The organism is Flavobacterium plurextorum (genome assembly GCF_024638035.1).
Taxonomy (GTDB): domain Bacteria; phylum Bacteroidota; class Bacteroidia; order Flavobacteriales; family Flavobacteriaceae; genus Flavobacterium; species Flavobacterium plurextorum.
In genome coordinates, this window is sequence record NZ_CP100442.1 from 2,132,570 (window position 1) to 2,190,240 (window position 57,671).

Genomic DNA, 57,671 nt, shown 5'->3' on the forward strand with positions numbered 1-57,671 from the left:
TGAATCCTGTTGTGCCCGGTAATGGAACGCCTACTAATTGATTGGACGAACGGTTGCGGTAATAGGCAGTGGTTAGAAAAATGCGATCCTGAAGAAAACCTAATTCTAATGCTAATTCAATTTTTTTATTGGTTTCCCATCCAAAGTTGGGATTATATAATCGGTTGGGCTGCAACCCGATTGTGCCTAGGTAATTATTACCGGCAGAACTATAGGTGTCCAGAAAGTTGTAGTCTCCAATTTGATCATTTCCGGTCGTTCCGTAACTGCCTCTGAGCTTTCCAAAACTTATGATTTTATTCTCTAGCAGCGGCTCTTTTGAAAATAACCAAGCCACTCCAATAGCGCCGAAATTGGCAAATTGATTGCCCGGACCAAATCGGCTTGAGCCATCCCTGCGACCTGTAAGATTTACGATATAACGCTCTTTCCAACTAAAGTTGGCACGACCAAAGAATGCCTGATATTTATATTGTGTCTGCTGATTAGTAAATACATAAAGGTAAGTGGCTGAAGCTAAATCGTAAATTAGATTATTACTTGTAAAACCGTCTGCTTCCTGCACGAGTTGCCCAGTTTTTTGTTGTTGGAATGTAGCTCCGGCTAATAGTTCAATTTTTGCTTTCCCTATTTTTTTATTCCAGTTGATCTGAGGTTCTATGATCCATGATTCTCTGGTGCTGTTATTGACAAATAATGATGAGGATTCGCTCCCAAGACCAAGTGAAGGATTGTATATTGAAGATGGCGAGGTTCTAGTCTCATCATAATGGAGATCGGTAAATCCAATACTTGCTTTAATTTCTAAATCGGATATTATTTGATAAGATAAAATGGTATTGGCAATAAGATTACCTGTTTTGGCTTTGTAAATAGCCTCAAGATTACGCAAAGGATTATTAAAAGTCCCGTTTTCCCAATTCAGGTTTCCTCTCGAATCATAAAGAGCAGGGGCGTTAGGAGCGAGTGATCTTGATTCTCTTGTAAAGTCAGTTCCGGGTAAATTATTATTTTGAGAAGAGTAGGAAGCAGTGAAATTTATTTTAAAGGTATTATCTGCTGACTGATGGTTGAGATTAAAGTTTACCCCGCCTCTTTTATATTTATAATCACCGGGGAAAACGGTTGTTTCATTGTGGTAGTTGCCACTGATAAGAAACTGCGTCTGAGCTGATCCGCCGGTTATGGATGCCTGAAGATCGCTTATTTGGGCTGTGCCCCCAGTGAGTACTTTTTGCCAATCTGTATATCGATTTTGATCCCAAGTGCCATTTACATCATATGCAGCTACGGGATATTTTACAATTCCATCGTTTGCAAAGGCTTCTTTTCGCATTTGCAGATAGTCATCGGTATGCATTAAATCCATAAATCGGGTTACACTTCCAAGAGCTGTATTGGTATTAATGGTAAATCTTGTTTTTCCCTCTTTGCCTTTTTTGGTGCTGATCAGTACAACTCCATTGGCACCACGAGATCCGTAAATGGCGGTGGCATCGGCATCTTTGAGTACTTCAATACTTTCAATATCAGAAGGATTGATGGCACTTAAAGGACTTACATTTGCACTTGGAATTATAATGGAGGAGATATTATTGTTTGATATAGAATTTGAAGCATAAGGAACTCCATCTATAATGTAAAGAGGCTGGTTTCCATCAGTGCGTAAACTATTAGTTCCTCTTATCTGTACATCAAATCCACCTCCTGGTACGCCGGTAGTTTGGGTAATTGTGACTCCCGCCATTCTGCCTTGCATGGCGGAGAGAAGATTTGTAACAGGCTGGTTGTCGATATCTTTTACGGTAATTTTTGCTATACTCCCTGTACGTTCACTTTCCCTGACAGAATAATAACCCGCATTGATTTTTACTTCCTGAAGTGTTGTTGCGACTTGTTGCATCTTAACATTGATTACCAAACGACCAGCAACAGGAATTTCAACTGTTTTAAAACCGATATATGTAAAAATAAGATTCGCACTAGGTGATACTGTTATAGAAAATTTGCCATCAAAATCGGTGATGGCCGTATTTTTCTGGTTTTTTACCGAAATACTTACCCTTGAAAGGGGAAGGGTACCATCGGTGACAATACCGGTGACTTGTATTTCTTGTTTTTGTGAAGCGAAAAAGGGCAAGGTCCTTGCTAAGGCTGGTGTGCAAAAGAGGTAAAACCCGAAAATAAACGGGTACCAAAGTGCAGCCAACCCATTGCTTAATGAAATAGTTTTCATAATTTTGGGGTTAGTTAATTTGAAACGAAAGTTTTATTAATTCAGCTCTCTATACTTGTTTGATCGCCAGTTAGAGGGCTTTTTTTTAGTCTTAAAGACATCAGATTGAAAGTCTTTAGGGATGATGTTTTTTACTATATCATAGATGCTTGGATTTAGGTGTTAAAAAACTCATCTTGATTATCTTTCCGAAACAAACTCTAAAAATTTTAATATGCCTTTTGGAAAATAGAAATAAAGGCAATACCTTTAAAGTGCGAGTTTAAAGAGAAAAAGCTTAAATATAAGTGCCAAAAGCATTTTAGGTTTGGGGTGCGGTTAGATATACAGGATATTATATTTTATAATTCCTTTTTATATCAAGGTAGAGTTAAAATTCTGACGGTAGAAGTGTCTGTGATAAGAGTACTTCTAGGTATTTCCCTATGCTAACATAATGGTTGTCTAGTTTTGGAACAACAAAAGGTAGCTCACTTTTAGCAGATCACTAAGGTGGTTTGGTAACGGTTATATATAAAAAAAACGTTCTCATAAGGTTATGGTTATGGAACGATGTATTTCTAGGTATAAAGGGTTCTTGCAGAAAAAAGCAAGGAGCGGCCTCACACTTTCAATCCGTGGGTGTCCTACGACCCTTATCAATAATTAATAATTATTGTTTGCAATTGAAAGCATATGTGAGAACCGCTCGCATGCCGTTGCAAAAGTAAAAAACTTTTTGACATGGAGCGATTCCACGATACTCTCGTTTGCTAAATAGGACTTTACGGAACGAGAAAACATCGTTTAATTATGCCTTATTTGAGGCTTATAATCAATTCGCTTGAACAAATATAATAAAAACTATTTACAACCCAACGTATTGGGTTGTTAATTTTTGTGAATTATGATAAAAAATATTATTTTCGATACTACTCAATTTGATTTTGACTTAATAAATCACGTAAAAAATTTACGTGGAGATAAAAAATGGTCACAAGATGAGCTCAGTTTAAAAATGGGAGTCGCCAAAAGTTTTGTAAGTAATGTTGAATCATTTACTCAACGACACAAATACTCAACTCGACATATTGCACTATTGGCGAAGGCTTTCGGGTATAAAAATATTTCAGACCTGATGAAGTTCCCTACCCCTCAATATGATAAAATTAAAGTAACCGTAAAGCAAACTATGAATGAAAGCGGAACTAGAGTTTTGAGTTCAGAGGTACTGAAGATTGATTATATAAAATAATTATACCAAAGATTAATAAAAAACATCCTCCGGGCGGACGTCTTTTTTTCTTTTTTTTCTTATTGAAGCCAGTAATCTGATCTTCCATATTCTCATACATCAAAGGATCTGGAGAAGAAAGAATATTTAATAGACCTGCTGTGGAGAAACCAATGCCACCGATGAGTTGTTCGGGTTCTGAACTCTGGCTTTGGAAAATATCCTTTGCTGTATCAGGAAAACCTTGCGTATCTGGATCGGTTAGTCTGCTTTGGAGCTGATCCAGTAAATTAATTGCCCGTTTCTGCTCTACAGTACCATTTTTCATGGTCAGGGCATAGTTAATTGTGTCTTTTAATGATCGGTCAAAACCGAACGTCTGATCAAAAATCAGTTCCCCTGAATTTTTAAAAGAAACCCTGTCGAACTGGCCAAGTCTCTGGGAATGCTCCTTGTTGCTGCCTCTGGAATTGTTCATGGGACTGAGCTTGATTTTGTTGGAGATGTCTTTTCTGCTGACAATTATCTGTATATGCATCTGTTCCCCTGTCTTTGGTTCTCCTGCTTTTACAGTTCCTTGTTCTACCTCCGGATCACTAAAGCTGTAATAACGGTAATGTTCGAGCTTGCCGTACCATAAAAGATCTTTACTGTTCTGGATGCCGGGGCGCTTAAAATTACGGGCATAGGCATCCATTACCGAGACAGCGTATTGTTTTAGTTTTTCTTCTGCACCCTGGGGCCCAAAACGTTCTTTTAGAAAAACAATTTCTTTTTGGCTGGGACTTATGTTGACAAGGAAGAACTTCGCATCACGGCGGCCCATCTTAGCTATATTGTTATCTATTCTTACCCTGACTTCTTGTGGCATGATCTCCTTGTTTTCAGTATTGAACCATAATTCCTTTACATGGTTTTCTTCAGGCGCAACCCGATTCTCTTTTTCCAGATAGTTTACCAGTTTTCCGGAGCTTCCTTTATTATTCCCAGTCTCAGAATCGGTAAGATTGATGTACATGATACTATAGTTTTTTGAGTGACTGTTTTACGTGTGCGATAAGTTCTTCTTTCTTTGTGCCAGCTGTAGTCCAGCCCATTTCTTCACGCTGGGCAATGTAATAGTCCAACAATTGGCTGAACTGTTCTTTGAGCAGTTCTTTCTCTTTCTGCTTTGAAAGCAAGTGTTTAATGCCATTTATAAGCTGATCACTCCGTTTGGCAAGAATAGCAGTTTTATCACTTTCAGCTAAAAGATGCCTGCCTATTCCTTCGAGAATTTCCATCTGACTGGAATAAATGGTTTTCAAGTTACCGGTATCGGTAAACAGCGGCAGGAGAAAATCCTTCTCCTGCTGGCGGATAAAAGACAGAATACGGCTGATACCGGAAGACAGTTCGCGTTTGAGCATTTCATCACCGGGGTCTGCCGGATCTTTTTTACTTCGGTAAAAGTAATCCGCCATCTGGCAGAACAGCTCTTTCTTACTGCGCTTAAGGGCTTTAGCCAGTTTCTCTATTTTGTCATCTGTTTCTTTGGGATAACGGATACTGTTGGTATCTCTGGGTTTCATAACATCATATTTTTAACTCAACATCACTCATTTTTTAAATACCGATATACCGGGCAGTATACCTTATGTCTTACTGCAGACAGCCTCAAAGACTATTAGTATACCCGGAGTATACCTAAATCCCCCGAAGCCCCAGCAAAGGGGCAAGCGAGTAGGGCTCTGCCCAACTCCCGCTTGCTTTTTTCAAAACATATTAAAAACTGAATAAAATCTTTTACAAAGTAAAGACATGACAATAAAAGAGCATAATGTGTAGTCTAGCCAAAGAGAGCCTCCAAATGCCATAGAAGACCTTGAGTCCTAAAGAATGTGCACTGTTGTTTTTCTTCTAAAAAAAATCAGAAAAAAAATTAGGTTTTCAAATAGTGTCTTGCGATGTTCTGGTGAACATAAGAATCCGCCTTTTCAGGCGGATTAAAGTTAATAGGAAAAAACAGCTTTAGGCTATTTTATTTTTGCCGGATCGGAATGCAAGCATAAAATAAGGCATTTTTATTTTTATGTATGTGAGTATAAAGGAAAGTACTCTGAAACACAGGTATGTAAAAATGCAGGGATTGAGAACTTAGCGTAGATAGAGATATACTTGAGCATAAAGGGAAGTATTTACATAAAGACGCAGGTATGTCATAGTAAGGTGGGTAAAGCAGATATGAAATCTTCTTTTTTTCATATAATTGTGTAAAATTTAAAATTAAACAAAAAAATAATGAGGTCTTAAAATCTCATTATTTTTTTTACTTATGCAGTTAATTAGGCACTACCAAAAATACTTTTATTTTTTATATAAGCGATCCACTTTTCTACTTCATCTTTTATTTCAACTGCATTATGTTTTGGATAGTGCTTTTTTACATATTCAAAGAATTCTGTTTTAGTATTACCTGTTTCCCATTCCATAATACTAAGATAAAGCATTGGCCATTTTTTGGTCTGTTGCATAAATTCATATAATGCAAAATAGGGAGGTCCGTAATACAATGAATTCTCAATAAGTTCATCATAGAAAGGTTTTGTAAAAGCCTTTTTTAGATCTCTAATAATTTCATAAGGGATACGCTGTTTGCTGCCTTCACGAATTGCTGTTGCGAAGACAGACATACTTTTGTCCTGAAAAAAGGTATAAAGATAATTACGAAATCCCTCTTCCATGATATCACAGAGATCCTGGCTGTAAAAAGTATATTCTTGTTTGAATAGTTCTAAAGAAAAATTACTGGAATGCTTGTTTTCGATGAATTCAATTACTTCCATTTCTAATGTAATGATTTTTTCAAGCGAAGGGCTTCCTACGAGTCCCGCAATTGCTATAATATACTTTGGTTTTGAAAATAATTCGAAAAAATTACTTTTAAAAAATAGCGTCTTTCTTTCAAAAGTAACCTGCACATATAAAGGATGTGTCATGATTTTACCCAATGGAACTTGTTTCAGTTTTTCGTTGAAATAGGTTTTATAGCTTATTTTAGATAGTTTGTTCATATTGTTTTACGGAATTGTTTGATCTGATATTGATTATAATATACTTAAAATAGGTATAAATATAGATAAAGTTTTTATAAAATATAAAATTATAAAAACATTTTGTTATCTTAGCATTATGAAAGTTACTAGCGAATGATAAAGGATGGTGAACATTAAAGAAAGTAGTATGGAAAATAAAGAAGTTAATGAAGAGATAAATGAGAAGAGAAGAATTACTCCGGAGAAAGCCTTGGAAATGTTAAGGTCTGAGGGACTGGATGTAACGCTTGAACAAGCTAAGAATATTTTGGATTTTTTGCGTAAATTAGCAAATATTACAGTAACTAAGTATTTAAAAAGAAGAGGATGAAAATGATAGCAGACTTATATGTAAGAGTGAGTACCGACGAACAGGCAGATAGGGGATATTCCCAAAGAAATCAGGAAGAAGTACTGCGTAAATATTGTGAAATTAACTCCATTGAGATAAGAGACGTGATTTATGAAGATCACTCGGCAAAGACCTTTAACAGACCCAAATGGAATAAGCTTTTGCAAAATTTAAAAAAGCACAAAAACAAAATTGATCTTGTTTTATTCACAAAATGGGATAGGTTCAGCCGTAATGCTGGAGATGCTTATCAAATGATAAATATCCTTAGGAAACTTGGTGTAGAGCCGCAAGGTATTGAACAGCCACTTGATTTGACTATTCCTGAGAATAAAATGATGCTCGCTTTTTATCTTGCTGCTCCTGAGGTAGAGAATGATAGAAGGGCACTTAATACTTTTCATGGTATGCGTAGAGCAAGGAAAGAGGGAAGGTATATGGGATATGCTCCAGCGGGATATGTTAACAAGGTTAAAGAAGATGGGACTAAGTATATTGCATTTGACCAGCCTGAGGCATCTATTTTGAAGTGGGCTTTTGAAGAGCTTTCAAAAGGGATTTTTAATACTGAGCAGGTTCTTTGCATGGCAAAAGAAAAAGGTCTTAAAGCAAGTAAAAATAATTTTTGGAGAGCTATTCGTAATCCTCTTTATTGTGGTAAGATCGTGATTCCAAAATATAAAGATGAAGATCTCACCTATGTAACAGGTCAACATGAACCTTTAATATCGCAGATTCTGTTCTATAAAGTACAGGACATACTTGATGGAAGATCAAAAACATATCTGCCAAAAGCAATTACTACTAAACCGTTTCCATTGCGTGGATTTTTTACCTGTCCGGAATGTTCAAAGATATTAACGGCAAGTATTTCCAAAGGGCGACACAAATATTATCCTTATTATCATTGTAGTGCAGGCTGTAAATACAGAATAAATTCTGATACGGCTAACGAGGTATTTATAAAGAATTTAAAACAGTATGTTCCCATACCGGAGATAAAAAATCTTTATATTTCTGTTTTATCAGAATGTTATAGAGAGCAGACCAAAGAAATATATAAAGAAAAGCTTAAAATAATAGCTCAGCTCAAAGATTATGAAAAGAGACTTTCGCACGCAAGAGATTTATTAGCAACACAACAAATCGATGCTTCAGATTATAGAGATATGAAATCTGACTATGGGGCAGTAATTAACAGACTGGAAATTAAATTAGCAGGTATTAATATAGAAGATCAAGATATTGATGAAATATTAAAAGTAGGTGTAGAAAACCTCTTGAAGCTCAATGAATACTATGATAGTGGGGATTGGTCCCAATCAAGAGATTTGATTGGTTCGATTTATCCTGAGAATTTCACGATTTCAGAAAATCAGTTTCGAACCACCAGAATCAATGAAGTTTTGCAAGTTATCTACTTGATTAATAGTAGAATATCAACCAATAAAAAAGGGACAAAGAAGACTTTTTCTTCTTTGTCCCATGTAGTAGCGGGAACAGGACTCGAACCTGTGACCTTCGGGTTATGAGCCCGACGAGCTGCCTACTGCTCTATCCCGCGATGTTTCGGGTGCAAAGATAAGCACTAAATACGGTTATGCAAAGAAATAACTGAAAAATTTTGAATTATTGGATATTGGTTTGTAATTGCTTGTTTGTTAGTGTGTTGTATTTGGTATTTATTCTGGGTTAGATTTTATAATCCAGTAATTCAGCATAAGGATCGTTTTTTAACCCCAATAATTTACCAAAAGCAGGTTCTGTTTTGTAACCATTTTGCTTAAGTGCTATGATTTTTAATCTGAAATTCTCATCTCTTGACTGTAGAATTTGATGCTCAATAAGCATATGTTTATAGGCGTTTTGATTTTTAGTGGGAATATTTTGCCCGAAGATCTCTATTTCAAAACCATCAATTTTAAAATTTGCAATTACAGATTCATTGTTATTGATCAAGCTGTTTCTAATTTTAAACTCAGGTTTCGTACTAAAAGCTGCGAAGATTTTGGTTATAAAATCGGTTTTGTTTGTCCAGTAACAAATAATATCGAGATCGCTGTTTTCAATATCAATATTTATAGGAATGGTGCCGGTTAAAATAGGATCAAATTCAGATAGGATTTCTAAAATCTTATTTTGAGTTAAGATTTCATAAACTCGAAATTGTTTTGAATTTCCTGTTTTTAAATACGTAATAGAAGTAAAATCAATCATTTTTTAGTTGGCATAATTTTTTTCTTTGATTTCTTGCTCCAGTCTTTTATTGATGTTGATTTTGGCATTGGTAAAAACAAAAATGGTTGTTTTGTATTCTCTTGCATATTGGTTTGTTATTTCACCAGCGATAAAAGCAGCTTGAAAATACGGACTTGTTTCGGCAAGTTCATTACTGTTTTCTTCAAATTCCTTAATTCTAATCAAGTTTTGGTATTTGATATTCAAATTAAACCAATTCACATAATCAGCATTAAAAGAAACAGCTTTTATTCCTTTTTGAGTATAAAAATTTATTGCTCCCGCTTGTCCGTAATTATCGCAAAGCACTAATGTATTTTGTGATTTTGGGAATAATGCATAAACGGAATCTGTTTTTCGGGCAAGCTCTTTCCAACCCAGCATATCGGCAAAATCTTGCGGCAGTTTGTGATCTTTTCCATCTTCCCAGCGCAGCATTCCTAGTTTTTTATACTTCTCAGGATGTTTAACAATGTATTCTGGCGTTTTGTTTGGAAACGCAATATTGTACATCGGAATAAACAATAATATCGGAATGGCAGCAAATACATATCGCAAATAATATTTCCATCCTTTTTGTAAAACTTCAGAAAGAAATACGGCTCCAAAAGTAATATAAATAGGATATAAACCAATGGCGTAATACGCTTTGGCTTTGAAATAAATAAAGACAATGAGCGTAAAAATTATCGACCAAAAAAAGAACCTGTATTTTGCAAAAGGTTTGTAAAGCTGTAAACTGTATAATGCGGCTAAAAGAACAAAAATAGAACCTATAAAAAACAAGAGTTGTTCTTTTAGAAAATCAAGACGATCTACATTTACCAATTGAGTTTCTGCCAATTCTTTCATATGATGCACAATTGGAAAATGATTGTTATACTGCCACAATAAGTTCGGAAGTATTAACAGAAGTCCTAAAAGCAGGGCAGAATACAGTTTTTTTTCGGCTAGTATTTTTCTTTGGCTTGATAGCAAAAGTGCTGGTAAAAGACCAATCAGGAGGAAAAGAATATTGTATTTGTTTAAAAAACCAAAAGCAAATACTATTGCGCCTATATAAAACCATTTTGATTTTTGAGTCGTGATATATTGAATTACGATATAATAAAACATTGTCCAGCACAAAACGTCCAGCGAGTTGGGTTGATATAGCATATTTATTCTTAAAAGAGACGAAAACAAAATGCATATTGCACCAAGAACCAATGCATAAAAACTTCCTTTTAAAACTTCAATTGTTTTCCAAACAAATAAAAGTGTCAGTGCGCCAAAAAGGGCAGGGAAGAACTTGACCCAAAAAATGGAATTTCCGAGTTGAAATATAAGATAAGAAAACCATGAAGTAACGGGAGGAACAGATAAATAGCCCCAAGCCAAATGGTGCGCCTGATCGAGATGTAAATATTCGTCGCGCTGTAAATCATATTCCGGACTTAAAAGCGTGTACTGTAAAACAAATTTTAAAATGATAAATCCAATTAAAACAAGTGTTTTTTTTGTCATGGAGTTTTTGGTTTAGTGTGCAAGTGCTTTTAGATCAGTTTTGTAATAACGAATATATGATTTATTTTAATTTTATAATTAATAGAACTGCGTTGCGTGTAATTATTTTTAACACATAGAAACATAGTTATAGCAACCTAAAATTAGGGGTTTTACTTTTTAAAAAAACACATAGCTTTTCTATGAGAAAGAAATGTGTTTCTCTTTTTTTTGCATTCTTTTTAATTTGATAATCTATCTCGATCGTGATCGGGACAATGTGTTAAATTTTGTGTTGGCTGATAAAAAAAAAGCTCCAGATTTCTCTGAAGCTAATTTGTAATTTTAATTTTTTGGAGTTTAATAAATTTATTCCTCCGATGCAGTTTCAAATTCCATGTGGTCTATTGTTTCTTCATCTGGTTTTACAGTTTTAGAAGCTTTTAGAGCATTGAATCTTTCCAGCATTTCAGTTTCTCCTTCTTCACCGCTGAAGTATGGGAAAACGTCCATAATTGGCGATTCAGAAATGGCAGGAATCGAATATTCTCCCATTGTGTTTTTCATAACATGAATCGTATTGTCATAAGCTTCTCTCACATCATTTGCTTGAATAAGCATATACATATTCGATTTTCTTTCCTTTCCGCTTTCTTCGTCATAAGCGATCAAAGAAACTTTTGATCTAAACCAGCGATCTGTGTTTTCAAAAGGATGAATCTCAGCGTAATTTGCCACTTTTATGTTCGTGATTTTGAATTCTTCACTTATATAAGCAGCCATTTCTTCATTGATTCTTCTTTCAGCTTCTGTATAAGATACTGCATCTACCAAATAAGGTTCTGTTAGTACTTTTTGGCCTCCAGTTTCATCTGTTTTTCTATATTTTACTTTGCATTCGTACCAAATTGCGCTCATCTCTTTAATTTTTTTAAGGATGCCAAAGATAGATTTTACAGGAAAATAAACTCATAAAATACACAAATAGATATTCACAATTTGAGTGTGATTTAGGTAAAGTATTGAGTGTTTTGTTTTTAAGTCAGCTTTAGAAGCGTAATTATTTCTCAGCCGCAGATTAGAAAGATTTTCAGGCATAAAAAAAAGTCTCAGAGATTCTGAGACTTTCCTTTATTCAAAAAATAAGAATGCTGTATTATGGTAAATTTAAATCTTTAAATCCTGAAACTTCTGTTGAAACTTCTCCAAGCCATCCGCCTTCAGCACGGTTAGAATTGTAAACTTTAATAAAGTCAACTCCTTTTAGTTTTACAGATTCTCCTTTAGCGTTTACAGCCCAGCTTATATCGATTTGACCTCTTACATCAGCATTAGCCCAGTTGTCAGTATAACCCCATTCGTAAGCAGGATTTGCCCAGTTGTTTCCTTTTCCGCCAGATTTATCGTAAATATTAGATTTTAAGAAAGTTCCTTTAAAAGTTACAGTGTTTCCTTTCCATAAAGGGAAAAACGTTTGTTTGTGGAATTGGTTTTTTGCTATATAACCAGTCTGTCCTTGATTGTCAGTCCAACGAATGTAATTTGGTTCATTCGGATTAGTTGGCTCAGCTTCTGGCTTATAATACGTCATTTCGTAATTTTTGATAGTTGTCGCTTTATTGTGTTCAGAACCTGCAATTTCAAACCATTCATCATCCGCTTTTCCGTTACCATTTGCATCGTATGAAACCATAACAATTCCTGGTTCAGCCCAATCATTAAATGCATTACCCAGAACTACAAAATCATTCCCTTCTTTGTTGATAATCGTATGGTCGAAACCAAATTGCACATAACCTCCAAATCCTCCAAGACTGATCATGTTTCCTGCTGTTAAAGCTGTTTCGGCTTTTACACGCATTGTTTCGTCAGTATCTGTGGCAGTCGCAGCAGGCAGAGCATTTACAAATTGTCCTGGAGCAGGAAAGAAGTCAAAAACACGTGTAATTTTATTTAAATATGCTTTTTCGGCAACTGTAACGGTGAAAGATTTAGAGCTTTCGCCAACTCCATTTTTAGCTTTAAACTCGATATTGTAAGTTCCTGCAGCACTAAAAATATAGAATAAATCAGTCGTTGCAGCAACTTCTTGGCTGTTTACAATCCATTTAGAAGTGGCATTTGCAGCGTTTGTTAATTGAGGCTGAACTTTAAACCATTGCATTTTATCTACAGCAAAACCACCAGCTGGATTTGGCAGTGTAATTTCTGGAGCGCTTGCAACTATGCTGATTGTACGACCATCTGCAAAAGTAAAAGTCATAATTCCGTTTGCCAATGCAACCGACGTAATTTCTGCAGCGTCTTTTCCTTTTTGACCAGAAGCAGAAACGCCAGTGTCTACAGCATCAACAAACCAGTTTCCGTTAGCTCCAATAGTAATTTTTGCAGCTTCGCCTTTGGCTCCGCTTTCACCTTTGGCAGATTTTCCAGTATCAACACCATCGATCCACCAGTTTCCGTTTTCGCCAATTTTTATAAACGATGAGGTATTGCGGACATTTAATTTAGATCCGTCGCTCATTGTGATTACATAACTTCCGTCTTTAGTTTCGTAGTTTACCACATACAACCTTTTGTTTAATACATCAAGCAGGTTTTCGTATTGTGCCATTCGGCTTTTCAAATCATTGACATCATTTTTTAGATCATTAATATCGTCTTTATAACAGCCCGAAAGAAGCAGGACAACTGACAATGCAAGTAGAATTTTCTTCATTTTTAAAATTTATGGATTAATTATTGTTTTTTTTGTTTTAAAGGCAAAATGTGCTGGAATATCTCCTGTTGTAACCGTGAATTTTGTATTTCCGTTTTTATCAATACAGTACAATTTTCCGGGAGAAACATAATCTCCTGCATCTGTTATAAAAACATTTAGAGAAACAGGATCAACTGCAAGTCCATATGGTGTTTTAATCTCGTCGCTGACCGCTTTAGGTAAAAAACTTTCTGTAAGTAAAGTTTCGGTTTTAACATTAATCAAATTGTAGTTTATGATATAATCGAAAGTGCTGTAATTAAATTCAGATCCAATTATATAAGCTTTATCACCAACGATAGTAAGATTGGAGCAGGCAATATCAAAAGTTTTTTTGATGCGGTCTGTTTTGGTGTCAATTACAAATAGTTTAGAAGGAATATCATAATAATCGCCGCGAGAGCTTACATACAAATCTCCATCTTCATCAGCTTCAAGTCTGTGCAGATTTATGGCAACATCAATATCTTTTATTTTGGTAAAAGTTTTTAGATCGATTACAGAAACCGTTCTTTCATAATTTGGCGGACTATATCCTCCCGAATTGGCAACATAAAGTTTATTGCCCACAACAGCCATTTTTTCGGGCTGGCGGCCTACTTTCACCGTTTTTGTGATCGAAAGAGAAGTGGTGTCTATTTCGGCAACAAAACCATTTGGCGAATTTTCTCCCAATTGTACTTCACCGTCATAGGCGCTTGCGTAAGCTTTTCCGTTGGCAAAAGTTATGTATCGGCAATTTTTGACATCAATTACTTTAAGGCGTTTTGCGGTAACAACATCCATAACTTCAATTTTGTTTGAATTGTTGATAACAGAGTATAATTTTGAACCGTAAATACCAATGTCGTTTCCTACATCGCCTAAACCTAAACTCGCATCAGGATTTGCCTGACCATAAACATTACGCTTGTAACTTCCGGTTTCATAATCGTAATAATCTAATGAAGCTTTATTCATGTTCATATTTCCTTCGTTCAAAAGATAAAAACCTTGTACGGTTGTAACAGTTTCGGGCGGTAAAACTTCTACTTCTTCTCGAATAATAGGATCATCTTCCTGACATCCTTGAAAAGCTGCTGCCGCAAAAGCGAGTAAAAGCCAAAATTTGAAATTTGTTTTCATTGCTGAGAATTTATTTAGTGTTGTTGTTTTATTTTAAAAATTTAGAGAAAGACTTAATCGATAGTTTCTGCCCGGCATAGGAAAATTGAGTACCACATCATAATATTGATTGAATAAATTATTGACTTCGCCACTTAATTTTACAGGGATTTTTGAGAACTTTCCATTCCAAATAAGAGCCATGTCGCTTGTGTACCAAGGTTTAACATAATTAACAGGAATGTTTGCTTTTTGACTGTAACGCTCGCCGGTATATATAAAACTGTAGTTAAGATTCCAGTTTTTCCAGTTGATCGATGAGGTTATTGTACCGCTGTTTTCTGGTGTATAAGGAATTTGGTCGCCGTAAGTTGTTCCTTTTGCAGTAATATCGATTGCTTTTTGATACGTATAGCTTAAGCCTAAATCTAGAAATATTTGCTGCGGAAATTTAAAAACGAAATTGGTGTTTAGTTCTAAGCCGCGAATATCAACTTCGCCCAAATTCATCATGGTCCATCTAAAAAGGTTAGATGACGGCATTGCGATAATTTTATCTTTTACACGATTGTAATAAACATCGGCTTGAAATGATACCGATTGCAGCATTTTTTTAGGCTCAATACTGTAAGTTGTTCCCATATCATATTGCGTTGTAAATTCTGGACGCAAAGAACTGTTGCCTATAAAAGTGTAATACAAATCATTGAAAGTAGGCATTCTAAAAGACTCTTTGTAAAACGCTCGAACTCTGAAATTCTTTATCGTAAAAGGTTGATAAGAAGCTGATATAACAGGACAGAAAACGTGCTGACTATCGCCTTGCTGATAATATTTAACCTGTTCATCGATATAAGCTCCAAGTAAATTGGCTTGAATATCAAGTCGTTTCCAATGCATTTCGCTTGAAATAACGCCTAAATAAGAATATCGGGTAGGATAGGGAAAACGGTATAAATTGGCATCAAGCGTATTAATGGAGAAATCAGCTGCAAGCGACATTTTCCACCAATCTTTTATAGTGTAGAGATTGACAACCGAAGCGTAAAATTCGTTTTGATAATATTTATTGTCCAATGCACCTTCAAGCGTTTTATAATCAGGATCGATATAACGGCTGTAGTCTCTGCTGAATTTTACATTGGTAAGCATTTCGTGTTTTTCGAAAAAGGAATTCTGTACAGAACCATGAATGAAAAAATTGCGATCCCATTGTCTTTGCACATGCTCATATCTATTGGCTAAAATTGCGCCCGGAAGTCCTCGTTCAGAATCGTAATAATAAGCCTTAATGTTTGCCAGAGCGTTCGAGCCAAATTTGGTATGCAGGTTCAATTCAGCCCGAAGTGCAGTTATATCTCCGTTTTGGCGAACTGCAGTTGTATCATAACCGTCTTTTTTCTGATAGCGGTATTTGTATTTTCCATCGGCTTTAAGCCATTCAATATTGGAGGAAAGTGCTGTTTTAGAACTTATTTTTTGCTGATAAAGAACAGAAGGATTCACTAATCCAAAAGATCCAGTTTTAAAAGAAGTTCTAATGTTTGTGGTTTTACCCGATTCAAAAACAGGAATTTTTGTTTTAAGTAAAAGTGTACTTGAAGCAAAAAAACCTCGTGCAGGCTGAAAAATTGTAGACTTTTGACCATTATAAAGTTCGATAGCTTCAATATTGTCCAAAGAATATTTTCCTAAATCAACTTGACCGTTTTGTGCATTTCCAACCGTCATTCCGTCATAAAAAACTGCCGTATGAGCGCTTCCTAAACTTCGAACGTTTATGGTTTTTAAACCGCCAATTCCGCCGTAATCTTTCAATTGAACACCCGAAAAATAACGAACCGCATCCGCAACCGAAAGACTGTTTAGCGCTTCGAGCTGTTTACCCGATAAAATCTGAACAGGCATCGGCGATTCTATCCTAAACTCGCGTTTGCTTGCGGTTAGAATCACTTCGTTTAACACAAGTGGTTTTAAAGAGTCTCGCTCTTTAGTTTTAGGATTATCCTGCGCCAAAATCGGATTAATAAATAAAATCCATAATAAGGCACATAATCCACAATGCAGCAGGGCTGAATACCTGTTTTTACATACGTGCATAGCAAAATAGTCTATTTGTGACAAATAGTTTTAAACGGAAAAAATGAAATCAAATGTTTAGTTTGATAAATGTGTTTGTCTTTAAAACTCTGGTCCGCGAGAGCCTAAAATTATATGCAGTGGCAGGTCTCCTGACTTATTCCCATTTTGAGCCGCCTTCCCACATTTGATGAAAATGCAGTGGCAAAAGATTTGATTTCGAAAGCCAAAAAAAGCTCTCCTAATCTGTCAAAATGTTGCATGGAATTTACAGTAACGGGCTTGTTCAGGATTTGCACCTGATTCCCTCTTCGTTAACTGCCCTTGAAAAGTTGCAGTTAAACCATTGCGGGTGCAAAAGTAAATAAACTCTTTATGGTTATGGTTATGTTTTTGAAAAAAAGTTTTTTAGGAATTCTGTAGCTTTTTGAAACTTAAGGTGATAAAAAACTAAAAAACAGCTCTGAAAATATTCTTAAAAAGAGAAAATGCTTGATTTTTCTTTTTATTTAAAGAAACTGAAATTTTGTATATTTATGGTGTTATTTGTTTGATTGTTAATTGTTTGTGTTTAATGCGATGAAGATGAAAAAGACTAAAAATACACTGCCAAACGAATCTGAAGATTTGTTTTTAACCGATGGCGGACTCGAAACAACATTGGTTTTTCTTGAAGGTTTTGATCTGCCTTATTTTGCAGCTTTTGATATATTAAAAGATCAAAAAGGGCGTGAAAGTATGAAAAACTATTATTCTCGGTATTTAAAAATTGCCGAAAAGTATAAAACCAATTTCATTTTAGAAAGTCCAACTTGGCGCGCAAATCCAGATTGGATTGAAAAAATTGGATACTCAAAAGATTCCTTATTTGAGTTGAATAAAAAAGCAGTTTCGCTGTTATCAGATTTAAAAACAGAATTTTCGAATACTGTAAAATCTATTCTTGTAAGCGGCTGCATTGGTCCTCGAGGCGACGGTTATGTGCCTGATAATTGTATGAATGCCGAAGAAGCAAAGCAATATCATTTGGCACAAATAAAAGTTCTAAGCCAATTGCCTGTTGATTTTGTTTCGGCGCTTACCATGAATTATATCGAAGAAGTGATTGGTATTGTTCAAGCCGCAGAAACGGTTAATTTGCCTGTAGTTATTTCGTTTACAGTCGAAACCGATGGAAAACTGCCAACTGGAATGAGCTTAAAAGAGGCAATCGAAAAAGTAGACAAAAGTGTAAATATTCCGCCGTTGTATTATATGATAAATTGTGCGCATCCTACGCATTTTGTAAACGAACTGAAAGAGAACGCAAATGAAAATTGGGTAAAAAGAATAAAAGGTTTTCGAGCAAATGCATCTTGTAAAAGTCATGCCCAATTAGACGAATCCACAGAATTAGACCGCGGAATTCCTAAAGATTTGGGTAAAGAATACAAACACTTAAAAGATACTTTTAGTCACTTAAATGTATTTGGCGGCTGCTGCGGAACTGATGAAGAACATATTCACGAGATTGTAAAGCAATTGAAAGTAATTTAAAACAGCTTTATAATTCTAAATAGAAATAATTTATCTCTTTGATTGCACTATATTTTAACACATAAAAGTATAGATTTCTTACTTTAAAAAAGGCGTTTCACTTGTCTAAATACATCCCGTCCCGAAGTTCCGAAATCGGGACTATCTATGCGAAAGAAATGAGTTTCTTTTTGTCCCCTTATCAAGCATATAAAATCTATGTTTCTATGTGTTTATTTTTTTTGATGTTATCGTATAAGATAACCAAATATTGAAAAAAAACATCAAAATTTGAATTGAGTTAAAAACTAATACAGAAAAAATAATGGAGACGAAAGAAACTAAAAGTTTAGAGGATATAAAGCAGTATTTCAGAGTTTTAAAAAGAGCAAGCGGCAATAACGAAGGATTTAAAACAGAAACCAAATTTTCAACCTATTATGAGCTCGGTTGTATAATTAATAATATGTTGAAATTGTGTGTTTTGGGACTTGAAAATGATAATAATTCCTCAATTAATGTTGGATTAGTATTAGAACACGTTATCGAATTATTTCCTTTAGACGAATTTGAACTATTGGATAAAATCAATCAACAGTTTGCTGGAGAATCTTCGCTCGTTTAAAAAGTTTTTGTAAAAAGCTTTATAGATATTTGTCTGATTTCGGACTTCAAACTAAAGTAAAAAAAAAAGCTCCAGATTTCTCTGAAGCTTTTTGTAGTCCGTGGGGGAATCGAACCCCCCTTACCAGGATGAAAACCTGGCGTCCTAACCGATAGACGAACGGACCTGTTTTGCTATTGCGGGTGCAAAAATGCAACTATTTTTAAAATACACAAAAGGATTTCGGAAATTTTTTTTTTCAGTTATGCTGAAAATAACACATTTTAAAATAAAAATCGGCAAACAGAATAAGTTAGTTAAAATGTATTTGTTTGGTTAATAACAGGTTATTTTGCACTAAATAATGAGATAAAGCAGATTTTTGTTCGGATAAATATTTTCAATAAAATTTAAAAATATTTGCTTTTAAAGAATATTCTTGCGGATTTTTCATGATTTTTTTGAAAAGTTCAGCCAAAAATAAATGTCAAAACCTCCTTTTTTAGACAATCGAATAGTTTTTTCTTCGTCCATAATTTGAAAGAACACATCAAAAACTGATGGATCTGTTTTTCTAATTTCTTATAATTGCTTGTACTAATTATGCTCTTTATAATTTATGATCACAATCGCTTTTGGTAATTTTTTATCTTTTTAAAATCTACATTTTACAGACAATAAGAGGGTTAATGATTCTAATTTGTTCAAAAAGCAGCAGCAGTTAAAAAAGTGCTTAAAGAAAGAGATGCGAATTGTTCAAATGTTATTCGTTATCAATTAAAATTTTGATTCATTATTATATATTTATACCCAATTATGGATACAACTTTAGAAATATTTGGCGCGTTTTTCGGCTTTATGGCCGTTTATTTTACTATTAAACAAAATATCTGGTGTTGGTATTTTGGTTTACTTCAAGTAATATTATATTGTTTTATTTTTTACACAGCCAAATTATATTCAGATATGATTTTGCATGTTGTTTATGTTTTTCTGCAAGTATTTGGCTGGTATAATTGGAAATATGGCGGTTCAAATCACAGTACATTGCGGATAACATTGATAAAAAATGAAGCGTTTTGGATTGGTTCAACCATTTTATTATCCTTTTGTTTAGGTTATATAATGCAGACAAAAACCGATGCATCTTTTCCTTACGAAGATGCTTTTATAACCATTGCAAGTCTTGTTGCTCAATATTTAATGATTAAAAAAGTATTGCATTCTTGGATGTTTTGGATAGTTGTAGATGTAGTTGCCATAGGCGTATATTGGTACAAAGGTTTGTATTTTACAACAGGTTTATATGTGCTTTTTTTAATTATGGCAGTAATTGGTTATCTAGAATGGAGAAAAGTTTATAATGAAGAATTTGAATATGAGCGAGCATAAAGTTGGATTAACACTAGGTAAGTTTGCGCCTTTTCATAAAGGACATCAATTATTAATAGAAACGGCTGTTAATGAAGTTGATGAATTAATAGTGTTAATTTATGATGATCCAGTAATAAATATTGCTTTGGCAGCCAGAGCAGCTTGGATACGTGAAATATACCCGAAAATTGTAGTCATCGAAGGTGTCAATTCGCCAAATGATACTGGTTATACACCAGAGATTATGAAAATTCAGGAAGATTATGTTTTAAGTGTTTTAGGTAATCGTACTATTTCGCATTTTTACTCGAGTGAGCCTTACGGCGTGCACATGAGTATTGCGCTGAATGCGATAAATAGGCAAGTTGATGTTAGTCGGAATATTATTCCAATCTCTGCCACAAAAATTAGAAAAAATTCATTTGAAAATAAGGAATTTATTCATCCCATAGTTTATAAAGATCTGATAACAAAAGTGGTATTGCTTGGTGCTCCATCAACTGGAAAAACCACGTTAGCAGAAAAATTGGCTTTCCATTTTGATACCCAATGGATGCCTGAATACGGAAGAGAATATTGGGAGAAGCATCAAATAAATAAAAGACTAACTTTAGAAGATCTTTTAAAAATTGCTGAAACCCACATTGAAAGAGAAGATGCGCTTGTGCTGCAGTCAAATCGAATTTTGTTCTCAGATACTAATGCGATTACGACCTATTTGTTTTCGCTGGATTATCATGGAACGGCACTTGCAGCTTTAGAAAATTTAGCAAAAGCAGCAGAGAACAGGCACGATATTATTTTTGTCTGCGATACTGATATTCCTTATGATGACACTTGGGATCGATCTGGTGATGTGAAAAGAAAGGAATTTCAGCAAAAAATAATAGAAGATTTAAACAATAGAAATCTTAAATATTATATGCTCAGTGGTACTATCGATGAACGAATTGAACAAGTATCAAAAGTATTATCTGCCTCAGAGAATTGTAAATTTTAAATAACTTAGAATCAAAATATAGCTATGTCTGATTTATTAAATAAAACGATGGGATTTTTTAAGAAAGTTCCAGAATCACCTACGAATCCGCAAGATGTCAAAAGCAATAATAAATTTCAAGTCGAAGATCTTTATTCAACTGATGATCTTCAAAATGAATCAAGTGATGCAATTACTTTAGATGAGAAATTGCGCCAAGCGTATTTTTGGATCGCTAATACAGCCATTATAAGTCCGTATTATGATATCGAATTTAATGACAGCGATCCTAAAAAGTTTTTATTTGGCGACAGTAAAGTGCCCGTTTATCTGACTACAGATCAAAGCTATTCTAGTTTTGTATTAATGCCTCTGTTAAATTTAGCCGTAAGAGGTAAATGTCTTATTGTTGGAGGGCCAGGTCGCGGAAAAACAGCTACTTCTGTTTTGATGGGTTTACTGGCTGGCTATGATAATAAAGATGTAATGAGAGCCATTCAGCATGGTCAGCCTCAAATGACGATTTCAGATTTATTAGGACATCCATTGCCTTCGGATATGGTAAAGGCCGAAAAGACTTCGGATATTCGAATTGCTTGGCGAAAATGGTTAGGCATGAGAGTGAAAATTATTGATGAATATAATCGAATTCCAACCAGAACGCAATCCGCTTTATTAACTGTACTGGCCGATAACTACGCTGAAATTTTTGATCAGATTTATGAATGTCCTGATGGTGCATGGTATCTAACGGCTAACGATGATGCAGGCGGAGGAACTTATCAGGTTATTGAAGCCTTAAAAGATAGAATTGATATTGTTATTAGAGCTATGCACTTTAATACAAGATTTGTTGAGGATTTATTGCAGCGCATCGAGCTCAATTTTAAGCCCGAAGCAATAATTCCTGAAGAAATTATTTTTACCGAAGAAGAGTTAACAACTGTAAATAAACAAATTAGAGGTATTCAAATAGATCCGGAATTACGTAAACGTATCGAGTTTTTCTGCCGCCAGTTTGAGTTTTTTGAACCCGCATCTAACCGACTAGAATATATGACCAAAGACACGGCAAAATTATCTGGTATGGATATGCGTGTTCTTTTTAGGAAAGAGACAGGAAAAGATCCGATTAAAGATTTAGGTTCGCAGGCAAAGAATGGTTTGTCTGTTAGAAAAATTATGACTTTACTAATGTTTTCTAAAGCATTGGCTTATTTTAGAGGAAATCGAAAAGTAGAATTAGAAGATATTAGACAAGTCCTGCCATTTGTTTTACACGATAGTTTGACGCCGCATTTAGAATCTCCATTTTTCGATCAGATAGGCAATGAAGTTTACAGAGTAGATCGAATTGTGTGGCTGCGAAACTTATTCGATTTGTCTTGCGATGAATATGTGAGTCAGGATTTGGATAGAAATGATCCAGTTGACCGATTTGAAGAGGAATTTAAAAAAGGTCTTGAAAATATATCTTCAAAAGAAATTGATAATCGACTTTTAAGTATTGAAAAGCAGCTGCAAAAGTGGTCTGAAGAGAAAAAGCTGTACGGTTACCGAGCAGATGATATTTTGAAATTAAAATATCTGCATCAACGTTATACCAATTACAAAAGATGGCTGCAATGGAAAAAATAAGCTTTCAACCACTTATTGCAGAATTAAGCGAAAAAAGCACGTTGTACAATCGATGGTACAATGAGAGCGAAATGAAATATGGCAATTTGCCTGCTCATGTAATTACGGGTTGGATGGTAGAAGTTGTTGAACCAATTGTAAAAGAAACAACTGCTTTAAATTCAGCTCCAGAAAAAATTCATGAAATCGTAAAAGCACTTTATCAAGAATCATTGAAGTTAATTGGAAACGGATCTGCAATTCGCTATAAAGACGAATACAAAGAGGCTTGGCTGTTAATGGCGCAAATGCCAAACTTGGTCGTGAAATTTCCTGTAAAAGTAATTTCATTGTTAAATGACGTTCTTTTTAATCTGCATATATATGCACCAGAAAAAATAATAGATTGGTGTAATCTAATCAAGATCAGCAGCTCTGAGATTAAAACTATTGAGGATTTTAAAATTGTGGGACGTATTTATGCGTGGAGATTTGGTTTGGCGCATTTGAGGATTCGTTTAAACACAGATTTCAAAGAACTTTCTGAGAATCTGCAAGAAATCGTTCGTAACGCGATAAGTTCAGACAAAAGTTCGATTCAGCTTTTTAAAAATCCTTGGGCGAATGAAAAAGCAAAATTTGAAGGCGTACAAGGCGGTTTTAAAGATACAGATGGATTTTTTGAAAATCCGCCGAGACTAGCAAAAATTGATGGGAACATATTTGTAACCGATTCGAAAAGCAGTTACGCACTTTTTGCAGACCAATTTGGAAAAGTTTTGGTTCCTGCAAATTCTGTTGATGCATCTCTAATTTTATCAAATTCTAGTCGATTAGATAACTTGGAGAAATGGCTTGGAAAAGGCAACGAAAAAATTGATACAAGAAAGATTTCATCTTTTGCGACAACAGAAAACACATTGGTTTTAACGTTGCAAAATTCCTATTTTTTATACTTATTCAGTCTTGGAAATGCATAATCAATCTGAAATAAAAGAAACATTAGCCGCTTGGAAATCGTGCTGGCAGCAGGCAAAACTGGAGTGGAATCCTTTGCTGCGCCTGCAAGAACCTATTTGGTGTTTGTCGCATCAGGAAGCTCAAAAAGAAGGGCTTTCGAGCAGTTTTGCAATGATTCGGTTAACAGATCATCGCATTGTTATAAACTTAGAAGAAATTACAGAACGCGGTATTGCCGATTACGCTGTTGAGGTATTGGCACACGAAATAGGTCATCATATTTTTGCACCTGCAAATTTATACGACAACGCTGTTTTGCTGAATCGAATTCGTTTTGCTTTACCCGGTATTGAGGATCGAGCACCTATGGTATCAAATTTATATACTGATTTTTTAATCAATGATAAATTACAACGCGTCAATAAATTAAAAATTTCAGAAGTTTATAAAGCGATTAATTCAGAAGATAATTTTTCTGAATTATGGACATTAATGATGCGTACTTATGAATATTTATGGCGTTTGAAACGCGGTGAATTAGCAGTGAATTTATCATTTCACAGTAAAAAAATAGATGCTGATGCTTCATTATTAGCTTCTTTGGTTAGAAGTTATTCAAAAGGCTGGATTCATGGCGGCGGAAGATTTGCTGTAATGTTATATCCCTATTTAATGGATGACAAAACGTTTAAAGATGCACGTAAAAAGATTTTGATACTATTAGATGCGGAAGATGCAGGCAAAGGAGCTATGGATATTTCGGGCATGACTGAACTTGATTTAGAAGGCTATGATGAAATAGTCGATATGCGAAAAGAAGCGATTAGTTTAAAAGAAGACGGAGGCAAGAAAAACAACGATATTTTAGGTTTAGACGAAAATAAAAAAGGCGGATTTGGACCAAGAAACGGATATATGGGTCCGGGAAATTATATCGACTTAATGCAGCAAGTCAACCCAAATGCTGATGAGCAGAGTTTGGTTAATGCTTATTATAAGGAAATTGCTTTATCTCATTTGATTGATTTTCCTGTAGAGACTTCAGAAAATGTTTCTATGGATTTACCAGAAGGATTGGAAACGTGGGATATTGGAGACGCCATCGAAGAAGTAGACTGGCTGCAATCGGCTATTTTATCGCCTGCAATTATCCCTGGATTAACCACTCAAAAGAGAACTTACGGTGCAGACTCTGATAATAATATTTCAGAAGGACCTTTAGATGTATATATGGGGATAGACTGCTCTGGCTCGATGATGAATCCAAAAGAAAATTTTTCATGGCCGGTTCTCGCAGCAACAATCATTGGATTATCTGCTTTACGTGCTGGAGCATCCGTTATGGGTTGTTTATCTGGTGAACCTGGAAGTTATTTGGAAACAGATGGTTTTATTTCTGATGAAACAGATTTGCTAACTACCTTAACCTCTTATTTGGGAACTGGTTATGCCTACGGAATTGAGCGATTGCGAAAACCGTTTGGAGAAAAACCAAATAAAAAATCACATATTGTAATCGTTACGGACAATGATATATTCAGCATGTTAAATTCTGATACACAAACGAAACGAACACACTGGGAATTGGTCGAAATTGCATTAAAAAATGCTGGCGGGCACGGAACTATGGTTTTGCATTCTTATCCAGATTACCAAAAAGATTTAGTAATACGATTAGAAAAAATGGGTTGGAAAGTATATTATGTCACAAACGAAGCTGAACTTTTGAAATTTGCATCAGAGTTTTCACAACAAAATTATGCCTATGTCTAAATATGATGTTTTTGAACTAGTGACCTATTTAAGAAAATGTCCAGACAGCTTTTTAAAGTCTTCGGATCTTCTTCTTAAAGATGGATTGAATTCAACAGCCTTAATTTGCGATACATACAGAATTGTAAGTAATGATTTTTTACGAACTGAATTTAACATACCAACAAATACTGATTTAAATCTTATTAAAGATAATCATTGGCTGGCAATTCATATTTCCGCGTGGCTTCTTAGTCATCAAGATTTTAAAAATAAGCCTTTAATAGCAGATAAACTCTATAATTTTTGGTTTGAAGAATTGCGTGAAGCTGCTGCATATGTAAAATTTAATGAATGGATTAGTGATGATGAACGTGCCGAAGAAATGGTGCGCTTGCTGCTAAATTGTTGTGAGATCATACCTAAAGGCGAAAATTATGATGAAGCGGCAGATAAATTATCTTCATTAAGCAGTGCAGACAGGCATAAAGTTTTAAAACAATCCTATGAAGCGCACGAAAGAATAATGGCAATTAAAAGAGAAATGGCAGAGAAAAAAGCCAGAGAAGCAGCAAATACATATGGACGCGAGTAGTAATCCACAAATTGCATTAACAGATGAGGAGCGTTTTCCGCTGCTTGATGATTTAAGTTTTTTAAATGAACTTAGACAAGATGCTTTTGCTCCAAAATTTAATTTTAAAAGCGGTGATCGATTAAACGCAGTACAACTTTCAAAAGTCCATTCCTATAAAAAAAAGTACTATGATAAAACAGTATTTTGGAACGAAGGACAAACGCCAATTTGGGTAAATGACTATTTAAAATGGTGTCTTAAATCAGTACCTTTTTATGACAAAAAAGGCATTGATTTAGATTCTTTTCCAACCATTTCCAGAGAAGACATTAGAAAGTATCCTTATTTATTTGTTTCTAATGAAGCAAATTTAGAAGAGTTGTTAGTCTATCATACTTCAGGATCCACAGGACCAAAGTTAGATGTGCTTTTTGATGCAGTTTCCCAAGCGAATTGGCTGCCGCAAATAGAATCTGTTTTAAAAGATTTTGACATTCATATAAAAGAAAGTAAAAATACAGCAGCAATTGCTTTGATTTGTGCGCAGCAAAAAACATTGACATACGCTTCTTTATCAACCTATTTAGAAGGAGCGGGTATTTTAAAAATAAATCTAAATCCGTCAGATTGGAACCATCCTGATGATTGTAAAAAATACCTTGAGAAATATAATCCGCAAATTCTTACTGGTGATCCAATCGCTTTTACGGCATTATTAGATTTAAAGCCTAAACTGAATCCAAAGGCCTTAATATCCTCTGCTATGAAGCTGACAAAAGGCACCAAAAGCAAATTGGAAAATTATTTTAAATGCCCTGTTATTGATCTTTATTCGTTAACAGAATGTAGAAACATCGCTTATGCTACAGAAATTGGACATAAGGTTATTCGGCCAGATTTGTATTTAGAAATTTTTGATGAATATCAAGATGTGAAGCTTCCTTATGGCGAAAGAGGAGAATTAGTCGTTACCGGAGGCAGTAACCCTTTCTTACCATTAATACGCTATAGAACGGGTGATTTTTGTAGTTTAAAGATAGAAAATGGAGTTCCGTTTTTAATAGATTTAGAAGCTCGAAATCCAATAGTTTTTTTAACAAAATCAAACATGAAAATCAATAATATTGATGTCTCTAATCGTTTGTCTCAGTTGTCTTTGGCAGGATTTAAAATGCATCAACAAAAAGATAAGCTGATTCAGTTTGTAGGATATTCTAATGAACATACTCCGGAAGAGGTTGCTGAAGTGTTGAATGCAATTTTTAAAAATGATGCAGATATTCTCGTAGATATTCAAAAAATATCTCAAAATAATGCTGTAGAAAAGTCTCTGTATTCTTCAGATCTGCAGACAGATTTGTAATTATATAATAAACTGTCAATAGAGAAGCTGTCGTTTTAAAATACTGATTTAACTGCGAAATGTTTGTGAGTACTTTTCTTGAGTTTAGACTTTGAATTGTTTTATAAAATTTAGAAACTTAACACGACTGGAACTTGCATTTGTCACGACGGATATGATTTTGCTGAATCGGAAATAGAATAAAAAAAACACCAGCTTTTTCAAGTGGTGTTTTACTTATTTTCAGGCAGCATTAAAATGTCTGACCAGTTTTTTTAAAATTTTGATAATGTTGTTACAAGAATTTGAATTCCTTTTTAGATCGAATTGTAATTTTTAGAAAAAGAAATAACCAACAGATACTTGAAACGCTCTGTTTTTATTTTTGACAGAAGAATTATCTACATTATTAATGTCAGTTAATCCTAGATTATATCTTACGCCAAAATTAAGTCCGTTTTCAAGTTTATAACCTAAGCCAAAATTAACACCAAAATCAAAAGTATTAAACGAATCTTTTACATTTATCTTTTCATTTTTAGCGGCAAGTAAAAAACCTATTTGCGGTCCGGCTTCAACACTAAATCCTTTAGTTAGATAATATTTTCCCATTAAAGGAAGGTTTAAATAACTTAAGGCAATTGTATTATCCTTGAAGCTGTATCCCTGACCAGAATACATTAATTCAGGCTGAAAAGAAAACTTCTCAGAAATTGGAATTTCTGATAAAACACCTAAATTAAATGATGTTACGTAGTCAATACCTTTGGTATTATCTCCGCCGATAGTTGAGAAGTTTAAACCTCCTTTAGCACCAAATTTAATTTCTTGTGCATTAACATTTGCAAAGCCAAAAACTGTAAGAACAGCTAGTAATAATAGTTTTTTCATAAAAAGTGATTTGAATTATTTAGTCGCAAAATTGAGATAAGAAAAATTAGAAAAGGTTTCAAAAGCTCAAGAATGTATAAATTGGCACCTATTTACAGGTGTTTTTATATTCATTTGGTGTCTGGCCAGTAACTTTTTTAAAAGCTTTATAGAAAGTCGTTTTTGAAGTAAACCCAGATTCTAATCCCATTGCCAGTAAATTGTAATTTTCATAGTCAGAATTTGAAATCATTTCCTTGACAGCTTCAACTCGATAGTTATTTATATAATTGGCAAAGTTGTCTCCAGTAATCGTATTTATAATTAGTGAAACATAACCCGCGCTTATGCCAAGTTGTTCAGCAACTTTTTCTCTGTTTAATGTGCTGTCAGTATAAATATGCTGCTCTTTGCAAAGAAGTTCTAGTTTTTGAAAATAAAGATTATCTGCCGTGATAGATTCTCTGTATTCTTCCGAGGTATTATTTTCTTCTGTTAGGCCGCTTTCTATAATTTGAAGGCTGGCAGACGAAAGCGCTAAATCGTTGTTTAGAAAATTATAGATGGCATCTTTGTTTTTGGCAAGTTTGTATTTGTAAATGCCTGCATAAGCTGTCCAATGAATTATAAATGTAGCGCATACAGCCAGCCAACTCATGGTAGAAGAAATATCTGCTTGAAAATAATAACCAGCCATATAGGTAGCCAGCCAGATAACCAACAGCAAATACATGAAGGTTAATAAAGTAGTGACCCATTTTTTCTCTTGAGGATCTTTTAAATACCTTATCATAAAATAAGAATATAGAGGCAGAAACAAGACGATGATAACGGCCATTAAAAGCTGAATTATCCTAAGTATATTGATTAGAGGTATGCAGGCTTCAGGAATTTTATAAATTCCCGCTACAATGTCAAGACAGACTGTAACATTAAGAATACTGTTAAAGACAAATGGAATGTAATACAAATATGTTTTTTGTTTGTTTTTTACCGCATCATCAATGCGGTTTATAATAAACTGAAATGTGAAAACAGGTAATAGAAATACCCAATCGATAGCGTCTGTAAAACGTACTAACGGATAGGATGTAAACACACCTTCAAGTTCAAAAACATAATTTAGTAAAACAATGGAAAGCGCAAATAGTAAATAGGCTAGATATCTATTTGAATTGCTGTTGAATAAGGAAGATTTTAGAATAATGATGCCCAAGATTACTCCCTGAAAAATCGCAATATTTAAAATTGTGGTATAAATCAATTTTCTAAAGTAAAAGTTATTTTTATGATTTGTTTTGGGGAATAATGTTAACTAGTTATTTCCTAAAACATAGCTTATTTCATACTAATTAACGGAACGAATTTATGTTAATGCAAATGATTTTCTGAATGGATTAAGAAATGATTAACTAAAATGATAAAGAATTATTAAGTATTCCGATTTAGGAAAAGAGAAGAAGTTCATAAGATAATTTTTACTTGAAAAATGAAAAAGCTTCACGTTTCTTTAAAGCTTTTACTTAGCGGCGAAAGTACTCAGGTAGCTAACTAGATTATTGAAGATTGTTATAGTATTATAGAATACAGATCTTAATTTTTAAATATTATGATAATTTGTTTACATATCTGTATTTATTTTATGAATTAAGACAACAGTAAAATAAAAGTCCATATGCTGATTTATAATTGAAAAATTATATATTTGAGAATAAATATTGTGAGATATTTATCACGCATATTTGCCCTAATTTGGGTGGTTTTGTCACACGTACAAATAAGTGTGTATCATTTTGTAAAACAAACTCATATATAAATTAACCAGATACTATTTTAACTAAAACCGCATGCAAGAAGAAGTAACGAAACATACAAAGAAAATTTACAAAACAGTGAAAAACACAGAACACACTTTGGGAGAGAAAATAAAAGAAATCATCATAGAAATATTCATAATCGTTTTTGCAGTAACACTTTCAATATCGCTGCACAGTTGGAGCGAACACAAACATCAACAAGAAGAAGTAAAGGTATTTCTTGAAAATTTAAAGAATGATTTGCAAAATGATGCAAAAAGCATCGACATTGAAAAGGAAGCATACAAAAAATCAAACATGGATTATGAAAAAATTTTAGCACTAACGCCTCACCAACTTGACAGTATTTATAAGTCTAAAGATAAAGTTGAGTTCCCAATTTATTCACATGGACCAAAAATGAATATTGGTAATTTTGAAGGTTTTAAGTCTAGTGGTAAAATTGGATATATTGAAGACGAAAAATTAAAACAGAAAATCTTAAATTATTACCAAATATATGTACCGGCAATCAACGAAGTCGATAAATATTATAATGATTTCCTGTTTAAGTGTTTTGATAAAATGATAGAAAATGCAGATAAATCAGAACAAGAGATGTATGCAGACCCAAAATTTAAAAAGACACTTGAATTTCTTGTCAAACTAGGTAATAATAACATGAGAGTTTATGACAAAAATACAAAACCACTAACAATTGAACTTATTAAAGAAATTGAAAAAGAGCTGAGTAAATAAGACACTCACACCTATGTTTAGTTATATGCCAGCTTTAAACTTTGTTTAAAGCTGGTTTTGTACTTGAGATGATGACAAACCCTAATAGAGAGCTTAATTTAGTCCAAAACCGCAATCGCATCAGAAAATTTTCAACGATTTCACCCTTGGAAAATCGCATAAAAAAGAAACAAATATACAATGACTAAAGTATTAAAATTCCTTTTGATTATACCATTAATTTCTTTCGGTCAAGAAAAAAGCGAAACTAAATCCGTCTATCCAAAGTATATTGGAGACATCGAATTTAATGCAGAAATTGACAATAAAGATTTTGAGTTATGTAATCCAAAACATATTTATCAATACTTTAATATGGGCGATGGTTTGGTATACGAAGGAGATAAATTAGCCATTGAAAAAGAGTTTGCTGAAAAATATAAATCAGAAATCATTAAAAACGAAACAGGGTTAATCCGAATTAATTTTGTTGTTAACTGCAAGGGAAAAACAGATAGATTTCGTTTGATTTCTATGAACGAAAATTATGAAGAGAAAGTTTTTGTTCCCTCAATAACAGAACAACTTATGAGTATTACAAAAAACTTAAAAGGTTGGAAAGAGAAAAAATACAAAGGAGTTGACTATTATCAATATTTGATTTTCAAAATAGAAAATGGACAATTAAAAGAAATATTACCTTGAAAAACTTAATTTACTTATTCTTGCTTTGTCCAGTTTATTTATTTTCTCAACCAAATTGTAATGCTTTTTTGTACGTAGGCGACACCTTGCAATACAAAGCCTGTATTGAGGCAGAAAAAATAGAGAAACTGTATCAATTTCAAAGAGAGTTTCAAGAAGTTCTGGATAATGCAATTGAAATTTGTCCAAATTTTGCATATGCGTACAGAGAAAAATCAACAGCGTATTTAAAAAGCGGGGACTTTTTAACCTGGAAAAAGTTAATAGACAAAGCAGTTGATTTAGATTATAGTTTAAATTTAGGTTATCGTGCTTGGTGTCGTTATCAATTTTTTAGAGATTATAAAGGCGCAATTAAAGACATTGAAAAACTGGATAGTTTGGCAAATTACAACATAGGATATTCAACAAATGGAGATTATCATTTGAACATAACAAAAGGGATTTGTTATAGTGCAATTAATCAAAAGAAAAAAGCAATTAAAATATTCAACGAACAATTAAAAACAAAAGATTATTCGGCTGGATTGTATGATTATTATCAATTAGGTGTAACGTATTATCAAGTTAAAGATTATAAGAATGCTTTAAAAGCATTTGAAAAACAAACAAAGATAAATGAGTTTGCAGACAATTCTTATTATAAATGTAAGGTTTATAAAGTCTTACAAAACCAAAAAGAATATAAAAAGTATAAAAAAATTGCCTTAGAGTTGTATGCTGAAAATAAAAAAATGTTCGATCCTTATACGCGACATTTTAATAGTGTCTATTACGAAACAATTAAAAATGAATAATCCGCTATATCGTCAAGAGGCTTGACATTGTGCGGAATTAGGGAGAACAATAATAATAAAAAATCAACTTAAAAAAATATCTATGAAAACTACTCTGTCTGTAATACTTTTCTTTTTTATGTGCACTATCTCTGCACAAACGTCGACTCAACTTATTGGTAAATGGCAACTGGTAAAACTAACAAAGAATGGGAAAGAGAAAAGTATAAAAGAAAAATTTAAAAGTGATCAGGTTTTCCAGGTCTTTAGTGAGGATGGAAAATTTATGGGAATTGTTGGGGATAAGAGTACAAAAGGTAAATGGAAATTATCAAAAAACAATGAGGTGCTCACAGTGGTTGTTGATCTTATATCTGTGAAATTTCAAATAGAATATTTTGACAGTGAAAAACGTATTATAACAAATGATCAGTTGGGAACATTGGAATATAAAAAAGTAAATTAATTATCTACTATATGAAAAAACAATTATTACTTTCAATCTTTATTGTATTTGGTTTTGAATACAAAGGGATCGCCAGTGCCAGTATATCGTATCAGTTTTAGAAATTATGATTTTGTAACTTGATTTAATATTATCTTTCATCCTTAAATGCACTTGGGCAATATTGATCAATAAACATTTTTTTTATTCTCTAAACAACGTAGTTTTTTCTTTTTTAAAAGTTAAATATAAATGAAAAAAGCTTCAGAGAAATCTGAAGCTTTTTGTTTGTATAACCACTCCTATAAATACCAAAAGTATCAATCAAATTTAAAACCCTTAATAGTTTGTACTGGAAAAATTATATATTTGAAAGTAAATAATGTATGAAAATTATCATATATATCTACTGAGATTTGTATGGTTTTATCACACACATAAATAAGTTAGCAGTTAGTCCGTGATGACGAAAACAGATAATCAGAAACGAAGAAAAAATCATGAAGAAAGAATTTCCAATTATAAAAACCGAAAGACTTTTACTGCGACAATTTGCAGATAGTGATCTTGAAAATGTTTTCAAAGGACTTTCACATCCAGAAGTTATTAAATATTATGGCGTGAGTTTTCAAACATTGGAAGCAACTAAAGAACAAATGCTTTTTTTTGCTGACCTTAAAAAAAATGAAACAGGAATTTGGTTTGCTATTTGCTCGGCAGATAACAAAACATTTTACGGTGCGGGTGGATTAAATAATTTAAGTAAAGAACATAAAAAAGCAGAAATCGGTTTTTGGTTAATTTCAAATTTTTGGGGACAAGGAATTATGAAAGAAGCAATGCCGTTAATTTGTAATTATGGATTTGACAACTTAGAACTTCACAGAATTGAAGGATTTGTTGAGTCGGAAAATATGAATTGTAAAAATGCAATGGCAAAACTTGACTTTCAATACGAAGGGACTATGAAAGACTGTGAAATTAAAAATGGCAAATTTATAAGTCTTGATATTTATGCTAAAATAAAAGATAATTTAATAAAGCCTGAGTAAGAAATCAAGTTTAAAAAAGGTCATCTGTTTATTTGTCTGATATATTAAACTAATTTAAGATAGATAAGTAGGATATCGTTAAACATATTTACAAGTTATGCCTAATTATAAAAGTAACAACATAATGACAATTAAGAACATTTTAGCAACACTCATTCTGACAATTTCTAGCTTGACAATTTTTGCTCAAGACAAAGTAACAGGAGAGCTAAAAACTTTATCTGACGATAAACAATTTGATAAAATTATCGAGCAACATGCATCTAAATCTAAAGATTACTCCGCAAAATCGTTGTATTATATTGGGTTAGCTTATTATATGAAAGAAGACGATAATAACTGTATCAAGTTTATGAATTTATCCATAGATAAAAATCCGAAAGACCCTGCACCATTTTACATTAAAGCATCTACTTTAAATTATATGCAGAAATATGATGATGCTATAAAAAGTTTTCAATCAGCAATTAATTTAAAATCGGATGATCCAGAATTTTATAGTGGACTTGGAGATTCCTACTATAATTTAGAAAAATTAGATCTAGCATTAGAGGCATATAAAAAGGCAACGGAACAAAAGAATTGTCCAGACAGACCTTATTCATTTATAGCTCAAATTTATTCTGATCAGAAAAATAACGACAAAGCTTTAGAGGCATTTTATACAGCAAAATCAAAAATTGATAGTAAATCAAGTTCATATTTAAATGCAGTATTCAACATCGGACTTCTAGAATCTCTAAAAGGCAAATATGATAAAGCGGAATCCGCTTTTGTTGAACATTTACAATTAGACCCCGCAGACTATCACACTTATGCTAAACTTATTCAAATATATTATTTTAGAAAAGAATATGACAAAGCAAAACCATACAAAGATAAATTGTATGAAGCTCACAAGAAAAACCTACTTAAAGACAATTTAAAAGATATGTTTTGTTACGACCAATTCAAATGGAATGGCAAATTAATCCAAGCTTTCGAAAGATACGAAGAAGGTTCAAAAGACATATACAATAAGCATTTATTCTATGTTGTAAATCAAGATGACAAAATTGAATATAGAATTCAAACAGAGTTTTCTCCAATTTCAGTAGAACAAGGAGGTTCAAAATATTTACTTTGCAGAACAAAAGGAGATACGCATTCAACGTTCAACATTGGTTTTAACGACAACTTCAAATATGATGACTTGAAGAAAAGTGTTATTGATATACTTGAAGAAAAAGTTAAACCAACGGCAACTACAAGACTAACTAAATAACAAGGATAACGGGGCATAACAGCTACTATCCCGCAGGCACGAGTGTTCTGCTCGAGAACACAACGAAATGTTGACAAAGAGGGATTTTATTAAGATAGTTCAAAACAAAAAAAAAGCTTCAGATTTCTCTGAAGCTTTTTTGTTATAGTAGTATCTCTGTTTGAATTAATGTATTTTTATAAAAGCTTATTTCGTGATTAGTTTTTCAAGTCTTGCCATCATTTCATCTTTTTCTTTCAGCATACGCTCGTACAATGCGATTTTCTCATCATATAATTGAATAATTTTATCAACGGGATTGAAAGAAGGTTGGTAGCTAAATCCAGAAGCGACTGCATTATCTTTAAAATCTTGGAATGAATAAGTATTCGAAATGATATTTATTGCTTGCTCTTCATCAAAATTCTGAAAAGCTTCCACAGGAATTTTTAATATATCTGAGATTTGATTAAGTATATCATCTTCAATTAAATCTTTTTGCTCTAACATAGAAATTTTCTTCTGATTCCAGTCATTTCCTAGGTCAAAAGCCAATGCTTCCTGTTTGATGCCAAGCATTTCTCTGAAGCGTTTTACGTTTCTTCCCTGATGTATTTTCTGTTCCATAATGAATGTTATTTTTCTGAAAGTTCAAAGATAAAGCTATCCAGACTAAAAAGTATTAATTTCAAAGATAAAAAAAACATCTCATAGAAGTGTTTTTTTTGTCAGATATTATGTTCAAATTTGAGTTGAATTATCTTGCTGAATTTTGAGCTTTTGTGTAAAAATATTTTAAAACAAGATAGGTAAATCCGTTACTTTCGGGTTGTAAATTTTCCTCTATATCTTACAAAATAGAGTGTTGCTGTTTTTTGCTTTTAGCAATGCTTTATACCATTTTCGGATTAATTTTTTATTATTAAAATAGATACATAAAAATGATTTTTATGACTTATAATCGGTATAGATTCGTTTAACAGATTTTGTAAAAGAGACAATGATGTTTTTTTAATCTGTAGTAATGGTATTGTTAATAATTGTTGAAGTTATTTTACATAAAATTGGAAGTTGAAGATTGTTAAGCAAAAAAACTTATTAAAATTGTAAGATTTTATCGAGATATGTTTGAAAATTTTATAATTTTATATAAAATATAAAACATTTCGTATGAAAAAATTTAACATTTTATCGGTTGTATTTTTTATGGTTGTTTTTGGCAGAGCCCATGCTCAAGACACTAGAACAGATTTTCACACAGTAGGAATTACAATTCCCACAGTCGCTATTGTGGATATTGAACCAGCGTTGTCAAAAAATATTACGATGGCTTTTACTGCTCCCGTAGAGGCAGGTTTGCCTATTGTAGCTCCTGCTAACAATGCTAGTTTGTGGCTCAATTATTCTTACATTCCAACAACAAGTGCAAAAACGGCTAAAGTATCTGTCAAAATGGATGCGGTTGTACCTGGATTAGATGTAAGAGTTCAGGCGGCTACAGCTGCTGGATCAAATGGAGGTGGAACACTTGGAACTATTGCCGGCAGTGCAATTACTCTTACTGCTGTTGACCAACAAATTGTATCAGCAATTGGAGCTTCATATACCGGAGATGGTGCTTCAAACGGACACAATTTGACTTATTCATTACATGCTAATAATTACACGAGTTTGTTTGCCTCTACACCTTCGGTAACAGTTACTTATACTATTAGTGAAAACTAAAAGCAGTATTTTTTGCAAGATCTTTGAACAAAAATAGTGTCGCTTAAGTAAAATCAGGAGGCACTTTTTTTGTTTACCCCAACTACCAGAATATCTTAACTACCTACTACAATGACTTTAAAAAAAACACTCTTTTTTATTGCAGTCTTCTTTGCGTATACTAATTTATTCGCAAGTATTGTTATTACCAATGGTTTGACACATAATTACAGACTAAAAGAAGGAACACTGCAAAAAGGAATTATCACAATCGAAAACACTTCTGATATTCCTCAAAATGTAAGGCTTTATCAACAAGATTATAGCTATAACGCGACAGGTGCTTCATTTTATGAAGACTATGGAAAAAATAAAAGGAGCAATCTTAAATGGATTAAATTAAATACTGATTTATTAAAAATAGAAGGTAAAGGTAAAGCTAGTGCATCTTATGAAATCATTATTCCAGAAAACACTTCTGGCGGCAGCTTTTGGAGCGTTGTAATGGTCGAGCCTGTTGATGATATTGTACCAAATAATGTCAAAAATGGTATTCAGTTGCGAACACTCATTCGCTACAGCATTCAGATCATTACAACAAATGAAAAACCAGCAAGTGCTTTAATGACTTTTGATGCTATTGATTTAAAGAAAATTTCGGGAAAGAATATTTTGGAACTTTCAATTTCAAATAATGGAGAAATATTTCATCTTGTTGAAGCCTCCATCGAGATATTTGATAGTAAAGACGGCAGTAATAAAGGAAAATTTAAGAGCGATATTTTGAGTTTACTGCCCAACAATTCCAAACTATTTGCTATAGATTTAAGTTCAGTTCCCGCTGGAAAATATAATGCTTCAATACTCGCGAGTAGTAGTGATGATCATGTTTTTGGAATAAATATTGAACTAAATATACCAAATGAATAAAATAATAATTATATTATTATTTATTATTCCTTATTTTTTTCAGGCGCAAAACCTCGCGGTTAATTTAGTAAACCAGAACGAGTTTCTTACTCCAGGAAAAGTACAAACATTGGTTTTTAAGATTACTAATCCATTTTCAAAAGATATTTTGGTTACGCCAAAAGTTACGCTTCCAAAAGGCTGGATTTTAGCTGCTGCTCCTTATGATATTGATTTAGCAGCAAATGAAACTAAAATATATTTAGCCGCTATTCAAGTACCAATTAATTCATCAAAAGGTAAAGACAGCATACATTTAATTATTAATGATAAAACAAATACTATTTTGTATTCTCAAGATTTTGCGTTAATGGTAAGTCAAGTAAAGCGGATAACATTAGATGTTATTTCTACGCCAAGCTACGTAAAAGCCGGAGATACTATTCATAGTTTTTTTATTCTAAAAAATGAGGGAAACGTTGAAGAGAATATCTTTATTGAGACCTCTGCAGCGACTTTTGTAAAAGGAGACAATCCTATTTTGTTATTACCCGGAATGGCAGCAACAATAAATGCTTATCAATCTACGGATCTTAAACAACCCAAACCTTCGCAAAACTTAATTAAACTTACAGCTTCTGTAAAAAGCGACACTACGCAATCTGTTTTTGCCTCGCAGATTACAAATGTTATTCCCGCTTTTCCTGTAAATGAAGATGTCTGGCTTCGTTTTCCTATTAGAGCAGCAGCAACGTATATTGGGAGGCAGCAGCGGAATGATTATGAATCTGGTTTTCAGGGAGAAATTTATGGAAGCGGAGCTTTAAATGAAGAGAATACAAAATTTCTTGAATTTAGGGCAATCGGTCCGGATCGTTTCGGATTAACTGCCTTTTCTCAGTATGAAGAATATTTTATTAATTATAAATCCAATAATTTTTATGCCCATTTAGGAGATAAGATCTTTTATTCGTCATTTTTGACCGAGTTTTCAAGATATGGGAGAGGTGTAGAACTAAGGCAGAAATACAAGAAGTTAGAGGTAGGTGGTTTTTACAATAAACCACGTTTTTTTAAAGACATTAAAGAAGAGATCAATGTTTATGCTAAAGTGAATTTTAATGCCAAAAATAATATACGTTACGGATATTTATTGAAACGAAAAGATAGTCACCAAGAGGATCATTTGCATTATGTTTCTGGTGAGACAAATGTTTTTGATAAAATTGGTATACAAGGAGAATATGCTGTTAGTAATAACGAAAAAACACAAGGAACTGCATGGCAGCTGCAAGCTCAAACTTATTTTAATGATCTAAATGTCAATGTGAGTTATATATATGCATCTCCTCATTTTTCAGGTTATTATACAGATACGCAGTTTTTTACTTCGAATGTTAATTATCGGATTTTGCCCAAGCTGAATCTTTCTGCTAATTATCAAAAGGATGCGAGAAATTTTGAAAGAGATACGCTCTATGGTGCGGCTCCATTTAGAGAAGCTTTTCAAATAGGAATGCGTTATAACTATTTAAAAAGTGGTGCGGTTTCTTTGTTTAGCGGAACTCAGGAATATGAAGACAGAATGGAGCGTAAACAGTTTTTTTATAAAGAAAGATTTAATCGTATTGAATTAACTCAGGATATTTATAAATTTTCGGTCAATTTTCAAATGTTTTTTGCAGAAACAACTAATTTTTTGATTAATTCAACGGGTAAAACATCAATACAAACTGCAAACGTCAGCTATAATTACAAACGAAATTCTATAAGTCTTTATGGCAGTTATTCTACCGTGAGTCGATATGCAGCCAAGGATGAGAAGCTGTTTTTATATGGAGGACGCATAAATGCTGCTATTTATGATCGCTGGTATCTGAGTTTATTCTATCAAAATACATATTATCTTGAGGAATATTATAGAGATAGAAATCTTCTGGAACTGGCATTAAATTACAGAATATCACCACGACAACAAATAAACATGCTTTCTAGATATGCTTTAGCACAAAAGCAATTAGAGAATAAAGATTTTTCATTTTCTGTACGGTATGCGCTGGATATTTATGCACCCATAAAAAAAGTCAAAGAGTATGGTTTTTTTGAAGGAAATATCATTGCTTTAGAGAATGCACAAATACAAGGTGTAAAACTTCATTTAGGGCCTTACTCAGCTATTACTGATGAAAGAGGTCATTTTTTGTTTAAAAATGTAAAACCCGATACTTATTTTCTTGAGATAGAACAAGGAACACTGGGGGTAAAAGATATTACAGATATTGATATTCCTGCTAAAGTCACAATAGCAGAAGGAGGAAATTATCTCGATTTTGGTATTACAAAAGCCTCAAATATAAAAGGAATTATAATGCTCGATGACAAAGATATTGCCGACAAAGAACAAAGTATAATTGTCGAAATAACATCAGATAATCAGGTTTTTAGAAAAATATGTAAAATAACCAAAACTTTTGATTTTACCTATCTAAGACCAGGAGATTGGAAGTTAAAAGTATATCGAAACGCATTAGACAGCAAATATAAAATTCTTACTGATGATATAAATTTGACACTTAACCCTAATGAAGATAAGCAGGTTCAGATTAAGATAAATAAAACAGAAAAAGAAATAAAATATTTGCAAAAACCAATGAGAGTAGGTTTTAACACTTCAAAAGATAAAAAATGATTTTTAATTCGATTCAATTTGTTTTTGGGGTATTGCTGTTTTTTTGTGGTACTTTTTTTCTTTCAGCACAAACGTCTGGAAACCGTAATATTAATATAAATCTTTCAGAAGTTGCATTACTTGATGTTGAACCAAGTATGACTGCTATTTCTTTTAGCTTTTTGCCTCCAACAGAAGCGGGTCGTCCGCTGACGATTCCTGCTGTTAATACCACAAAATGGTTAAACTATACCTCTGCTAAAAAAACAACAACGCCGTCCAGATTTATTACTGCCCAAATTGATCAGTCCTTTACGGGACTTTTTGTAAAGCTTCAAGCCGCTGCTGCTGCTGGTAGTGGAGGAGGTATTCTTGGGACTTCGGCTGGTAAAGTTACATTAACCACTTCGCCTACTACAATTATAACGGGTATTGGTGGTGCTTATACAGGAAATGGCATTAATAACGGACACTTGCTGAATATTTCTTTAGAAGTTGATGATTATAAGAAATTGGTACAAACAACGAGTAAAATAATTACGATAACCTATACTATTAGTAACTAAAAAGATGGTGAAACAATCCTGTATAAAAAATCGAATAAATGCATCTATCAACTTATTGCTTTTAGCGTGCGCTTTATTAGTGTGTATAACGGCTAAATCTCAAACGATTACAGTGGGAGGTACAGATTGGAGTCCTGTTATTCCAACCATTACAGAAGCAGGATCTGATTATGCAGGAACCTATGAAAGTACCTCTACTCAAATGAGTTTAAGTTTGACGGTGCCGCTTCTTTTAGGTACGGGTAAGATTTCAGTACGATATGAACCCAATCCTACTTGGAATAATGCTCTAAAAATTGATGTAAGAAAACTAAATAACGGATCAGGATTATGTGTGCTTTGCAGTATGACTCCAAATCAAGCGACGCCTTATCAGGAGGTTCTTACGAATGATACAGAGTTATTTAGAGTAGTTGCTGTTTTATCATTAGCAGAAGTAACTAATATTGGATTAAACCTTCGAGTGCGTGGAGTGTCTGTTACAACTCCGGTTGATAACTACACTGCTCGTATTGTATTTACTATTGGTCCGCAATAAAAAACGTCAGATACAAAAAAAAGCTTCAGAGAAATCTGAAGCTTTTTTTTATAGTAGCGGGAAGTATTCACTTATTTTTGTAGTATTGGTTTTTCAAATCCATTGGTGAATTTCTCAAAATGCTGAGCGATTTCTAGTAATTTCTTATCCGTCCATTTTTTGGAATGTATTTGTATTCCTACCGGCATTCCGTTTTTCTTTTTCCCTATCGGAATAACAACTATTGGATGTCCCGAAAAGGCAGTCGTAAAATTAAACGAAGCGATGGCTTTAGTATAGCCTATTTTTTTATCATTAACAGTAAATGGTTTTCCTGCATTTTGATGTTTATAGGCCTCAAAGGAACAAACAGGTGTAATCCAAACGTCATAAGTTGTCAAAAAAGAATTATAAATTTTAGAAAAATCATCTTTATAATCAATTGCTTTTGCATAGTTAATATTGGTCAAACGTTGTCCTAAAGCCATTCCTTTTGCCCACAAATGGTCTCTGTATTTTAGACGAATAAATGCATACATAAAGCTGGCTAATAATGGTACTTTAGGATTGTTAATTCCTATTTCAAATCCAATAATTTTACTGCATTCTAAATAGGCTTTTTCTTCATTATATTTTGGGTGATCAATAGTTAAAATGTGATTTTCATTTTTGATTTTGACTATAAAGTTCCTGAACAATTCTAAATATTCTGCATCAACTTCTGTATCATTTATGGTTTCAGAATAAGCAATTTTTAAAGATTGTTTATCCCATTCACTATTGTTTAGGTTGATAGGTGGCAGTTCAGCTAGTTCATATTTCGTGTTATTTCCTAAAACTTCCATCATTAGAAGTAAGTCTGTTGCATTTTTTGCAAAGGGACCAGGAGTAATAATATGTCGCCTGCCTTGTGGTTTGTTTTTTACTTTGAGATGACCTCTATTAGAAAGAAAATTTTCGGATGGACGCAAACCACAAATGCCATTAAAATGAGCGGGAACTCTTATCGATCCACCAGCATCAGCTCCTAATTCCAAAGGGCTAAACCCCGAAGCTACCGCAACTGCCGAACCACCAGAACTTCCTCCTGCGACTCTCGTAATATCATAAGGATTATTGGTTTGTCCGTTCCAAAAATTAGTACTTTGCCAGTCAATGCAATAAAGAGCAGTATTTGTTTTTCCAATAATAATAGCTCCTGCGTCTTTCAATCTTTTAACCAATTCGGCATCTTCTGTGGCAACAAAATTTCTTGAGAAAGGATCTCCATTTGAATTTTTTAATCCCTCTGCCAAGAAGCTGTCTTTTATCGTTATTGGTAATCCGTGAAGAAGTCCAAGACTTTTTCCTTGTTCAATATCCAAATCTTTATCCCTTGCTTCATTTAAAATTTCTTCTTTTTCTCTTAAATCTGAAATGGCATTAATTCTAGGGTTAAACTTTTCAATATGATTTAGAAAAGCGGTTACAGTTTCTTCTACTGTTATTTCTTTGGCTTTTATTTTTTTTATGAGCTCTGTTGCGCTTTCAAATACGATATTTTTCATTGTCTTTTTTTGCAAAGTTCAATGAAATATACTTGTCTCTTTTTGACAAATATCAAAATCATCTTTTATTTTTCAGCTCTAATTCTACTTAATGTTTCCTGCGTGATACCTATATAAGATGCAATGTAACCTAAGTTCACTCTTTGTTGAAGTGAAGGGAATTTGTTGTTTAGTTTTGCATAACGTTCTTTTGCTGAGTGAAAAAGTAAATCTTCAATACGTTCAGCAATATCAATGTAGATAATTTCTAAAAAAATACGAGCATATTTTTCGTAATGAGGCTTATCTTCTAATAATTTTTTCCAATCATCATAATTAATATAAGACAAAGTTGTATCTTCTAATAATTCAATATTATAACGACTTTTTTTTCTTTGGATAAAACTGTCAATAGCTGTTATAGTCGTATTTTCTATTGCAAAATGAGCAGTAATATCTTTGGCATCCTTATAGTAATATGCTCTTGCCAATCCTTTGTGCAAAATAAACAATTTACTGCAAATGGTTCCCTCACGATGTAATAAGTACTTGCTTGGTAATTCCTGAAAAGTCATTAGTTTATTAAAATCTTCCAAGAAATCTGATGAAATTTGATCAGAAAAATTTAGGTTGTCGAATATCAATTTTTGTTATTTTGGATTAATGTTGTCCGTTCCTCAAAGAGTTCTTATGATTGCTTTACGAATGTCTCCTGACTTCGCACCTGCTTTTATTTTATAAATCTAATGAATAAAAACAAAAAAAGCTTCAGAGAAATCTGAAGCTTTTTACTTGTAGCCTAAACAGGACAATTCTCGAACCATTTTATTGATGATTTAAAAAAAATGAGATATTTAGTAAATGATTAATAGAAAAATAACTCAACTGCAGTTCTTCGTCTAGTTTACATAATAATTTTATGCTTTATTTTTTTTGTTCATTTTTTTCCTTTAATCTTTTCGCATTCTTTAGGCTGTTATTAAGCATCCACTCAATCTGACCATTGACACTACGAAATTCATCATTAGCCCATTTTTCAATTGCTTTCATCGTTTCTGAATCAATCCTTAATGCAAATGACTTTTTTTCAGACATCTTTTTATTGATTTAAAGTACCGGTATTTATTACAGGTTTAGTTTCACTATCGCCACAAAGTACTACCATTAAATTGCTTACCATTGTTGCCTTTTTATCCTCATCAAATTCTATAACTTCTTTATCTGCTAATAGTTTTAAAGCACTTTCAACCATACCTACGGCACCTTCTACAATTTTATGACGTGCAGCAACAACAGCCGATGCTTGTTGTCGTCGTAACATAGAATGAGCAATTTCAGGAGCATAGGCTAGATATCCAATTCTTGATTCTATTACTTCTATTCCAGCAATTTCTAATCGTTGCGTAACTTCGTGTTCAAGTGCTTTGTTTACGTCATCAAAATTAGTACTTAATGTTACGGTTGCTCTCTCATCTTCAAAATGGTCATACGGAAAAGAACCTGCAAGTTTTCTAACAGCCGAATCCGTTTGAATTCTAACGAATGCCTCATAGTTATCAACTTCAAACGTGGACTTAAAGGTATCTTTAACTTTCCAAACTAATATAACACTAATTAAAATAGGATTCCCCATTTTATCATTAACCTTAATTTTTTCGCTTTCAAAGTTTCTTGCACGCAAAGATAAACTAGTTTTATTATAAAGAGGGTTTACCCAAAATAAACCACTTTGCTTAATACTTCCTTTATAGTCTCCAAATAACAATAGGACTTTTGAGCTGTTGGGACCTATTACAATAAAACCCTTTGCCAAAACAACAGATAGCAGAAGTGCAGCCACTGCTAATATCATGTTGTTTGAGATAAAACCATAAAGTGTTAGTGCAATTGAAAATAAAAGGATAATAAAAACCAAATAACCATTAAAGGGTGTTAAAACTTTTTCTGTTTTCATAGTGAGCAATATTTAAATGATATTAAATTGATATCATAAAGATATATATTATTTTAATACAAAAACAAAATTTTATATAATTTAGAAGTTTTGAAAAAGAGAAAAGTTAGAATTAAAATATTTATAATCTTAACAAACAGATTTGTAATTTGGGTATGTAAAGAAAATTTAAAAAGTACTTAAAACAAAAAAAGCTTCAGATTTCTCTGAAGCTTTTTACTTGTAGCGGGAACAGGACTCGAACCTGTGTCCGCCGCGGCGGATATGAGTGCGTCGAGCTATAAGTTTAAGATGATATTTTTAATGAATTCTCTCCCTATTCCTGTTTTTAAGTATTTTTCTCTTTTCATTGCTTCAGATTTAGAGCTGAAAAATTCAATATGAATAATTGTCCAAGGTCTGAATTTTATGGTGTAACCTTTTGTTGCAAGAAGATTATGAGATTTGAATCTTTCAATTAAATTAGAAGTAAAGCCAGTGTAATTTTTATTAAATTTTTCTGAATAAAGAATGTAAACTACAAATTCTTCCATAATACAAAATGTTATAAACAAAAAAAACACCAGCTTTTTCAAGTGGTGTTTTTCTTAGTAGCGGGAACAGGACTCGAACCTGTGTCCGCCGCGGCGGATATGAGTCTGTCGAGCTATAAGTTTAAGATGATATTTTTAATGAATTCTCTCCCTATTCCTGTTTTTAAGTATTTTTCTCTTTTCATTGCTTCAGATTTAGAGCTGAAAAATTCAATATGAATAATTGTCCAAGGTCTGAATTTTATGGTGTAACCTTTTGTAGCAAGAAGATTATGAGATTTGAATCTTTCAATTAAATTAGAAGTAAAGCCAGTGTAATTTTTATTAAATTTTTCTGAATAAAGAATGTAAACTACAAATTCTTCCATAATACAAAACGTTATAAACAAAAAAAAACACCATCTTTTTCAAGTGGTGTTTTTCTTAGTAGCGGGAAGCATTCAATTATCTAACCATTTTATTGAAGATTACTATATAATTATTGCACTTGCATCTTAAAAATATACATAGGATAATCTTTAACTTTTTTGGATATCTTTTATAGATAAAAATAGTTAAAAAGGCGCTTATAAAGCGCCTTCATCAGCAAAGGAGTAGTAGGATTCGGAAGTTATAATTAATGAATCCAGTAAGGTGATGTCAAGGAGCCTTCCTGCTTCTTTTACTTTTCGAGTTATCTGTTTATCGGCTTCAGAGGCTGTTAGGTTTCCTGAAGGATGATTGTGGATCATCATCAAAGATGTGGCATTTGCCTTAAGAGCTGCTGAGAATATTAATCTAAGATCTACAACAGTTCCTGCAATTCCTCCAGAAGAAATTTCGTAAATACCAAGTGCTTTATGAGCGTGATTCAAAAGCAATACTTTGAACTGCTCGAAGAATTCTATTTTATTATAATCCCAAGCTGAAAGCATTAGTATATATGCATCTTTTGAAGATTTGATTTGTGGTCTTTCAGAGTTTTTTACTTTTGTTTTGTAGATCAGTTCAATTTCAGATACAGTCTGCCAGTTTTGATTTAAAGTTTCCATAGTTTCTATATTTTATATTAATTATGGAACATTCGCTGGGAATCGCTCAGCAAGCGCAAAAAGCAACGCAATAAAGCAGGAATTTTTTCCTGCATTTATGGGGGAATTTTTTGCTAGCGCCCGCAGGTGATTCCCGAACTTTGTGACGAAATTAAATAAGATTAAGAAGAATAAAGAGCCGTTTGATTACCTAATTTTAATAGTGAAAGATCACTATACTATGAGTGAAGAAAAATTAAACTCTTCGATGATTAAAATATAAAACTTTGAAGGGAATTGATAATTGCACGATCTATCAAAATTCAGCTTATTTTATTACTCTTCTTTTGTCTTTATACTCATTTTGAGATTGATCTTAATTTATTATTTTAGTAGTTAAATTGCATAAGTATGAGATGGGAAGCCAAAATTATTACTCATAAAAAAGAAAAAAGAATTGCAGTGTATTTTGAAAAAAATGCCGAATTAATAGTTCGAATAAAAAAGCTAACAGGTTCTCGCTGGAGTCAAACTTTGGGAGTTTGGCACCTTCCTGATACGGTTGAAAATAGAGAGCGATTTCATTTGGCACCTCCCTCTTATTCCTTACCATCAGAAGACGGCATTGAGCAAATCGAAAAATTCAAACAAATACTGCGTTCCAAACGTTACAGCGAAAACACTGTTACGACTTACAGCGAAGCCCTGAAATCTTTTTTGGTTTTCTACCGGGAGAAAGCGGTTGCCGAAATTACGAACGAAGATGTGATTGTATATAATAACGAGTATATCTTAAAGAATAATCTTTCGGCTTCTTACCAAAACCAAATCGTTAATGCTATTAAATTGTTTTTTCAAACCATTCGAGAAACCAAGATGATAGTGGATAAAATTCATCGTCCCAAAAATGCCAAAACCCTACCTAATGTTTTGAGCAAAGAGGAAGTCAAATTGATTTTGAATGCCCATAGTAACATCAAACACAAAATGATGCTTTCGCTGATATACAGTTGTGGCTTGCGCTGTGGTGAATTATTAGCGCTTAGACCTGTTCATATCGATTCTAAAAGAAATATTGTATTGCTTAAAAACTCCAAAGGGAAAAAAGACAGAATTACACCTTTATCTCCTAAAATTTTAGAAATGCTTCGGGAATACTATGTCTTATTTAAACCCACAACCTATTTGTTTGAAGGTGCAAATCCTGGTGAGCCCTATTCAGAAAAAAGTTTGCAAAGTGTATTAAAACAAGCACTCAAAAAAATTGGCATAACAAAACCTGTAACTTTACATTGGTTGCGCCATAGTTTCGCTACACATTTACTTGAAAGCGGAACTGATTTAAGGTATATTCAAGAACTATTAGGCCATCAAAGCAGTAAGACCACCGAAATTTACACCCATGTTAGTACGAAAAGTATTCAACAAATAAAAAGTCCGTTTGATGATTTATGAAATAAAAATCCTATTTTTGAAAAGAAATAATACTGACAATTGTCAGACATAGCGACCCAATTTGGGGTAGATAAGTCGGACGTAGTCAGACATATATACAAGTTATAGCCAATGCCACAAACGACAAACAGACAATAAATTTAAACGGTTTATTTCCTTTAACAATTAATAAAATGGCAAATATATTTCTCATACTACTTTTGGCTTCACCTTTTCTGTTATGAGCAACATATCTAATGACTGCAAAAAGTAAATCGTTTTGGAAAATATTTACCGCCCATACAATTGTTTTTATTGTTTATATGACTTTTGTAATCAACTATTCAAATCTACTGACAGGACACGATGAATATGGACTTGGACAACTTGGACTTGGAATAGTATTTATTATTGGACACATACTAATTGGCTTAGCTCACGGCCTTTTTATAATATTTAAAAGACGACAAGCATCATAAAGGCCAAAAAAAACACTGGCTATAACAGCTACTCCTATGTAAAGCATCGTAAAGTTATTCACAACTTTTGAGAGGGTTATATGTTGGTTATTTTTCGAGTATAAAATTCCGTTCCAACGGCTTGTTGAAAAAGTTGGAAATCAACTTTTTGTCCGCCGAAGGCTAAGGACTGAAAAAGTTATTCTAACTTTTTCAATAATGCCAAGAATTTTGATCTCTTTTTATTTCATAGTCTTTCTTTTATAATTCTTAAAACTCATACTCCTATATGTGGTTCTCTTTTTTAGAACGAGACCACCAGCATCTGTTTGATTGTAAGAATAAAAATAGCTGCCTGCTACAAAATGTGGCTTCGTTTTATAGAACCACCTTGGCTGTTTTACAGTCTATTTTCTATCATGGTTGAGCTTTTTTAAGAACATTATTTTTATTTTTCTAACACTAAATTTCTATTGATTTGATAAGGTGTTTCCGTTTTAATTACCGAGAGTATTCTTCGTGCCATTTTATGAGCAACTTTAACGATGATACTCTTCACGTTCTTACCTTGATGTTTGCGGTAATATTGCTGCATTTCGGCATCTTTTCTAATGGCAATCCAAGCGGCTTCCACTAAATAACTCCTTAATTGTGAACGGCTTCTAGGGGTTATTCCCAAACACTTTTCCGAACCACCGCTATTATAAATTCCAGGTACTAATCCGATGTAAGAGCTAAATTGTCCCTCGTTATTGAATCGGCGTAAATCGCCACATTCAGCCAAAATTACACTGGCCAGATACCCACCAATTCCCGGAATGCTCCTCAGGAGATTATAATCTTTCTTATGGGTTTTTCTGCAATGTGAACGCATTTGATTGGCAATTTCTAAATACTCTGACCTAACAAATTGATACATTCGTATTTTGCCCTGCAATGCCAATTCTCCGCAGCTGGTGCTGAATTTTATATTTTCCACCCATACCATAAAATCTTTGGTCCAATTTGAATTATCAAATTCTTTAGGTATTGCTATCCCATGAAAGAGCAACATACTTTTGATATGCAATTTACTTTGTCGGAGTTTCTTGGTGACTTGCGTTCTATGGCGAGCCAAACTCGTAAACTGTTCGTGTTCTTCCGTAGGAATATAAACTCCCCTGAGAACACCAGCCTTTAATTGATTGGACAGATTTCTGGAATCTAACGCGTCTGTTTTTTGATATCTTTCCTTGTCTGATGTCTTGACATCCGATGGATTGACTACCAAAACGTGCCAACCTAAGTTTAAAAAATATCGTGCTGCAGAAAACCCGCAACAACCTGCTTCGTAAACTAGATCTACATCGTGATTAGGAAATGTTTGATCCACATATTGAAATAAATCCTCGGCAACAGAAGGCATCGAGTACGTTCTGTGAAAAAACAAATCAGTTTGGATGGAAACGCTCCAGCTTTTTTTGTGAATATCTAAACCAATGAATATCTTTGGTTTTATTAAGGCATCTTGTAATGGCATAATCTTCGTTTTTAGTAACTCTAAGTTATGCTTTTACATAGATGCTACAACGGATTTGGGCAATTAACTTATGGATATGCAAACAAAAAGTAGAAAAAAAGTTAAGAATGAAAACACACACGCGCTAACTTTTTCAAATTCCTTTTCGCAAGCTTCTTTTTCTCTTTTGCTTAAGTTGTTTTGGAATGTAATCATTTGTATTTTCAGGACGCAGTAAAATATCAATAGGATTCGTTTTTAAATAATCTTCTGGTTTCAAATTTTGGGTGTTTTCTGAGAAAAAAGAAATTGATTTTTGATAATGTTTTTCATGGTTAAGAATGTTTTGCTTACAACTTTCCAAAATTCCTTTTGCGCTAAATTCCTTTCCCAAGCTGCTTCCGTTGAAAACACAGTGAGTTACGTGATCGACGTAAGTTATCCCGAAAATCTGTAAATCTTTACTTTTTCGTAAAACCACATGAATGCCTTCTCGTTCAAGTCTAGCTTTTAATTTATCGGGAGATGTTATTCTCTCATCAAAGAAAGCCCGTCTTATAGCATTTTTAAGATGGCTTTTTTGTGATTCTTTTTTTATCTCATTAGCCTTAAATCTTTCTTCAAGAAATTTCAATGTTGGTTTACTGTAAAAATCACTTGCTTTAATCGGTACCCCAATTGGTTTGCAATTTTGATCAAGTATTTTGTAAAGCACCCCATTATTTTTAAAAACTCTGGATTCTTCACCTCCTCTGTCGGCATGAATATTATACTGGTTTAAAACAGCATTGAGTTCAGGAAGGCTTGAATATTTATATTCAAATAAAATCTTGTTTAAAACTGCGTTAATAGCCTTTTTAGATTCTACTTTTCCGTATTTTATTCTATGGTTTACAATTGGTTGTAAAGAAAATTGTTCTTTTACTTTTCTTCCTTCAGCTTTCACAAGTCCAAATGATTCTTCGATTTCTTTTCTTGCTGGTTCTGATTTTCTAATGCCTAGCAAATGCAAATCAATTCGCTTGCCATCTCTTTGAATATTATTAGAAACTAGATGCAGATGTGGATGACCTGCATCATGATGCTGATAAATTAAATACGGTTGTTTTCCGAAACCTATTTTTTCCATGTAAGTATTTGCAATCTGGATTAGTTTCTCTTTAGAATGATTTTCCGACGGATCAAAATTCAAGGATATATGAACCGTATTTCGTTTTGCATTTTCGTTCAATGATGCCAGCTTCAGAAAACGATTCAGTTTTAAAGAGAACGTTAATTTTTCTAATTCCAAAGGATAGTTTTCCGCACTGATGCACTCAGCAACTCCAATTTTAACCTTATTCTCGTTGTAATTAAGAATGCTGTTAATGGAATGACTTGTTTTTATAACTGCAACCATTGCTCCGATATTTTTTGAGTGTGGCTACTTATTTCTTCCATTTTTTCAGAAAGTCTTTTTCTTTCAATATCAAACCAAAAAAGTTGTTGCTTAAATTCAGGAATGAATTTAAGAGTATTAACCTTTCTGGCGATCTGATTAATATTGTTTCCTATTGCTCTTAGTTCGGTAGTAAGAACAATGGTTTCTTCCATCAGATCATCTAAGGATTGGTTTCGATAAGTGGTTACAATCGGTTTATTAAATAAATGTTTTCGAATATGATCGCTTAGTTTTCGGCAGGTGCTTGCTCTAAATTTGCTTTCGATTTTTGCATACTCTTCAGGTGTAAATCTTAACCCGACAATTCGTGTTCTGTTTGAATTTTCTCTTTTCATCATGTTTCATTTTCATTGTTTTCAAACTCTTTTCTTTCTAGTGTCTCCACCACCGAGTTCCGAGGTAAAGGGTGGCAAGATAGGCGGTTGTTAAACAACCGTTCATCTTGCTGATCACAGGAACGAGGTGATCTCTGGAGATTTTTAAAAGCAGGCTTCTAATTTAGGAAAAATATTTATATGTATCATGCGCAAAATATGGTCATGATGGCTGTAGGCTGTTACAATGGATAAATGCTTAAAAAAGAAAAAGGGAAAAAAGAAAGCAGTCTCAAATTGGACAATCAGACAGCTGAAGTGCTATAAGTCCCGAAGGGCGGATTTTTTGAGGGACGAGAAAAATACGTTATGGGCACTTCTCTGGCTCTGTCCAATATCTTGCTTTTCTTTTTTCTTTTGGCTTATTTATAATGTGAAGCAGTTAAATTATTCGTATTAAGGATAAACACTGCTTAAAAGTTTTATGGTCACATTATGTCCATGACTTTGATTGAAAAGTCTCTTATATTTGTTAGGGGCTGAAAAATGATTTTAATAATCATAAGTAAATTTTACTTATGAACCTCAATGAATTAGGCTTTATATTTGTAGTATCCCCACCAAATTTTGATCAGGGTAAAATGAAAAAAGTGTTTTAACTTTATAGCGGATAGTGATTGTGGAATAAAAAAGACCGAGGCTCGGTCTTTTTTTAATGAAGAGGAATTGTATAATGAAAAACAGAGCAACGGATGAGAGAAGAAGAATCACCCGAGGGAAAACTTTTGTAAATTTACAAATTGAAAAACAAGGAGTTAGATTCTGTGAAGGAGAAAGTGGTATTTGTGATGCAGAAGAAAAAACTAAAACAAATGATGGAAAATTAACAGTTGAAGAATTAAGAAGATGCAGAGGTTTTGAAGAAATTTCAGAATCGGAGGGGAATGAGATAATCGAAAGCTTATTTCAATTGGCAGTGATTGTATATAATTTTAAAAAGTAGATTATGGGGATTGAAAGTTTTAAGAAATTTCAGAAAGAAAAATTAGCCCAAAAGGCTGAGGTAAAAGAAATCTGGGGATACACAAGGGTAAGTTCCAAATTACAGTTAGTAAACAACAGCCTAGAAGAACAGCGCATAGAAATAATACAGTTTGCTTCCAAAAACGGCTATACGCTCAAAAATATGCTTGGAGGGACTTATGAAAGCGCTTCGGGAGATTTTACCAGAAAAGAGTTTACAAGATTATTGGAAGAGGTCAAAAGCGCAAAACAGAAGCCTTTTGCAATAGCTATAAAATTTATAAGCAGGTTTTCCAGAACAGGAGGCAACGCCATTACCATCGTTCATGAGCTGGTGGACAAGCTTGGCGTGCATTTAATCGAAACTTCTTCTGGTCTATGCACCAATGACGAGTACAGCAAGCTTGATATTTACAGCAAGCTTTTAGATGCCAGAAGAGAAAACATGGACAGGCTTGAAAAAACAATTCCAGGCATGAAAGCACTGCTCAGAGCAGGAAACTGGCTTGGAAAAGCTCCTAGGGGTTACACGATGAGAGGAAAGAAGGTTGGGGATTATTCCTTAATGCAGGAAAAACAGTCTATCACGATCAATCTGGAGGGAGAGATTTTAAAAAAGGCTTGGAAATGGAAGCTCGCAGGAGAGAGGGATTTTGTAATAAGAGAGAAACTAGAAAAGCTTAATTTAAATATTACAAAACAATCACTAGGTTCTATGTGGAGAAATCCATTTTACTGCGGAATATCTGTCAATGCATTGCTTGACGAGCCAGTGAAAGGAAACTGGACAGGTTTAGTTAGTGAGGAGGATTTCCTAAAAGTTGACAGAATGCTTTCTGAAAGTAAAGTGCCAGTAAAAGAATACTCTAAAAGCAAGATCAATGAGTTTAGACCTCTTACAGGATTTTTAAGATGCGAATGCGGAAGCCTTCTCACAAGTTATGTGGTAAGAAAAAAGAATGCTCATTACTATAAATGCCAGAAATGCAGAAATGCCAGTTTTAACGCATTAACAACATCACATTCAAAAACAGAAGGATTAAATGATTCTTTTGAAAAGCTGTTATCAAAATATACATTAAGTTCTCAATTTGTAGAACCTTTTAAATTTCAGCTGAATAAACTTTTTGCGATTGTGGAAAATGAAGGCAGGGAGGAAATGAAAGGTCTGCTTTCAAAGAAAAAAGATTTGGAAGCTAAAATCGAAAATCTCGATAAACGCTATTTTGAAAATCCGAATTTCGGAGATGAAAAATACAATAGATACTCGCTTCAGTTTGATATGGAATTAAAAGAAGTTGAGCTTCAGATTACGGCAAACAGCAAAAAAATATCTAACCACAGCAGGCATATCGATAAAGTAATAGAGAAAGTTACGAACATCAATAAATACTGGAAAGAAGGCGATATTGACAGTAAGATAAGAATCCAGAATCTGGTATTTCCAGAAGGATTGTCAATTAGGTCTGAAAACAGGGAATATCTAACTGGAAGAGTAAACTCGATTTTTGGATTAGTCCAAACGTTTACAGGCATTGACAGAGGCAGTAAAAAACAAAAAACCCATCAAAAATTTGATGGGTCATTCTCTGTAGCGGGAACAGGACTCGAACCTGTGACCTTCGGGTTATGAGCCCGACGAGCTGCCTACTGCTCTATCCCGCGATGTTTCGGGTGCAAAGATACGCCGATTTTTTAGAAATCCAACGAAAACTTAAAAAAATGTTTTATTTTCTGTATTGAGTTGATATGACTACCTTTGCACCTTAAAATATTATGCAAATGTCACATAAAGCAGGTTTTGTAAACATCATCGGGAACCCAAACGTTGGAAAATCAACACTAATGAATGCCTTTGTTGGTGAAAGACTATCTATCATTACATCAAAAGCACAAACAACACGTCATAGAATTCTAGGAATTGTAAATGGCGAAGATTTTCAATTGGTACTTTCTGATACACCGGGAATTATAAAACCGGCGTATGAAATGCAGGAGTCGATGATGAACTTCGTAAAATCGGCTTTTGAAGATGCTGATATTTTAATCTATATGGTCGAAATAGGAGAGCAGGACTTAAAAGACGAAGCTTTCTTCAATAAAATTATTTATGCTAAGATTCCGGTTTTATTACTTTTAAATAAAATCGACAATTCGAATCAGGAACAATTAGAAGAGCAGGTTTCTTTTTGGAAAGAAAAAGTGCCAAATGCAGAAATTTTCCCAATCTCGGCTTTACAAAACTTTAATGTACCTGAAGTTTTTGGCAGAATTATCGAATTATTGCCAGAATCACCAGCCTATTATCCAAAAGATCAGTTAACAGATAAACCAGAACGTTTTTTTGTAAACGAAACTATTCGCGAAAAAATCTTATTGAATTACAGTAAAGAGATTCCGTATGCAGTAGAAATCGTAACAGAAGAATTCTTTGAAGACGAAAAGATTATCAGAATCCGTTCTGTAATTATGGTGGAACGTGATACTCAAAAAGGAATTATCATTGGACACAAAGGTGCAGCTCTAAAGAAAGTGGGAATGGATGCTCGTGTTGATTTAGAGAAATTCTTTGGAAAACAAATTCACATTGAGCTTTATGTAAAAGTGAATAAAAACTGGAGAAGCAACGCTAATATGTTGAAACGATTTGGTTATAATCAATAGAGTTTTTGTTTCAAGTTTCAGATTAGGCCTTAACGTTCAACCTGAAACTTGAAACCTGAAACCTGAAACAAAAAAGACAATAAAATCGTAGGTACTTAGAAACGCAGCATTTCAGCAACTTTTTTTAACTACCTTTGCAAAAAATTTAAATAAAGCATTTTGGATTTATAATTTATTGTGATTTAGTCAAAAAACAAATCTAAAATTGTAAATCAGGAATCTAAAATTCAAAAAAATGAATAACATTGTTGCGATAGTAGGAAGACCTAATGTAGGGAAATCGACCCTTTTTAATAGGCTGATACAAAGAAGAGAAGCTATTGTAGATTCAGTATCTGGGGTTACCCGTGATAGAAACTATGGTAAAAGCGAGTGGAACGGAAAAGAGTTTTCTGTAATTGATACGGGTGGATACGTTCGCGGATCTGATGACGTATTTGAAGGTGAAATCCGTAAACAAGTAGAGCTTGCTATCGACGAAGCCGATGTTATTATTTTTGTAGTTGATGTAGAAGAAGGAATTACACCAATGGATGAAACGGTTGCTAAATTGTTGCGTAAAGTAACAAAACCAGTTTTATTGGCTGTAAATAAAGTAGATAACGCAATGCGTGAGAAAGATGCAATTGAGTTTTATAATCTTGGTTTAGGAGATTATTATACGTTTGCAAGTATCTCAGGAAGCGGAACTGGAGATTTATTAGATGCTTTAATTGATGCATTTCCAGAAAAAGAACCAGTTGAAGTTACTGAAGAATTACCTCGTTTTGCAGTTGTAGGACGTCCAAATGCAGGAAAATCTAGTTTTATCAATGCCTTAATTGGTCAAGATCGTTATATTGTAACTGATATTGCTGGTACAACTCGTGATGCCATTGATACTAAATTTGACCGTTTTGGTTTTGAATTTAATTTAGTTGACACTGCAGGAATTCGTCGTAAAGCAAAAGTTAAAGAAGATTTAGAGTTTTACTCCGTAATGCGTTCTGTAAGAGCAATTGAGCATGCCGATGTTTGTATCTTAGTAATCGATGCAACTCGTGGTTTTGAAGGTCAGGATCAAAGTATTTTTTGGCTTGCAGAGAAAAACCGTAAAGGTGTTGTAATCTTAGTAAACAAATGGGATTTGGTCGAAAAAGATACCATGTCAAGCCGTGATTACGAAGAAAAAATCAAAAGAGAATTAATGCCTTTTACAGATGTGCCAATTTTGTTTGTTTCGGCTTTAACAAAACAGCGTTTACTAAAAGCATTAGAAGCGACAGTTCAAGTTTTTGAAAATAGAAAGCAAAGAATTTCGACTTCAAAATTCAATGAATATATGTTGAAAGTTATTGAAGCATATCCACCGCCGGCAACAAAAGGTAAATATGTGAAAATTAAATATTGCATGCAATTGCCAACGCAAACACCTCAGTTTGTATTTTTTGCCAATATGCCTCAATACGTAAAAGAACCATATAAAAGATATTTGGAGAATAAAATTCGTGACAATTGGGATTTTGCAGGAGTTCCGATTGATATTTATATTCGAGAGAAATAAAAATAGGAGTCCCCATTTAAGGGGACTTTTTTTTGTGCCTAGTTTTTTAATGGCATGCTATTTGGATAAATGTAAAAACCACAATTAAACCTTTTGCCTATTTTGTAGTCTAATAGATCAAACTAATTAACCAACCCAATTTTATGACCAAATATTTTTGGCTTATACTCATTTGTTTTCTTTGTTTTTCGGCTAATGCCCAGAACGATATCATTGTAAAAGGTACCGTTGTTGATATTAATACTCAACTGCCATTAGAGCTGGCAACGGTTTACTTTACAACTGTTAAAGACTCAACCGTTTTAGAATATGCCACCACAGATAAAAATGGTTTTTTTAGTATTAAAACAAGAAAGTATGACAAACCTGTTTTCTTGAAAGTGAATTATATGGGATATCAACCCTATTTTGAAGAAGAAAAAGCACTGTTGGAAAGTAAAGATTTTGGTAAACTGTATCTTTTAGAAAATGTAAATGCATTGAAAGATGTAATTATAAAAACGGAAGCCGCTCCAATCACTATAAAAAAAGATACATTAGAGTTTAATGCAGCTTCTTATAAAGTACGTCCCGATTCAAATGTTGAAACTTTACTGAAACAACTGCCCGGTTTTGATGTTGATAATAATGGTAAAATCACAGTAAATGGGAGAGAGGTTAATCAAGTTTTAGTAAATGGAAAGACTTTTTTTGATAAAGACGGTGCCATAGCTATAAAAAATCTTCCAGCTGATATTATAAAGAAAATTCAAGTTTCGGATTTTAAAACCAAAAAAGAAGAGCTTTCAAAACAAGAATCTACTTCTGATTTTTCGAGTCTTAATATCACGATCGATGAAAAGAAAAATAAAGGTTATTTCGGAAAAATATTGGGAGGTTATGGTTCTGATGATCGCTATGAAAGCAGTCTTCTTTTAAATTTCTTTAATAATAAACAAAAAATTAGTGTTCTCGCTTCATCAAACAACATCAACTCTACTGGTTTTGCTATGGATGAGGTTTTTGATAATATGGGCGGAGGC

The 57,671-nt window shown here is 33.4% G+C and carries 52 protein-coding genes, 3 tRNA genes and 1 riboswitch (2 of these 56 running past the window's edge); of the genes, 29 read left to right on the forward strand and 26 right to left on the reverse strand.

Going from position 1 to position 57,671, the window contains the following annotated elements:
• On the reverse strand, positions 1-2,140 hold the 5' portion of the coding sequence (locus NLG42_RS09480) for a SusC/RagA family TonB-linked outer membrane protein (RefSeq protein WP_257683601.1). It extends 794 nt beyond the left edge of the window; the window shows 2,140 of its 2,934 coding nt (coding positions 1-2,140); its start codon is at positions 2,138-2,140; its stop codon lies off the left edge, out of view.
• Between the two features lie 982 nt (positions 2,141-3,122).
• Between NLG42_RS09480 and NLG42_RS09485 the strand changes: the two genes are divergently transcribed.
• Positions 3,123-3,470, forward strand: a complete 348-nt coding sequence (locus NLG42_RS09485) for a helix-turn-helix domain-containing protein (RefSeq protein WP_166920137.1) — start codon at positions 3,123-3,125, stop codon at positions 3,468-3,470.
• Here NLG42_RS09485 and NLG42_RS09490 read toward each other — a convergent pair.
• The 3 genes from NLG42_RS09490 to NLG42_RS09500 all read right to left on the reverse strand — a co-directional run bounded on the left by NLG42_RS09490 (position 3,424) and on the right by NLG42_RS09500 (position 6,502).
• Entirely contained in the window at positions 3,424-4,467 is a 1,044-nt protein-coding gene (locus tag NLG42_RS09490; RefSeq protein ID WP_257683602.1) for a DUF5712 family protein, read from the reverse strand. The genes NLG42_RS09485 and NLG42_RS09490 overlap by 47 nt on opposite strands.
• A 4-nt stretch (positions 4,468-4,471) precedes the next feature.
• Positions 4,472-5,020: a BfmA/BtgA family mobilization protein gene (locus NLG42_RS09495; RefSeq protein WP_257683603.1), complete on the reverse strand. Its 549-nt coding sequence runs from the start codon at positions 5,018-5,020 to the stop codon at positions 4,472-4,474.
• A 753-nt stretch (positions 5,021-5,773) separates the two neighbouring features.
• Positions 5,774-6,502 carry a hypothetical protein gene (locus NLG42_RS09500; protein ID WP_257683604.1) on the reverse strand — a complete coding sequence of 243 codons (729 nt, stop codon included), beginning with the start codon at positions 6,500-6,502 and terminating at the stop codon, positions 5,774-5,776.
• 169 nt (positions 6,503-6,671) lie between these two features.
• Between NLG42_RS09500 and NLG42_RS09505 the strand changes: the two genes are divergently transcribed.
• Together NLG42_RS09505 and NLG42_RS09510 are read left to right on the forward strand one after the other, a co-directional pair.
• The gene (locus NLG42_RS09505; RefSeq protein ID WP_257683605.1) at positions 6,672-6,854 is read left to right on the forward strand and encodes a hypothetical protein; all 183 of its coding nucleotides are present in this window, start codon (positions 6,672-6,674) and stop codon (positions 6,852-6,854) included.
• Between the two features lie 2 nt (positions 6,855-6,856).
• On the forward strand, positions 6,857-8,407 hold the full coding sequence (locus tag NLG42_RS09510; protein WP_257683981.1) for a recombinase family protein: 1,551 nt from the start codon (positions 6,857-6,859) through the stop codon (positions 8,405-8,407).
• On the opposite strand, the gene NLG42_RS09515 is transcribed toward NLG42_RS09510, so the two are convergent.
• The 7 genes from NLG42_RS09515 to NLG42_RS09545 form a co-directional block, all read right to left on the reverse strand.
• A tRNA-Met gene (locus NLG42_RS09515) sits at positions 8,367-8,439 on the reverse strand. The genes NLG42_RS09510 and NLG42_RS09515 overlap by 41 nt on opposite strands.
• A gap of 128 nt (positions 8,440-8,567) precedes the next feature.
• Positions 8,568-9,092, reverse strand: coding sequence for a DUF4269 domain-containing protein (locus NLG42_RS09520; protein WP_257683606.1), 525 nt, complete (start codon positions 9,090-9,092; stop codon positions 8,568-8,570).
• A 3-nt stretch (positions 9,093-9,095) separates the two neighbouring features.
• On the reverse strand, positions 9,096-10,619 hold the full coding sequence (locus NLG42_RS09525) for an ArnT family glycosyltransferase (protein WP_257683607.1): 1,524 nt from the start codon (positions 10,617-10,619) through the stop codon (positions 9,096-9,098).
• Between the two features lie 348 nt (positions 10,620-10,967).
• The gene (locus tag NLG42_RS09530) at positions 10,968-11,516 is read right to left on the reverse strand and encodes a DUF4494 domain-containing protein (protein WP_257683608.1); all 549 of its coding nucleotides are present in this window, start codon (positions 11,514-11,516) and stop codon (positions 10,968-10,970) included.
• Between the two features lie 238 nt (positions 11,517-11,754).
• Positions 11,755-13,317, reverse strand: a complete 1,563-nt coding sequence (locus NLG42_RS09535; RefSeq protein WP_257683609.1) for a PKD-like domain-containing protein — start codon at positions 13,315-13,317, stop codon at positions 11,755-11,757.
• Positions 13,318-13,326: 9 nt separating this feature from the next.
• Positions 13,327-14,484 carry a YncE family protein gene (locus NLG42_RS09540; protein WP_257683610.1) on the reverse strand — a complete coding sequence of 386 codons (1,158 nt, stop codon included), beginning with the start codon at positions 14,482-14,484 and terminating at the stop codon, positions 13,327-13,329.
• Between the two features lie 33 nt (positions 14,485-14,517).
• A complete protein-coding gene (locus NLG42_RS09545; protein ID WP_257683611.1) occupies positions 14,518-16,587 on the reverse strand; it encodes a TonB-dependent receptor in 2,070 nt (689 codons plus the stop codon).
• Between the two features lie 80 nt (positions 16,588-16,667).
• Positions 16,668-16,905: riboswitch (cobalamin riboswitch) on the reverse strand.
• 222 nt (positions 16,906-17,127) lie between these two features.
• Here NLG42_RS09545 and NLG42_RS09550 point away from each other — a divergent pair.
• Together NLG42_RS09550 and NLG42_RS09555 are read left to right on the forward strand one after the other, a co-directional pair.
• Complete coding sequence (locus NLG42_RS09550) at positions 17,128-18,078, forward strand: homocysteine S-methyltransferase family protein (protein ID WP_257683612.1); 951 nt, start codon at positions 17,128-17,130, stop codon at positions 18,076-18,078.
• Between the two features lie 304 nt (positions 18,079-18,382).
• Positions 18,383-18,682, forward strand: coding sequence for a hypothetical protein (locus tag NLG42_RS09555; protein ID WP_257683613.1), 300 nt, complete (start codon positions 18,383-18,385; stop codon positions 18,680-18,682).
• Between the two features lie 94 nt (positions 18,683-18,776).
• On the opposite strand, the gene NLG42_RS09560 is transcribed toward NLG42_RS09555, so the two are convergent.
• Positions 18,777-18,848: transfer RNA gene (locus NLG42_RS09560), tRNA-Glu, on the reverse strand.
• A 629-nt stretch (positions 18,849-19,477) separates the two neighbouring features.
• Here NLG42_RS09560 and pnuC point away from each other — a divergent pair.
• Genes pnuC through NLG42_RS09595 form a run of 7 tightly spaced genes read left to right on the forward strand, consistent with a single transcriptional unit; the run spans position 19,478 to position 27,283 of the window.
• Positions 19,478-20,053, forward strand: coding sequence for a nicotinamide riboside transporter PnuC (pnuC, locus tag NLG42_RS09565; RefSeq protein ID WP_257683614.1), 576 nt, complete (start codon positions 19,478-19,480; stop codon positions 20,051-20,053).
• Positions 20,040-21,035, forward strand: coding sequence for an AAA family ATPase (locus tag NLG42_RS09570; RefSeq protein ID WP_208861303.1), 996 nt, complete (start codon positions 20,040-20,042; stop codon positions 21,033-21,035). The genes pnuC and NLG42_RS09570 overlap by 14 nt, the downstream gene beginning before the upstream one ends.
• Positions 21,036-21,059: 24 nt before the next feature.
• The gene (locus NLG42_RS09575) at positions 21,060-22,652 is read left to right on the forward strand and encodes an AAA family ATPase (protein WP_257683615.1); all 1,593 of its coding nucleotides are present in this window, start codon (positions 21,060-21,062) and stop codon (positions 22,650-22,652) included.
• Entirely contained in the window at positions 22,640-23,611 is a 972-nt protein-coding gene (locus NLG42_RS09580) for a hypothetical protein (protein WP_257683616.1), read from the forward strand. The genes NLG42_RS09575 and NLG42_RS09580 overlap by 13 nt, the downstream gene beginning before the upstream one ends.
• Positions 23,604-25,364 (forward strand): hypothetical protein, encoded by a 1,761-nt coding sequence (locus NLG42_RS09585; RefSeq protein WP_257683617.1) that lies wholly within the window; start codon positions 23,604-23,606, stop codon positions 25,362-25,364. The genes NLG42_RS09580 and NLG42_RS09585 overlap by 8 nt, the downstream gene beginning before the upstream one ends.
• On the forward strand, positions 25,357-25,938 hold the full coding sequence (locus tag NLG42_RS09590; RefSeq protein WP_099720153.1) for a hypothetical protein: 582 nt from the start codon (positions 25,357-25,359) through the stop codon (positions 25,936-25,938). The genes NLG42_RS09585 and NLG42_RS09590 overlap by 8 nt, the downstream gene beginning before the upstream one ends.
• Positions 25,925-27,283, forward strand: coding sequence for an AMP-binding protein (locus NLG42_RS09595; protein ID WP_257683618.1), 1,359 nt, complete (start codon positions 25,925-25,927; stop codon positions 27,281-27,283). Before NLG42_RS09590 ends, NLG42_RS09595 begins: the two co-directional genes overlap by 14 nt.
• A gap of 315 nt (positions 27,284-27,598) precedes the next feature.
• Here the strand turns inward: NLG42_RS09595 and NLG42_RS09600 are convergent, their stop codons facing one another.
• Positions 27,599-28,153 (reverse strand): porin family protein, encoded by a 555-nt coding sequence (locus NLG42_RS09600; RefSeq protein ID WP_089056917.1) that lies wholly within the window; start codon positions 28,151-28,153, stop codon positions 27,599-27,601.
• A gap of 88 nt (positions 28,154-28,241) precedes the next feature.
• On the reverse strand, positions 28,242-29,396 hold the full coding sequence (locus tag NLG42_RS09605; protein ID WP_257683619.1) for a helix-turn-helix domain-containing protein: 1,155 nt from the start codon (positions 29,394-29,396) through the stop codon (positions 28,242-28,244).
• Between the two features lie 583 nt (positions 29,397-29,979).
• On the opposite strand from NLG42_RS09605, the gene NLG42_RS09610 reads away from it, so the two are divergent.
• The 6 genes from NLG42_RS09610 (at position 29,980) to NLG42_RS09635 (ending at position 34,908) form a co-directional block, all read left to right on the forward strand.
• Positions 29,980-30,687, forward strand: a complete 708-nt coding sequence (locus tag NLG42_RS09610; protein WP_099720150.1) for a DUF6090 family protein — start codon at positions 29,980-29,982, stop codon at positions 30,685-30,687.
• A gap of 180 nt (positions 30,688-30,867) precedes the next feature.
• Entirely contained in the window at positions 30,868-31,371 is a 504-nt protein-coding gene (locus NLG42_RS09615; protein ID WP_257683620.1) for a hypothetical protein, read from the forward strand.
• Positions 31,368-32,168 carry a tetratricopeptide repeat protein gene (locus NLG42_RS09620; RefSeq protein ID WP_257683621.1) on the forward strand — a complete coding sequence of 267 codons (801 nt, stop codon included), beginning with the start codon at positions 31,368-31,370 and terminating at the stop codon, positions 32,166-32,168. The genes NLG42_RS09615 and NLG42_RS09620 overlap by 4 nt, the downstream gene beginning before the upstream one ends.
• 82 nt (positions 32,169-32,250) lie before the next feature.
• Positions 32,251-32,613, forward strand: coding sequence for a lipocalin family protein (locus NLG42_RS09625; protein ID WP_257683622.1), 363 nt, complete (start codon positions 32,251-32,253; stop codon positions 32,611-32,613).
• Between the two features lie 479 nt (positions 32,614-33,092).
• Complete coding sequence (locus NLG42_RS09630; protein ID WP_257683623.1) at positions 33,093-33,644, forward strand: GNAT family N-acetyltransferase; 552 nt, start codon at positions 33,093-33,095, stop codon at positions 33,642-33,644.
• 124 nt (positions 33,645-33,768) lie between these two features.
• On the forward strand, positions 33,769-34,908 hold the full coding sequence (locus tag NLG42_RS09635; protein WP_257683624.1) for a tetratricopeptide repeat protein: 1,140 nt from the start codon (positions 33,769-33,771) through the stop codon (positions 34,906-34,908).
• Positions 34,909-35,094: 186 nt separating this feature from the next.
• On the opposite strand, the gene NLG42_RS09640 is transcribed toward NLG42_RS09635, so the two are convergent.
• Positions 35,095-35,514: a helix-turn-helix domain-containing protein gene (locus NLG42_RS09640; protein WP_099720144.1), complete on the reverse strand. Its 420-nt coding sequence runs from the start codon at positions 35,512-35,514 to the stop codon at positions 35,095-35,097.
• A 543-nt stretch (positions 35,515-36,057) separates the two neighbouring features.
• On the opposite strand from NLG42_RS09640, the gene NLG42_RS09645 reads away from it, so the two are divergent.
• The 5 genes from NLG42_RS09645 to NLG42_RS09665 all read left to right on the forward strand — a co-directional run bounded on the left by NLG42_RS09645 (position 36,058) and on the right by NLG42_RS09665 (position 41,272).
• On the forward strand, positions 36,058-36,612 hold the full coding sequence (locus NLG42_RS09645; RefSeq protein ID WP_089059848.1) for a hypothetical protein: 555 nt from the start codon (positions 36,058-36,060) through the stop codon (positions 36,610-36,612).
• Positions 36,613-36,723: 111 nt separating this feature from the next.
• Positions 36,724-37,521: a hypothetical protein gene (locus NLG42_RS09650; RefSeq protein ID WP_099720143.1), complete on the forward strand. Its 798-nt coding sequence runs from the start codon at positions 36,724-36,726 to the stop codon at positions 37,519-37,521.
• A complete protein-coding gene (locus NLG42_RS09655) occupies positions 37,514-40,189 on the forward strand; it encodes a COG1470 family protein (protein ID WP_257683625.1) in 2,676 nt (891 codons plus the stop codon). Before NLG42_RS09650 ends, NLG42_RS09655 begins: the two co-directional genes overlap by 8 nt.
• Positions 40,186-40,734 carry a hypothetical protein gene (locus NLG42_RS09660; RefSeq protein WP_257683626.1) on the forward strand — a complete coding sequence of 183 codons (549 nt, stop codon included), beginning with the start codon at positions 40,186-40,188 and terminating at the stop codon, positions 40,732-40,734. The genes NLG42_RS09655 and NLG42_RS09660 overlap by 4 nt, the downstream gene beginning before the upstream one ends.
• A 4-nt stretch (positions 40,735-40,738) precedes the next feature.
• The gene (locus tag NLG42_RS09665; RefSeq protein ID WP_257683627.1) at positions 40,739-41,272 is read left to right on the forward strand and encodes a hypothetical protein; all 534 of its coding nucleotides are present in this window, start codon (positions 40,739-40,741) and stop codon (positions 41,270-41,272) included.
• A gap of 71 nt (positions 41,273-41,343) precedes the next feature.
• On the opposite strand, the gene NLG42_RS09670 is transcribed toward NLG42_RS09665, so the two are convergent.
• From NLG42_RS09670 to NLG42_RS09700, 7 genes are all read right to left on the reverse strand, one after another.
• Positions 41,344-42,798, reverse strand: a complete 1,455-nt coding sequence (locus tag NLG42_RS09670) for an amidase (RefSeq protein WP_257683628.1) — start codon at positions 42,796-42,798, stop codon at positions 41,344-41,346.
• Between the two features lie 65 nt (positions 42,799-42,863).
• Entirely contained in the window at positions 42,864-43,421 is a 558-nt protein-coding gene (locus NLG42_RS09675; protein ID WP_099720139.1) for a Crp/Fnr family transcriptional regulator, read from the reverse strand.
• 280 nt (positions 43,422-43,701) lie between these two features.
• A complete protein-coding gene (locus NLG42_RS09680) occupies positions 43,702-43,872 on the reverse strand; it encodes a type II toxin-antitoxin system antitoxin (RefSeq protein WP_089352030.1) in 171 nt (56 codons plus the stop codon).
• 4 nt (positions 43,873-43,876) lie between these two features.
• Positions 43,877-44,731 carry an SPFH domain-containing protein gene (locus NLG42_RS09685; RefSeq protein WP_099720138.1) on the reverse strand — a complete coding sequence of 285 codons (855 nt, stop codon included), beginning with the start codon at positions 44,729-44,731 and terminating at the stop codon, positions 43,877-43,879.
• 278 nt (positions 44,732-45,009) lie between these two features.
• Entirely contained in the window at positions 45,010-45,264 is a 255-nt protein-coding gene (locus tag NLG42_RS09690) for a GIY-YIG nuclease family protein (RefSeq protein WP_089059221.1), read from the reverse strand.
• 113 nt (positions 45,265-45,377) lie between these two features.
• The gene (locus tag NLG42_RS09695; protein ID WP_089059221.1) at positions 45,378-45,632 is read right to left on the reverse strand and encodes a GIY-YIG nuclease family protein; all 255 of its coding nucleotides are present in this window, start codon (positions 45,630-45,632) and stop codon (positions 45,378-45,380) included.
• A gap of 198 nt (positions 45,633-45,830) precedes the next feature.
• Positions 45,831-46,295 (reverse strand): JAB domain-containing protein, encoded by a 465-nt coding sequence (locus tag NLG42_RS09700; protein WP_035685144.1) that lies wholly within the window; start codon positions 46,293-46,295, stop codon positions 45,831-45,833.
• A gap of 390 nt (positions 46,296-46,685) precedes the next feature.
• On the opposite strand from NLG42_RS09700, the gene NLG42_RS09705 reads away from it, so the two are divergent.
• On the forward strand, positions 46,686-47,729 hold the full coding sequence (locus NLG42_RS09705) for a tyrosine-type recombinase/integrase (protein WP_035685141.1): 1,044 nt from the start codon (positions 46,686-46,688) through the stop codon (positions 47,727-47,729).
• Positions 47,730-48,614: 885 nt separating this feature from the next.
• Here NLG42_RS09705 and NLG42_RS09710 read toward each other — a convergent pair.
• From NLG42_RS09710 to NLG42_RS09720, 3 genes are all read right to left on the reverse strand, one after another.
• The gene (locus NLG42_RS09710) at positions 48,615-49,685 is read right to left on the reverse strand and encodes an IS110 family RNA-guided transposase (protein WP_257683629.1); all 1,071 of its coding nucleotides are present in this window, start codon (positions 49,683-49,685) and stop codon (positions 48,615-48,617) included.
• Positions 49,686-49,818: 133 nt separating this feature from the next.
• A complete protein-coding gene (locus NLG42_RS09715) occupies positions 49,819-51,063 on the reverse strand; it encodes a relaxase/mobilization nuclease domain-containing protein (protein ID WP_257683630.1) in 1,245 nt (414 codons plus the stop codon).
• Entirely contained in the window at positions 51,048-51,443 is a 396-nt protein-coding gene (locus tag NLG42_RS09720; protein ID WP_257683631.1) for a MobC family plasmid mobilization relaxosome protein, read from the reverse strand. Before NLG42_RS09720 ends, NLG42_RS09715 begins: the two co-directional genes overlap by 16 nt.
• A 709-nt stretch (positions 51,444-52,152) precedes the next feature.
• Between NLG42_RS09720 and NLG42_RS09725 the strand changes: the two genes are divergently transcribed.
• On the forward strand, positions 52,153-52,422 hold the full coding sequence (locus tag NLG42_RS09725) for a hypothetical protein (RefSeq protein WP_257683632.1): 270 nt from the start codon (positions 52,153-52,155) through the stop codon (positions 52,420-52,422).
• A 3-nt stretch (positions 52,423-52,425) separates the two neighbouring features.
• The gene (locus NLG42_RS24485; protein ID WP_413614444.1) at positions 52,426-54,075 is read left to right on the forward strand and encodes a recombinase family protein; all 1,650 of its coding nucleotides are present in this window, start codon (positions 52,426-52,428) and stop codon (positions 54,073-54,075) included.
• On the opposite strand, the gene NLG42_RS09730 is transcribed toward NLG42_RS24485, so the two are convergent.
• Positions 54,035-54,107, reverse strand: a tRNA-Met gene (locus NLG42_RS09730). The genes NLG42_RS24485 and NLG42_RS09730 overlap by 41 nt on opposite strands.
• Before the next feature lie 117 nt (positions 54,108-54,224).
• On the opposite strand from NLG42_RS09730, the gene era reads away from it, so the two are divergent.
• The 3 genes from era to NLG42_RS09745 form a co-directional block, all read left to right on the forward strand.
• Positions 54,225-55,106: a GTPase Era gene (gene era / locus NLG42_RS09735; RefSeq protein WP_089059298.1), complete on the forward strand. Its 882-nt coding sequence runs from the start codon at positions 54,225-54,227 to the stop codon at positions 55,104-55,106.
• 235 nt (positions 55,107-55,341) lie between these two features.
• The gene (gene der, locus NLG42_RS09740; protein WP_089059224.1) at positions 55,342-56,649 is read left to right on the forward strand and encodes a ribosome biogenesis GTPase Der; all 1,308 of its coding nucleotides are present in this window, start codon (positions 55,342-55,344) and stop codon (positions 56,647-56,649) included.
• 143 nt (positions 56,650-56,792) lie between these two features.
• Positions 56,793-57,671: the beginning of an outer membrane beta-barrel protein gene (locus NLG42_RS09745; RefSeq protein ID WP_257683633.1), read on the forward strand. Its footprint extends 1,878 nt past the window's final position; the window shows 879 of its 2,757 coding nt (coding positions 1-879); the start codon lies at positions 56,793-56,795; its stop codon lies off the right edge, out of view.

Excerpts from the sequence above, each read along its gene's own strand:
- NLG42_RS09485 (WP_166920137.1), top strand. The coding sequence starts at position 3,123 with ATGATAAAAAATATTATTTTCGATACTACTCAATTTGATTTTGACTTA.
- NLG42_RS09490 (WP_257683602.1), bottom strand. The coding sequence starts at position 4,467 with ATGTACATCAATCTTACCGATTCTGAGACTGGGAATAATAAAGGAAGC.
- NLG42_RS09495 (WP_257683603.1), bottom strand. The coding sequence starts at position 5,020 with ATGAAACCCAGAGATACCAACAGTATCCGTTATCCCAAAGAAACAGAT.
- NLG42_RS09500 (WP_257683604.1), bottom strand. The coding sequence starts at position 6,502 with ATGAACAAACTATCTAAAATAAGCTATAAAACCTATTTCAACGAAAAA.
- NLG42_RS09505 (WP_257683605.1), top strand. The coding sequence starts at position 6,672 with ATGGAAAATAAAGAAGTTAATGAAGAGATAAATGAGAAGAGAAGAATT.
- NLG42_RS09510 (WP_257683981.1), top strand. The coding sequence starts at position 6,857 with ATGATAGCAGACTTATATGTAAGAGTGAGTACCGACGAACAGGCAGAT.
- NLG42_RS09520 (WP_257683606.1), bottom strand. The coding sequence starts at position 9,092 with ATGATTGATTTTACTTCTATTACGTATTTAAAAACAGGAAATTCAAAA.
- NLG42_RS09525 (WP_257683607.1), bottom strand. The coding sequence starts at position 10,619 with ATGACAAAAAAAACACTTGTTTTAATTGGATTTATCATTTTAAAATTT.
- NLG42_RS09530 (WP_257683608.1), bottom strand. The coding sequence starts at position 11,516 with ATGAGCGCAATTTGGTACGAATGCAAAGTAAAATATAGAAAAACAGAT.
- NLG42_RS09535 (WP_257683609.1), bottom strand. The coding sequence starts at position 13,317 with ATGAAGAAAATTCTACTTGCATTGTCAGTTGTCCTGCTTCTTTCGGGC.
- NLG42_RS09540 (WP_257683610.1), bottom strand. The coding sequence starts at position 14,484 with ATGAAAACAAATTTCAAATTTTGGCTTTTACTCGCTTTTGCGGCAGCA.
- NLG42_RS09550 (WP_257683612.1), top strand. The coding sequence starts at position 17,128 with ATGAAAAAGACTAAAAATACACTGCCAAACGAATCTGAAGATTTGTTT.
- NLG42_RS09555 (WP_257683613.1), top strand. The coding sequence starts at position 18,383 with ATGGAGACGAAAGAAACTAAAAGTTTAGAGGATATAAAGCAGTATTTC.
- pnuC (WP_257683614.1), top strand. The coding sequence starts at position 19,478 with ATGGATACAACTTTAGAAATATTTGGCGCGTTTTTCGGCTTTATGGCC.
- NLG42_RS09570 (WP_208861303.1), top strand. The coding sequence starts at position 20,040 with ATGAGCGAGCATAAAGTTGGATTAACACTAGGTAAGTTTGCGCCTTTT.
- NLG42_RS09575 (WP_257683615.1), top strand. The coding sequence starts at position 21,060 with ATGTCTGATTTATTAAATAAAACGATGGGATTTTTTAAGAAAGTTCCA.
- NLG42_RS09580 (WP_257683616.1), top strand. The coding sequence starts at position 22,640 with ATGGAAAAAATAAGCTTTCAACCACTTATTGCAGAATTAAGCGAAAAA.
- NLG42_RS09585 (WP_257683617.1), top strand. The coding sequence starts at position 23,604 with ATGCATAATCAATCTGAAATAAAAGAAACATTAGCCGCTTGGAAATCG.
- NLG42_RS09590 (WP_099720153.1), top strand. The coding sequence starts at position 25,357 with ATGTCTAAATATGATGTTTTTGAACTAGTGACCTATTTAAGAAAATGT.
- NLG42_RS09595 (WP_257683618.1), top strand. The coding sequence starts at position 25,925 with ATGGACGCGAGTAGTAATCCACAAATTGCATTAACAGATGAGGAGCGT.
- NLG42_RS09600 (WP_089056917.1), bottom strand. The coding sequence starts at position 28,153 with ATGAAAAAACTATTATTACTAGCTGTTCTTACAGTTTTTGGCTTTGCA.
- NLG42_RS09610 (WP_099720150.1), top strand. The coding sequence starts at position 29,980 with ATGCAAGAAGAAGTAACGAAACATACAAAGAAAATTTACAAAACAGTG.
- NLG42_RS09615 (WP_257683620.1), top strand. The coding sequence starts at position 30,868 with ATGACTAAAGTATTAAAATTCCTTTTGATTATACCATTAATTTCTTTC.
- NLG42_RS09625 (WP_257683622.1), top strand. The coding sequence starts at position 32,251 with ATGAAAACTACTCTGTCTGTAATACTTTTCTTTTTTATGTGCACTATC.
- NLG42_RS09630 (WP_257683623.1), top strand. The coding sequence starts at position 33,093 with ATGAAGAAAGAATTTCCAATTATAAAAACCGAAAGACTTTTACTGCGA.
- NLG42_RS09635 (WP_257683624.1), top strand. The coding sequence starts at position 33,769 with ATGACAATTAAGAACATTTTAGCAACACTCATTCTGACAATTTCTAGC.
- NLG42_RS09640 (WP_099720144.1), bottom strand. The coding sequence starts at position 35,514 with ATGGAACAGAAAATACATCAGGGAAGAAACGTAAAACGCTTCAGAGAA.
- NLG42_RS09645 (WP_089059848.1), top strand. The coding sequence starts at position 36,058 with ATGAAAAAATTTAACATTTTATCGGTTGTATTTTTTATGGTTGTTTTT.
- NLG42_RS09650 (WP_099720143.1), top strand. The coding sequence starts at position 36,724 with ATGACTTTAAAAAAAACACTCTTTTTTATTGCAGTCTTCTTTGCGTAT.
- NLG42_RS09655 (WP_257683625.1), top strand. The coding sequence starts at position 37,514 with ATGAATAAAATAATAATTATATTATTATTTATTATTCCTTATTTTTTT.
- NLG42_RS09660 (WP_257683626.1), top strand. The coding sequence starts at position 40,186 with ATGATTTTTAATTCGATTCAATTTGTTTTTGGGGTATTGCTGTTTTTT.
- NLG42_RS09665 (WP_257683627.1), top strand. The coding sequence starts at position 40,739 with ATGGTGAAACAATCCTGTATAAAAAATCGAATAAATGCATCTATCAAC.
- NLG42_RS09670 (WP_257683628.1), bottom strand. The coding sequence starts at position 42,798 with ATGAAAAATATCGTATTTGAAAGCGCAACAGAGCTCATAAAAAAAATA.
- NLG42_RS09680 (WP_089352030.1), bottom strand. The coding sequence starts at position 43,872 with ATGTCTGAAAAAAAGTCATTTGCATTAAGGATTGATTCAGAAACGATG.
- NLG42_RS09685 (WP_099720138.1), bottom strand. The coding sequence starts at position 44,731 with ATGAAAACAGAAAAAGTTTTAACACCCTTTAATGGTTATTTGGTTTTT.
- NLG42_RS09690 (WP_089059221.1), bottom strand. The coding sequence starts at position 45,264 with ATGGAAGAATTTGTAGTTTACATTCTTTATTCAGAAAAATTTAATAAA.
- NLG42_RS09695 (WP_089059221.1), bottom strand. The coding sequence starts at position 45,632 with ATGGAAGAATTTGTAGTTTACATTCTTTATTCAGAAAAATTTAATAAA.
- NLG42_RS09700 (WP_035685144.1), bottom strand. The coding sequence starts at position 46,295 with ATGGAAACTTTAAATCAAAACTGGCAGACTGTATCTGAAATTGAACTG.
- NLG42_RS09705 (WP_035685141.1), top strand. The coding sequence starts at position 46,686 with ATGAGATGGGAAGCCAAAATTATTACTCATAAAAAAGAAAAAAGAATT.
- NLG42_RS09710 (WP_257683629.1), bottom strand. The coding sequence starts at position 49,685 with ATGCCATTACAAGATGCCTTAATAAAACCAAAGATATTCATTGGTTTA.
- NLG42_RS09715 (WP_257683630.1), bottom strand. The coding sequence starts at position 51,063 with ATGGTTGCAGTTATAAAAACAAGTCATTCCATTAACAGCATTCTTAAT.
- NLG42_RS09720 (WP_257683631.1), bottom strand. The coding sequence starts at position 51,443 with ATGATGAAAAGAGAAAATTCAAACAGAACACGAATTGTCGGGTTAAGA.
- NLG42_RS09725 (WP_257683632.1), top strand. The coding sequence starts at position 52,153 with ATGAAAAACAGAGCAACGGATGAGAGAAGAAGAATCACCCGAGGGAAA.
- NLG42_RS24485 (WP_413614444.1), top strand. The coding sequence starts at position 52,426 with ATGGGGATTGAAAGTTTTAAGAAATTTCAGAAAGAAAAATTAGCCCAA.
- era (WP_089059298.1), top strand. The coding sequence starts at position 54,225 with ATGTCACATAAAGCAGGTTTTGTAAACATCATCGGGAACCCAAACGTT.
- der (WP_089059224.1), top strand. The coding sequence starts at position 55,342 with ATGAATAACATTGTTGCGATAGTAGGAAGACCTAATGTAGGGAAATCG.